Source organism: Mycolicibacterium litorale (assembly GCF_010731695.1).
In the GTDB taxonomy this organism is placed as follows: domain Bacteria; phylum Actinomycetota; class Actinomycetes; order Mycobacteriales; family Mycobacteriaceae; genus Mycobacterium; species Mycobacterium litorale.
In genome coordinates, this window is the sequence record NZ_AP022586.1 from 2,512,629 (window position 1) to 2,569,059 (window position 56,431).

General features: G+C 70.0%; 53 protein-coding genes and 2 pseudogenes (2 of these 55 only partly in view). 22 read left to right on the plus strand and 33 right to left on the minus strand.

The features are described 5' to 3' along the window. The 3 genes in view from G6N30_RS11885 to G6N30_RS11895 are tightly spaced (at most 21 nt apart) and all read left to right on the plus strand, a layout consistent with a single transcriptional unit that may run on beyond the window. Positions 1-44, plus strand: the end of a protein-coding gene (locus tag G6N30_RS11885) for a sulfotransferase family protein (RefSeq protein ID WP_134052996.1). 1,126 nt of this gene lie to the left of the window's left edge; the window shows 44 of its 1,170 coding nt (coding positions 1,127-1,170); the start codon falls outside the window, past its left edge; it ends in the stop codon at positions 42-44. Between the two features lie 21 nt (positions 45-65). Further along, a complete protein-coding gene (locus G6N30_RS11890; RefSeq protein WP_134055197.1) occupies positions 66-857 on the plus strand; it encodes a sugar phosphate isomerase/epimerase family protein in 792 nt (263 codons plus the stop codon). After that, positions 857-2,065 (plus strand): DUF1214 domain-containing protein, encoded by a 1,209-nt coding sequence (locus tag G6N30_RS11895; RefSeq protein ID WP_134052998.1) that lies wholly within the window; start codon positions 857-859, stop codon positions 2,063-2,065. The genes G6N30_RS11890 and G6N30_RS11895 overlap by 1 nt, the downstream gene beginning before the upstream one ends. 6 nt (positions 2,066-2,071) lie before the next feature. Here G6N30_RS11895 and gatB read toward each other — a convergent pair whose 3' ends face one another. Further along, positions 2,072-3,577: an Asp-tRNA(Asn)/Glu-tRNA(Gln) amidotransferase subunit GatB gene (gatB, locus tag G6N30_RS11900; protein ID WP_134053000.1), complete on the minus strand. Its 1,506-nt coding sequence runs from the start codon at positions 3,575-3,577 to the stop codon at positions 2,072-2,074. A gap of 192 nt (positions 3,578-3,769) precedes the next feature. Here gatB and G6N30_RS11905 point away from each other — a divergent pair, with 192 nt between their 5' ends. Next, complete coding sequence (locus G6N30_RS11905) at positions 3,770-4,459, plus strand: cutinase family protein (RefSeq protein ID WP_163687533.1); 690 nt, start codon at positions 3,770-3,772, stop codon at positions 4,457-4,459. A 3-nt stretch (positions 4,460-4,462) separates the two neighbouring features. Here G6N30_RS11905 and G6N30_RS11910 read toward each other — a convergent pair whose 3' ends face one another. The 3 genes from G6N30_RS11910 to gatC form a co-directional block, all read right to left on the minus strand. Further along, the gene (locus G6N30_RS11910; RefSeq protein WP_134053002.1) at positions 4,463-5,494 is read right to left on the minus strand and encodes an ATP-dependent 6-phosphofructokinase; all 1,032 of its coding nucleotides are present in this window, start codon (positions 5,492-5,494) and stop codon (positions 4,463-4,465) included. Positions 5,495-5,582: 88 nt separating this feature from the next. Further along, complete coding sequence (gene gatA, locus G6N30_RS11915; protein ID WP_134053004.1) at positions 5,583-7,064, minus strand: Asp-tRNA(Asn)/Glu-tRNA(Gln) amidotransferase subunit GatA; 1,482 nt, start codon at positions 7,062-7,064, stop codon at positions 5,583-5,585. Beyond that, positions 7,061-7,360: an Asp-tRNA(Asn)/Glu-tRNA(Gln) amidotransferase subunit GatC gene (gene gatC, locus G6N30_RS11920; protein ID WP_134053006.1), complete on the minus strand. Its 300-nt coding sequence runs from the start codon at positions 7,358-7,360 to the stop codon at positions 7,061-7,063. Before gatC ends, gatA begins: the two co-directional genes overlap by 4 nt. Before the next feature lie 72 nt (positions 7,361-7,432). Here gatC and G6N30_RS11925 point away from each other — a divergent pair, with 72 nt between their 5' ends. Beyond that, positions 7,433-8,098 carry an ACT domain-containing protein gene (locus G6N30_RS11925; protein WP_134053008.1) on the plus strand — a complete coding sequence of 222 codons (666 nt, stop codon included), beginning with the start codon at positions 7,433-7,435 and terminating at the stop codon, positions 8,096-8,098. 16 nt (positions 8,099-8,114) lie between these two features. On the opposite strand, the gene G6N30_RS11930 is transcribed toward G6N30_RS11925, so the two are convergent. Further along, positions 8,115-8,369: a metallothionein gene (locus G6N30_RS11930; RefSeq protein ID WP_134053010.1), complete on the minus strand. Its 255-nt coding sequence runs from the start codon at positions 8,367-8,369 to the stop codon at positions 8,115-8,117. 158 nt (positions 8,370-8,527) lie between these two features. Here G6N30_RS11930 and G6N30_RS11935 point away from each other — a divergent pair, with 158 nt between their 5' ends. The 6 genes from G6N30_RS11935 to G6N30_RS11960 all read left to right on the plus strand — a co-directional run bounded on the left by G6N30_RS11935 (position 8,528) and on the right by G6N30_RS11960 (position 12,781). Further along, positions 8,528-9,109: a hemerythrin domain-containing protein gene (locus G6N30_RS11935; protein WP_134053012.1), complete on the plus strand. Its 582-nt coding sequence runs from the start codon at positions 8,528-8,530 to the stop codon at positions 9,107-9,109. A gap of 92 nt (positions 9,110-9,201) precedes the next feature. Beyond that, positions 9,202-9,810, plus strand: a complete 609-nt coding sequence (locus G6N30_RS11940) for a DUF4178 domain-containing protein (RefSeq protein WP_179965581.1) — start codon at positions 9,202-9,204, stop codon at positions 9,808-9,810. Between the two features lie 10 nt (positions 9,811-9,820). Further along, positions 9,821-10,324 (plus strand): DUF2617 family protein, encoded by a 504-nt coding sequence (locus G6N30_RS11945; protein WP_134053014.1) that lies wholly within the window; start codon positions 9,821-9,823, stop codon positions 10,322-10,324. After that, the gene (locus G6N30_RS11950) at positions 10,321-10,752 is read left to right on the plus strand and encodes a DUF4247 domain-containing protein (protein WP_134053016.1); all 432 of its coding nucleotides are present in this window, start codon (positions 10,321-10,323) and stop codon (positions 10,750-10,752) included. Before G6N30_RS11945 ends, G6N30_RS11950 begins: the two co-directional genes overlap by 4 nt. Positions 10,753-10,775: 23 nt before the next feature. Beyond that, positions 10,776-11,231, plus strand: coding sequence for a DUF350 domain-containing protein (locus G6N30_RS11955; protein ID WP_134055203.1), 456 nt, complete (start codon positions 10,776-10,778; stop codon positions 11,229-11,231). Beyond that, positions 11,228-12,781 carry a polyamine aminopropyltransferase gene (locus G6N30_RS11960; protein ID WP_134053018.1) on the plus strand — a complete coding sequence of 518 codons (1,554 nt, stop codon included), beginning with the start codon at positions 11,228-11,230 and terminating at the stop codon, positions 12,779-12,781. The genes G6N30_RS11955 and G6N30_RS11960 overlap by 4 nt, the downstream gene beginning before the upstream one ends. Here G6N30_RS11960 and ligA read toward each other — a convergent pair. After that, complete coding sequence (ligA, locus tag G6N30_RS11965; RefSeq protein WP_134055205.1) at positions 12,778-14,865, minus strand: NAD-dependent DNA ligase LigA; 2,088 nt, start codon at positions 14,863-14,865, stop codon at positions 12,778-12,780. The two genes, G6N30_RS11960 and ligA, sit on opposite strands and share 4 nt — an antisense overlap. A 73-nt stretch (positions 14,866-14,938) precedes the next feature. Between ligA and G6N30_RS11970 the strand changes: the two genes are divergently transcribed. Beyond that, positions 14,939-15,334, plus strand: coding sequence for an MmcQ/YjbR family DNA-binding protein (locus G6N30_RS11970; RefSeq protein ID WP_234880109.1), 396 nt, complete (start codon positions 14,939-14,941; stop codon positions 15,332-15,334). A 37-nt stretch (positions 15,335-15,371) separates the two neighbouring features. Then, a complete protein-coding gene (locus tag G6N30_RS11975; RefSeq protein WP_134053020.1) occupies positions 15,372-16,979 on the plus strand; it encodes a 4-coumarate--CoA ligase family protein in 1,608 nt (535 codons plus the stop codon). 77 nt (positions 16,980-17,056) lie between these two features. Here G6N30_RS11975 and G6N30_RS11980 read toward each other — a convergent pair whose 3' ends face one another. Then, entirely contained in the window at positions 17,057-18,067 is a 1,011-nt protein-coding gene (locus G6N30_RS11980; RefSeq protein ID WP_134053022.1) for a uroporphyrinogen decarboxylase/cobalamine-independent methonine synthase family protein, read from the minus strand. A 52-nt stretch (positions 18,068-18,119) separates the two neighbouring features. Between G6N30_RS11980 and G6N30_RS11985 the strand changes: the two genes are divergently transcribed. After that, positions 18,120-18,758: a sensor domain-containing protein gene (locus G6N30_RS11985; RefSeq protein WP_134053023.1), complete on the plus strand. Its 639-nt coding sequence runs from the start codon at positions 18,120-18,122 to the stop codon at positions 18,756-18,758. A gap of 64 nt (positions 18,759-18,822) precedes the next feature. Here G6N30_RS11985 and G6N30_RS11990 read toward each other — a convergent pair whose 3' ends face one another. Further along, a complete protein-coding gene (locus tag G6N30_RS11990; protein ID WP_134053025.1) occupies positions 18,823-21,615 on the minus strand; it encodes a helix-turn-helix transcriptional regulator in 2,793 nt (930 codons plus the stop codon). Between the two features lie 191 nt (positions 21,616-21,806). On the opposite strand from G6N30_RS11990, the gene G6N30_RS11995 reads away from it, so the two are divergent. Continuing rightward, positions 21,807-22,526, plus strand: coding sequence for an SDR family NAD(P)-dependent oxidoreductase (locus G6N30_RS11995; protein ID WP_134053027.1), 720 nt, complete (start codon positions 21,807-21,809; stop codon positions 22,524-22,526). A gap of 130 nt (positions 22,527-22,656) precedes the next feature. Then, positions 22,657-23,572 (plus strand): annotated as a pseudogene (locus G6N30_RS12000) (MBL fold metallo-hydrolase). Positions 23,573-23,579: 7 nt separating this feature from the next. Here the strand turns inward: G6N30_RS12000 and G6N30_RS12005 are convergent. The 13 genes from G6N30_RS12005 to G6N30_RS12065 all read right to left on the minus strand — a co-directional run bounded on the left by G6N30_RS12005 (position 23,580) and on the right by G6N30_RS12065 (position 38,279). Continuing rightward, complete coding sequence (locus tag G6N30_RS12005) at positions 23,580-24,797, minus strand: acyl-CoA dehydrogenase family protein (RefSeq protein ID WP_134053029.1); 1,218 nt, start codon at positions 24,795-24,797, stop codon at positions 23,580-23,582. Further along, positions 24,794-26,131 carry an LLM class flavin-dependent oxidoreductase gene (locus tag G6N30_RS12010; RefSeq protein ID WP_134055209.1) on the minus strand — a complete coding sequence of 446 codons (1,338 nt, stop codon included), beginning with the start codon at positions 26,129-26,131 and terminating at the stop codon, positions 24,794-24,796. Before G6N30_RS12010 ends, G6N30_RS12005 begins: the two co-directional genes overlap by 4 nt. A 41-nt stretch (positions 26,132-26,172) precedes the next feature. Next, a complete protein-coding gene (locus G6N30_RS12015; protein ID WP_134053030.1) occupies positions 26,173-27,804 on the minus strand; it encodes a dipeptide ABC transporter ATP-binding protein in 1,632 nt (543 codons plus the stop codon). Then, a complete protein-coding gene (locus tag G6N30_RS27230; protein ID WP_134053032.1) occupies positions 27,801-28,661 on the minus strand; it encodes an ABC transporter permease in 861 nt (286 codons plus the stop codon). Before G6N30_RS27230 ends, G6N30_RS12015 begins: the two co-directional genes overlap by 4 nt. Next, entirely contained in the window at positions 28,658-29,626 is a 969-nt protein-coding gene (locus tag G6N30_RS12025; protein ID WP_134053034.1) for an ABC transporter permease, read from the minus strand. Before G6N30_RS12025 ends, G6N30_RS27230 begins: the two co-directional genes overlap by 4 nt. Further along, on the minus strand, positions 29,623-31,281 hold the full coding sequence (locus G6N30_RS12030) for an ABC transporter substrate-binding protein (RefSeq protein ID WP_134053036.1): 1,659 nt from the start codon (positions 31,279-31,281) through the stop codon (positions 29,623-29,625). The genes G6N30_RS12025 and G6N30_RS12030 overlap by 4 nt, the downstream gene beginning before the upstream one ends. 236 nt (positions 31,282-31,517) lie before the next feature. After that, positions 31,518-32,594, minus strand: a complete 1,077-nt coding sequence (mnmA, locus tag G6N30_RS12035; RefSeq protein ID WP_134055211.1) for a tRNA 2-thiouridine(34) synthase MnmA — start codon at positions 32,592-32,594, stop codon at positions 31,518-31,520. Between the two features lie 31 nt (positions 32,595-32,625). Continuing rightward, complete coding sequence (locus G6N30_RS12040; protein ID WP_134053038.1) at positions 32,626-33,819, minus strand: cysteine desulfurase family protein; 1,194 nt, start codon at positions 33,817-33,819, stop codon at positions 32,626-32,628. A 48-nt stretch (positions 33,820-33,867) separates the two neighbouring features. Beyond that, positions 33,868-34,704, minus strand: a complete 837-nt coding sequence (locus tag G6N30_RS12045; RefSeq protein ID WP_134053040.1) for a lysophospholipid acyltransferase family protein — start codon at positions 34,702-34,704, stop codon at positions 33,868-33,870. Further along, entirely contained in the window at positions 34,701-35,534 is an 834-nt protein-coding gene (locus tag G6N30_RS12050) for a GNAT family N-acetyltransferase (RefSeq protein ID WP_134053042.1), read from the minus strand. The genes G6N30_RS12045 and G6N30_RS12050 overlap by 4 nt, the downstream gene beginning before the upstream one ends. Positions 35,535-35,612: 78 nt before the next feature. Then, positions 35,613-36,278: a nitroreductase gene (locus tag G6N30_RS12055; protein WP_134053044.1), complete on the minus strand. Its 666-nt coding sequence runs from the start codon at positions 36,276-36,278 to the stop codon at positions 35,613-35,615. Positions 36,279-36,486: 208 nt separating this feature from the next. Then, positions 36,487-37,443 (minus strand): electron transfer flavoprotein subunit alpha/FixB family protein, encoded by a 957-nt coding sequence (locus G6N30_RS12060; RefSeq protein WP_134053046.1) that lies wholly within the window; start codon positions 37,441-37,443, stop codon positions 36,487-36,489. A 35-nt stretch (positions 37,444-37,478) separates the two neighbouring features. Then, entirely contained in the window at positions 37,479-38,279 is an 801-nt protein-coding gene (locus G6N30_RS12065) for an electron transfer flavoprotein subunit beta/FixA family protein (protein ID WP_134053048.1), read from the minus strand. Between the two features lie 206 nt (positions 38,280-38,485). On the opposite strand from G6N30_RS12065, the gene G6N30_RS12070 reads away from it, so the two are divergent. The 3 genes from G6N30_RS12070 to G6N30_RS12080 are packed head-to-tail and all read left to right on the plus strand — an operon-like array spanning position 38,486 to position 42,106. After that, a complete protein-coding gene (locus G6N30_RS12070) occupies positions 38,486-39,265 on the plus strand; it encodes a class I SAM-dependent methyltransferase (protein ID WP_134053050.1) in 780 nt (259 codons plus the stop codon). Then, on the plus strand, positions 39,262-40,839 hold the full coding sequence (locus tag G6N30_RS12075; RefSeq protein ID WP_134053052.1) for a 1,4-alpha-glucan branching protein domain-containing protein: 1,578 nt from the start codon (positions 39,262-39,264) through the stop codon (positions 40,837-40,839). Before G6N30_RS12070 ends, G6N30_RS12075 begins: the two co-directional genes overlap by 4 nt. 25 nt (positions 40,840-40,864) lie before the next feature. Further along, positions 40,865-42,106, plus strand: a complete 1,242-nt coding sequence (locus G6N30_RS12080) for a glycosyltransferase family 4 protein (protein WP_134053054.1) — start codon at positions 40,865-40,867, stop codon at positions 42,104-42,106. Between the two features lie 4 nt (positions 42,107-42,110). Here the strand turns inward: G6N30_RS12080 and G6N30_RS12085 are convergent, their stop codons facing one another. Further along, a complete protein-coding gene (locus G6N30_RS12085) occupies positions 42,111-42,848 on the minus strand; it encodes an acyltransferase (RefSeq protein WP_134053056.1) in 738 nt (245 codons plus the stop codon). Positions 42,849-42,927: 79 nt separating this feature from the next. On the opposite strand from G6N30_RS12085, the gene G6N30_RS12090 reads away from it, so the two are divergent. Further along, a complete protein-coding gene (locus G6N30_RS12090) occupies positions 42,928-44,211 on the plus strand; it encodes a BamB-related PQQ repeat family beta-propellar protein (protein ID WP_134053058.1) in 1,284 nt (427 codons plus the stop codon). A gap of 11 nt (positions 44,212-44,222) precedes the next feature. Here G6N30_RS12090 and G6N30_RS12095 read toward each other — a convergent pair whose 3' ends face one another. The 8 genes from G6N30_RS12095 to G6N30_RS12130 form a co-directional block, all read right to left on the minus strand. Further along, entirely contained in the window at positions 44,223-44,921 is a 699-nt protein-coding gene (locus G6N30_RS12095; RefSeq protein WP_134053060.1) for an esterase, read from the minus strand. Between the two features lie 22 nt (positions 44,922-44,943). After that, positions 44,944-46,173 (minus strand): THUMP-like domain-containing protein, encoded by a 1,230-nt coding sequence (locus tag G6N30_RS12100; protein WP_407664748.1) that lies wholly within the window; start codon positions 46,171-46,173, stop codon positions 44,944-44,946. After that, positions 46,116-47,102 (minus strand): class I SAM-dependent methyltransferase, encoded by a 987-nt coding sequence (locus G6N30_RS12105; RefSeq protein ID WP_134053064.1) that lies wholly within the window; start codon positions 47,100-47,102, stop codon positions 46,116-46,118. The genes G6N30_RS12100 and G6N30_RS12105 overlap by 58 nt, the downstream gene beginning before the upstream one ends. 10 nt (positions 47,103-47,112) lie before the next feature. After that, on the minus strand, positions 47,113-47,763 hold the full coding sequence (locus tag G6N30_RS12110) for an enoyl-CoA hydratase (protein ID WP_134053066.1): 651 nt from the start codon (positions 47,761-47,763) through the stop codon (positions 47,113-47,115). Positions 47,764-47,767: 4 nt separating this feature from the next. Beyond that, entirely contained in the window at positions 47,768-48,586 is an 819-nt protein-coding gene (locus G6N30_RS12115; protein ID WP_134053067.1) for an NUDIX hydrolase, read from the minus strand. Continuing rightward, positions 48,583-49,455 (minus strand): ABC transporter ATP-binding protein, encoded by an 873-nt coding sequence (locus G6N30_RS12120; RefSeq protein ID WP_407664729.1) that lies wholly within the window; start codon positions 49,453-49,455, stop codon positions 48,583-48,585. Before G6N30_RS12120 ends, G6N30_RS12115 begins: the two co-directional genes overlap by 4 nt. Then, on the minus strand, positions 49,383-50,072 hold the full coding sequence (gene yczE, locus G6N30_RS12125) for a membrane protein YczE (RefSeq protein ID WP_276027005.1): 690 nt from the start codon (positions 50,070-50,072) through the stop codon (positions 49,383-49,385). Before yczE ends, G6N30_RS12120 begins: the two co-directional genes overlap by 73 nt. Before the next feature lie 74 nt (positions 50,073-50,146). Further along, on the minus strand, positions 50,147-50,353 hold the full coding sequence (locus tag G6N30_RS12130) for a hypothetical protein (protein ID WP_134053071.1): 207 nt from the start codon (positions 50,351-50,353) through the stop codon (positions 50,147-50,149). Between the two features lie 22 nt (positions 50,354-50,375). Between G6N30_RS12130 and yczR the strand changes: the two are divergent. Beyond that, positions 50,376-51,811, plus strand: a pseudogene (gene yczR / locus G6N30_RS12135) (MocR-like transcription factor YczR). Here the strand turns inward: yczR and serB are convergent. Both serB and ctaD read right to left on the minus strand, forming a co-directional pair. After that, complete coding sequence (gene serB, locus G6N30_RS12140; protein ID WP_134053073.1) at positions 51,808-53,061, minus strand: phosphoserine phosphatase SerB; 1,254 nt, start codon at positions 53,059-53,061, stop codon at positions 51,808-51,810. The pseudogene yczR and the gene serB sit on opposite strands and share 4 nt — an antisense overlap. A 39-nt stretch (positions 53,062-53,100) precedes the next feature. Beyond that, the gene (ctaD, locus tag G6N30_RS12145) at positions 53,101-54,831 is read right to left on the minus strand and encodes an aa3-type cytochrome oxidase subunit I (RefSeq protein ID WP_134053075.1); all 1,731 of its coding nucleotides are present in this window, start codon (positions 54,829-54,831) and stop codon (positions 53,101-53,103) included. 168 nt (positions 54,832-54,999) lie between these two features. On the opposite strand from ctaD, the gene G6N30_RS12150 reads away from it, so the two are divergent. Further along, positions 55,000-56,109: an ABC transporter substrate-binding protein gene (locus G6N30_RS12150; RefSeq protein WP_407664730.1), complete on the plus strand. Its 1,110-nt coding sequence runs from the start codon at positions 55,000-55,002 to the stop codon at positions 56,107-56,109. Here G6N30_RS12150 and G6N30_RS12155 read toward each other — a convergent pair. Continuing rightward, on the minus strand, positions 56,102-56,431 hold the final stretch of the coding sequence (locus G6N30_RS12155; RefSeq protein ID WP_134053077.1) for an isopenicillin N synthase family dioxygenase. Its footprint extends 714 nt past the window's final position; 330 of the gene's 1,044 nt are visible here — the last part of the coding sequence; its start codon lies off the right edge, out of view; the stop codon is at positions 56,102-56,104. The genes G6N30_RS12150 and G6N30_RS12155 overlap by 8 nt on opposite strands.

Sequence of the window (56,431 nt, forward strand, 5' to 3'; positions counted from 1 at the left end):
CGTTCCGCGAGCGGTTCGGGGTGTCCATCGAGAAGCGGAGCTGAGGTCCGGTGACGCTCGAGCGGATGTCGGTGCACAGCGTGACGTTCTACGGCGCCGCGCTCGGCGAATTGCACACCCACTGGACGGCGCTGGGCCTGAACCGGTTGAGCCTCATCGACTTCCAGCTGTCCGACCCGGCGCTGGCGCCGCTGCTCGACGCGCACGGATACCGCATCGACGCCGTCTACCATCTGTTCGGCGCGGGCCGGGTGCCCGCCGCGGCCGACGACATCGCCGCCGCGCGGGACACTCTGAACCGGCTCATCGACACGGCGGCCGGCGTGGACGCGCGGATGGTCTACATGCTCACCGGCGGACGGGGGCCGCTGTCCTGGCGGGAGGGTGCCGACCGGTTCTGCGCCGCGGTGGCGCCGTGCGTGGCACGCGCCCGCGACGCCGGTGTCGCGCTGGCGATCGAGAACGCGTCGAGCCTGTACGCCGACATCCACATCGCGCACTCGCTGCGCGACACGATCATGCTGGCCGAGATGGCGGGGCTGGGCATCTGCATCGACCTCTTCCACTGCTGGGCCGAGGCTGAACTGCCGGCACTGATCGAACGCGCACTGCCCCGCACCGAACACGTGCAGCTGAGCGACTATGTGCTCGGCGACCGCGCACTGCCCGCACGCGCGGTGCCCGGTGACGGCGCCATCCCCGTCGAGTCGTTCGTCGCCCAGGTCCTCGCCGGCGGGTATGCACACGGTGTCGATCTGGAACTCATCGGGCCGCGGATCGATGCGGAGGGGCGCGCGGCCGCGGCCCGGCGCGCATGCGACGTCATCGGCCCGATGCTCGACCGGCTCGGTGCGTGATGGCGTTCGGTGACGGCGACGACGACGCCACACTGCACGCGGCGTGGTCGGCGTTCTGCGCCCGGCTCGAAGCAGCAGGCGCACAGGCCTACAAGGACCACAACGCCACCTCGGGACGACAACGCGCCGACGCACTGCGATTCCTGACCCAGAACCTCGGGCAGGCATTCGACCTCGCACTGGAGACCGCCGACACGCGGTATCCGGTGGTGCACGCCTTCTGCACGCCGCTGCGCAAACTGGGCGGTGACTGCGCGGACTTCACCTACCACCAGGCCTGGATCGACGGTGCGCACACCTACCGCATCACCGGAAACCGCGGCACCGCACCGTTTCTCAACATCACCGTGCAGGGGCCCCGGCAGACCGGCCCAGGCGTGCTGCACGAGCCGTTCGGAGACGTGCCGGAGGCCAACCTGTTCGGCCACCAGCTGACGGCCGGGCCGGACGGCGACTTCGAGTTGAATGTCGGAGGGCCGCAACGCGATCCGAACTGGCTGCCGACGACGCCCGAGTCCCGCAAACTGTTCATTCGCCAGGGTTTCGACGGGTGGGACGAGCGCCCTGCCGAGCTGCGGATCGAGCGGGTGGACATGGCCTCACCGCGGCCGCTGCCCACGCCCGCAGACATGGTGCGAGCGATCGAATGGGCCGGCGACTTCGTCGAGGGCGTGATGCGCGACTGGCCGGATCACCCGTTCGGCTACGGCGGTGTCGATCCCGGGCGGCCCAACCGGTTTCCCCCGGCCGACCGCGTCGCCGGTGACGACAAACGCGGACGTGCGGCGGCGAACATGTACTGGGAACTCGAGGCCGACGAGGCGCTGGTCATCGAGTTCGACGCGCACGAGGGGCTGTGGAACCTGACCAACATGGGCGTGTTCTTCACCAGCATGGACTACCTGTACCGCCCGGTGAGCTACACGCCGAGCAGGACCGTGATCGACGGGGACGGGAAGATCCGCGTGGTGCTGGCCCACGACGACCCGGGGTGCCACAACTGGCTCGACACGCAGGGTTTCAGCCGCGGCAACGTGACCTACCGTCACCTGCTCGCCGGCGAACCCGTCGCCCTGCGAACCCGCGTCGTGAGCCGGGCCGAGCTCGCCGAGGTCCTACCCCCGGACACCGTGACCGTCACCGCGGAGCAACGCAGCGCCCAGATGTGGGCCCGGTTCAACGGCGTCCGGCTGCGGCACCGGATGTGAGCGCGGTCAGCCGCAGGCGGCGAGCACCAGTTCGCGCACCCGCGCCGCGTCGGCCTGACCCTTGGTCGCCTTCATCACGGCACCGACGATGGCGCCCGCGGCCTGCACCTTGCCACCGCGGATCTTCTCGACGATGCCGGGATTGGCGGCCAGCGCCTCGTCGACCGCGGCCTGCAGCGCCGAATCGTCTCGCACCACTTCGAGTCCGCGGTCGGCCATCACCTGCGCGGGCTCACCCTCACCGGCCAGCACGCCCTCGACGACCTGGCGGGCCAGCTTGTTCGACAGCTTTCCGCTGTCGACCAGTTCGACCACCGCCGCCACCTGCGCCGGGGTGATGGGCAGCGCGTCGAGTTCCACGCCGAGTTCATTGGCCTTCTGCACCAGGAAGTTCCCCCACCAGGCGCGGGCGGCCTCACTGGAGGCGCCGTGTTCGACGGTCGCGGCCACGAGGTCGATCGCCCCGTTGTTGACCAGGTCGCGCATCACCTCGTCGGAGATACCCCACTCCTGCTGGATTCGCTTGCGCGCCAGCCACGGCAGCTCGGGCAGCGTCTGACGCAGCCGCTCGACGAGCTCGGCGTCCGGCGCGACAGGTTCGAGATCCGGTTCCGGGAAGTAGCGGTAGTCCTCCGCGGTCTCCTTGCTGCGTCCCGGCGAGGTGTACCCATCCTCGTGGAAGTGCCGCGTCTCCTGGGTGATCGTGCCACCGGCGGTCAGCACCGCGGCCTGGCGGCGCATCTCGTAGCGGACAGCCACCTCGACGCTCTTGAGCGAGTTGACGTTCTTGGTCTCGGTGCGCGTGCCGAACTCGGCCTGCCCGACGGGTTTGAGCGACACGTTCGCATCGCAGCGCATCGATCCCTGATCCATGCGCACATCGGACACCCCGAGCGCTCGCAGCAGGTCGCGCAGCGCCGTGACGTAGGCGCGGGCGATCTCCGGGGCGCGCGCGCCGGCACCCTCGATCGGCCGGGTGACGATCTCGATCAACGGCACACCGGCGCGGTTGTAGTCGGCCAGCGAGTTCGTCGCGCCCGAGATGCGCCCTGTGTCGCTGCCCAAGTGGGTCAGCTTGCCCGTGTCCTCCTCCATGTGGGCCCGTTCGATCTCCACCCGCCAGGTGGTGCCGTCGTCGAGCGGCACGTCGAGGTACCCGTTGATCGCGATCGGTTCGTCGTACTGCGAGATCTGGTAGTTCTTCGGCTGGTCCGGATAGAAGTAGTTCTTCCGGGCGAACCGGCACCACGGCACGATCTCGCAGTTGAGCGCCAAGCCGATGCGGATCGCCGATTCGACGGCCTCCTGGTTGAGTACGGGCAGCGAACCGGGCAGCCCCAGACACACGGGGCACACCTGCGTGTTGGGTTCGGCGCCGAACGCGTTGGCGCAGCCGCAGAACATCTTGGTCGCCGTCGACAGTTCGACGTGCACCTCCATGCCCATCACCGGTTCGAAGCGCGCCACGACCTCGTCGTAGTCGAGAAGGTCTGCCACCGAAGTCGCCGTCATGAGCTCGATCCTAGTTGCGGCCCCACCGGCCCCGCCGGTCCCCGGCCCGGGGACGCCTCCGGGCGCCCGCGAGCGTGGACACATTGCGGCCCGCATGGTGACGAAGGCCGCACGGCGCCGCAATGGTCGCTGGTCGCCGTAGTTAGCAAGCCCGGCTAAAGTTATCGTCAAGATCAAAGATCGGGGTCATGGATGCAGCTCAGTCGGGGTGTTGGCAAGGTCGCCGCAGCGGCGGCCGTCGGGTCGGCGGCGATGTTCGGCGGGACGTTCGCGGCACCGGTCGCGGCCGCCCAGCCGTGTCCGGACGTCGAGGTGATCTTCGCGCGCGGCACCACCGAGGCGCCCGGCGTGGGATGGGTCGGGCAGGCTTTCGTCGACTCGCTGCAGAAGCAGTTGGGCGACAAGTCGGTGAACGTCTATCCGGTCGCCTATCCGGCGAGCCCGGACTGGCCACGCGCCGCCGACGGCGTCATCGACACGAGCAACCGCGTCCGCGACATGGTCAACACCTGTCCTGACTCGAAGATGGTGCTCGGCGGCTACTCGCAGGGCGCGGCGGTCATGGGCTACGTCACCGCCGACGAGATCCCGCCGGGCTACATCCCCCCGGTCGGCATCACCGGACCGATGGCCCCGGAGATCGCCGACCACGTGGCCGCCGTCGTGCTGTTCGGTCAGCCGTCGACGCGATTTCTCGACGCGATCAGCGCACCGCCGATCACGATCGGCTCGCTGTATGCCGGCAAGACCCTCGAGCAGTGCATCCCGGATGATCCGATCTGCACCGACAACGGCGGAAACCTGTTCGCGCACAGCCAATACGGCGCCAACGGCATGATCGACCAGGCCGCCACCTACGCGGCGGACCGGGTCAGGGCCTGATCGTCAGCCGAAGAACTCGGCGGCGTCGTCGTAGCGGGTCTGCGGCACCAGTTTGAGTTGACGGGTGGCGTCGGCGAGCGACACCCGGCCGATCTCCTGCCCGCGCAGCGACACCATCATCCCGTACTCCCCCGCGTGGGCGGCGTCGGCGGCGTTCACACCGAAACGCGTCGCCAGCACGCGGTCGAACGGCGTCGGCGTGCCACCGCGCTGCACATGGCCGAGCACCGTCACCCGCACATCGCGGTTGACCCGCTTCTCCACCTCGATCGCCAACTGCTGGGCGACGCCGGTGAACTTCTCGTGGCCGAACTCGTCCATCCCGCCCTGGCGCAACTGCATGGTGCCCTCGGCGGGTTTCGCCCCCTCGGCGACGACGCAGATGAAGTGCGAATCCCCGCGCACGAACCGCTGTTTGACCAGCCGGCACACATCTTCGACGTCGAAGGGCTGTTCGGGGATCAACGTCATGTGCGCCCCGGAGGCCAGACCGGCGTTCAACGCGATCCAGCCGGCGTGGCGGCCCATCACCTCGACGAGCATCACCCGCTGATGGGACTCCGCGGTGGAGTGCAGCCGGTCGATGGCCTCACTGGCCACCGTCAGCGCGGTGTCGTGTCCGAAAGTGACGTCGGTGCAGTCGATGTCGTTGTCGATGGTCTTCGGCACCCCGACCACCGGCACGTTCTCCTCCGACAGCCAGTGCGCGGCGGTCAGCGTGCCCTCCCCGCCGATCGGGATCAGCACGTCGATGCCGTTGTCGTCGAGCGTCTGCTTGATCTGATCCAGCCCGGCGCGCAGCTTCTCCGGGTGCACGCGCGCGGTGCCGAGCACCGTGCCGCCCTTGGCGAGCAGCCGGTCGTTGCGGTCGTCGTTGCGCAACTGGATGCGACGGTTCTCCAGCAGACCGCGCCAGCCGTCCTGGAATCCCACGACCGACGAGCCGTAGCGCACATCGCAGGTGCGGACCACCGCCCTGATCACGGCGTTCAGGCCGGGACAGTCACCACCGCCGGTGAGAACTCCGATGCGCATAGACCCATTCTTCCTGTAGCCGGCGCCGAGCGCACGGTTGTTCGCCGCGCCACTCGGCCGATGCGTACATCAATCGTGCAGTGGGCGCCTACAGCGCGGTGGGCAGCGGACCGCGGGCCGCCTCGTAGGCCGCACCCACCCGGTACAGCCGGTCGTCGGCCAGCGCAGGCGCCATGATCTGCAGCCCCACCGGCAGGTTGTCGTCCGGCGAGAGCCCCGACGGCACCGACATCCCGCAGTGCCCGGCCAGGTTCAGCGGCAGCGTGCACAGGTCGAACAGGTACATCGCCAGCGGATCGTCGACCTTCTCCCCCAGCGGGAACGCGGTGGTCGGCGTGGCGGGCGAGACCAGCACGTCGACGTTCTCGTAGGCCGCGTCGAGGTCACCGGCGATCAGGGTGCGGACCTTCTGCGCCTGGTTGTAGTAGGCGTCGTAATAGCCGGCCGACAGCGCGTAGGTGCCGATCATGATGCGGCGCTTGACTTCTGGGCCGAAACCGGCGGCTCGCGTCAGTGCCATCACCTCTTCGGCGCTGTGCGTACCGTCGTCGCCCACGCGCAACCCGAACCGCATCGCGTCGAAGCGGGCCAGGTTCGACGACACCTCCGAGGGCAGGATCAGGTAGTAGGCGGCCAGCGAGTGGTCGAAGTTCGGGCAGTCCACCTCGGTGACGTCGGCGCCGAGCGCGGTGAGCTGCTCGACCGCGGCGTTGAACGACGACAGCACGCCGGGTTGGTAACCCTCCCCGCGCAGCTGCTTGACCACGCCGACCCGCACACCGCGCAGATCACCGTTCGCCCCGGCGTGGGCGGCGCGCACGACATCGGGCACCTCGGCGGGCACCGAGGTGGAGTCCCGCGGGTCATGGCCGGCGATCACCTGGTGCAGCAGCGCGGTGTCGAGCACCGTGCGCGCGCACGGCCCGCCCTGGTCCAGCGAGGAGGCGCACGCGATCAACCCGTACCGCGACACCGTGCCGTAGGTCGGTTTCACCCCGACGGTCGCGGTCAGCGCCGCCGGCTGACGGATCGAGCCACCGGTGTCGGTACCGATCGCCAGCGGCGCCTGGAACGCCGCCAGCGCCGCCGCACTGCCGCCGCCGGACCCGCCGGGCACCCGGTCGACATCCCATGGGTTGCGGGTCGGCCCGTACGCGGAGTTCTCGGTCGAACTGCCCATGGCGAATTCGTCCATGTTGGTCTTGCCGAGGATCGGCATACCCGCGGCGCGCAGTCGCACCGTGACGGTGGCGTCGTACGGCGACCGCCAGCCTTCGAGGATCTTCGAGCCGCAGGTGGTGGGCATGTCGGTGGTGGTGAACACGTCCTTGAGCGCGATCGGCACCCCCGCCAGCGGCGACGGAAGACGCTCGTTCGCGGCCACCGCCGCATCGATGCGGGCGGCCTCGGCCAGCGCCTCGTCGGCGGCCACGTGCAGGAAGGCGTGGAAGCGTTCGTCGGTGTCGGCGATCTGGTCCAGGCAGGCCTGGGTCAGTTCGGTGGCCGAGATCTCCTTGGCGGCGATACGGCCGGCCAGGGTGGCGGCGTTCTCGCGGATCAGGTCACTCATTCGGGCTCCCCCAGGATGCGCGGGACGGCGAAGCGCCCGTCGACCGCCTTCGGCGCGGCGTCCAGCGCCTCGTCCTGGGTGAGGCCGGGCACCACCACGTCGGGGCGCATGACGTTGACGTCGGTCAGCGGGTTGCCGGTCGGCTTCACCCCGGTGACGTCGACGGACTGGATCGCGCTGACGTGGCCCAGGATGGCGTCCAACTGGCCGGCGAAGCTGTCGAGTTCATCGTCGCTCAGCGCCAGGCGGGCCAGTCGGGCCAGGTGGGCCACCTCGTCTCGGGAGATCTGTGACACGACCACGCAGCCTAGTCGTGCGGCCCGGCGGCGGTTCTCCCGAGTCGCCTCCCCGCCGGTCGCCGTGGGACAGTGGTCGCCGTGCCTTCCTACCTGCTACGGGTCGAACTCGAGGACCGGCCCGGCCGCCTCGGCTCGCTGGCCGTGGCACTGGGCTCGGTGGGCGCCGACATCCTGTCCCTCGACGTCGTCGAGCGGGGCGCCGGATACGCCGTGGACGATCTGGTCGTCGAACTGCCCGTCGGTGCGATGCCCGACGCGATCATCACCGCGGCCGAAAGCCTCACGGGCGTCTACGTCGACACCATCCGGCCGCACACCGGACTGCTCGAGGCGCACCGCGAACTGGAGTTGATCGACCACATCGCCGCGGCCCGCAGGGCGGCGCGCCTGCAGGTGCTCGCCGACGAGGCGCCGCGGATACTGCGGGTCGGCTGGTGCACCGTGGTGCGTCTCACGGAGTCCGGGATCCAGCGCATCGTGGGCAGTCCCGGCGCGCCCGAGACCCAGGCCGAGTCGGCGCCGTGGCTACCACTGACGCACGCCGAGGCGCTCGACGCGACCGAGGACTGGGTGCCGCAGGTGTGGCGCGACATGGACACGACGCTGGCCGCCGCCCCGCTGGGCGACCCCGGAACCGCGGTGGTGCTGGGCCGCCCCGGCGGACCGGCCTTCCGGCCCTCGGAGGTCGCCCGGCTGGGCTACCTCGCCGGCATCGTGACGACGATATTGAAATAGGGCCCTGCGGTGAGCTCTAGCCGCTCGCGGGCACCGGATAGCGGTCGTTGACGTCGGCGTTGGTGTCCTTGCGGGCGCAGTGGGCGCAGCAGAAGATCGCCTCTTCGGTCTCGATGCCGTGTCCGAGGATCCGGCATCCGCAGTGGGCGCATTCGGGCGCCAGCTGGGCCGCCGCGCACTCGATGCTGTCGAACGTCGCGCTGCGTCCGTCGGCCCACGTCACGGTGAACGCCTTGTCGTAGTGGTTGCCGCAGGTATCGCAGGTCGCCATGAAAATCCTCCCTTGGTCGTGATGACCGTCGATCTTCGTGACCATCTGGGTTCCCGCGCGGCCGCCCACCAAACCCCGCCGCGCCGTTTCACCCCTGCGCGACACGGGTATTGGAGGGGCCGGCGCCCAGCCCACTGCGCCGTCCCCGTTCCACCGACATGCGGAGGTTTTCTCGCGTGGCTCAAAAGCCGATCACCACCGGTCAGGACGTCGTCGACTACCTCGAGGCGCAACACGAAGCGATCCGGCAGCTGTTCGTCGAAACCCTCGACGCCGCCGACGCCGACACCAAACGTGAGGCGTTCACCCGGCTGCGGACGATGCTCGCCGTCCACGAGACGGCCGAAGAGATGATGGTGCACCCCCGGGTGCGCCGCAAGATCGAAGGCGCAGGTGCCGTCGTCGACGCGCGGCTCGCCGAGGAGCACGACTCGAAGGTCGCGCTGTCCGAACTCGAGAAGCTCGACATCGACACCGCCGAGTTCACCAAGGGACTCATCCATCTGCAGGCGGCCGTGCTCGAGCACGCCCAGAAGGAGGAGGCCGAGGAGTTCCCGCTGCTCACAGAGCATCTCGACGCCGAGGAGCTGCAGCGCCTCGCCGTGGCGGTCCAGGTCGCCGAACGCATCGCGCCGACGCATCCGCACGCCGGCGTGGAATCCGCGGCAGCGAACTTCGCGCTCGGCCCGTTCGCGTCGCTGATCGACCGGGCGCGCGACGCGCTGCGCGGCGCCGCCTAGGCGGTCCGCCCGAAAATCGCGCCGAGCCTTCCGGGCGGCGGCTGTTACGGTCGCATGGAGACCGACGACTCCGCCCCCCGGAAGGCTTTTGCGTGGGAACGTTCCTGATCGTGCTGGCCATCGCGCTGTTCGCCGGCGCCGTCATCGCCCTTGTCCTGGCGATGAAACGGTCGAAGAAGCAGACGCCTCAGGCGCAGCGCACCGATCCATTGAAGTTCGACAGCCCACAGCAGTTCGGGCCCCGTCAACTGGGGCCGGGCGCCATCGTCAGCTACGGCGGCGTCGATTACGTCGTGCGCGGTTCGGTGACGCTTCGCCAGGGTCCGTTCGTCTGGTGGGAGCACCTGCTCGAAGGCGGCAGCGAGCCGCTGTGGTTCAGCGTCGAGGAGGACGAGGGGCGCCTCGAGCTCGCGATGTGGACGCGCCGGCCCGATCTGCAACTGCAGCCGGGAGGCCCCCAGGTCGTCGACGGTGTCGGCTTCGTCGAGACCGAACACGGCGCCGCCTCGTACACGACCGAGGGCACCACCGGCCTGCCCGCCGGCGGCGACATGGAGTTCGTCGACTACGCCAACAGCGCCGGTGACACGTTCCTGGGTTTCGAGCGGTGGGCGCCGTCGATGCCGTGGGAGGTGTCCATCGGCCGCACGGTGCTGCCGGGCGAGCTCACCGTCTATCCGGCTCCTCCGGCCGGCTCCTAGAGGCGGCGCCTTGCCGTTCCATGAACTCGCCGTGGCGCCCGCCGACGTCGACGGTGCGGCGCTCGGGCTGGCCCTCAACGCCCCGGCCCCGACCCCGCTGGCCAGCATCGAGCTGGCACACCACCGCGCGGGCACACTGGTCCTGGGTGTGCTCGGCGCCTCCCACGTCGTCACCGTCGACCACCCGGACGGCCGGTTCAGTGAAGAGGTGTCGTGCTCGGCGCACGTCCACGGCCGCGCCCTCCCCGGGCGCCATGATGCGTCCGGATACCGCTTCCACAGCGAGACAACCCATTGCGACACAGCACATTTCGCAGCACTGGCAGCTCAGCTGCACGAACGCTGCCTCACCGATCGTGACACCCTCGGCGGCCGCTTTCCCGGTGACGACGCGGCGCTGACCGTCCTGCGCGCATGCCCCGACGGGCCGGGGTGGCGGTGGGAGACGTGGCACCTCTACCCCGCGGCCGACGGCGGGACCGCGGTGTACACGAGCAGCCGGTGGCGCCCGTGACCCGCACCGGCCTGTTCATTCTGTCCGGCGTCCTCGCCGTCGGCGGCGTGATCTGCCTGCTGCTCGGAATGTCGTTGATGGGCGGCAACATCCGCGACCACGTCGCCGACAACTACGCGCAGTACGCCCGCGACCGCGACGGCACCGACTACACGTGCAGCGGATCCCCGAGCGCGGTGGCCGACTCACTGGCCGCCCAGGTCCCTCCCGAAGCGCGGATGACCGACCGCGGTTCGACGTACCTGCGCTACGACGACGAGATCGTGATCGTCGGCCCGGACGGCACCCGCCCCTGCACCATCCGCGTGGAGGATCTGGGCGCCCGCTACAGCTCCGGCGGGTTCATCTTCCTCGGTCCCGGCTTCTTCCCCGGCTCACCGGCTGGTGGGTCGGGTGGCAGCCCCGGCGGTCCCGACGGTTCGAAGTGACACCCCCGACGAAGGAGAATCCGATGTACCTGGCCGTCGAGTTCGGCACCATCAGCGGTGAGAGCCTCGCCCAGAACGTGGTGGCCGCAACCCTGTACTTCGTGGTCGGAGCGCTCGTCCTGGCCGCGGGGTTCGCGCTGGTCGACCTGCTGACCCCGGGCAACCTGCGCACGTTGGTGTTCGTCGAGTACCGGCCCAACGCGGTGGCCGTCGCCTCCGGCATGTACGCCGCACTGGCCCTCGTCGTCGTCAGCGCGATCATCGCGAGTTCCAACGAACTCGCCCAGGGGCTGGTCGACGCCGCGGTCTACGGCATCGTCGGGGTGGTACTGCAGGGGGTGGCGCTGGTCGTACTCGAAGTCCTGGTGCCGGGACGCTTCCGGGACCTGATCGAGGCGGAGCGCCTGCACCCGTCGGCGATCGCGACGGCCGTCGTGCTGCTGGCGGTGGGAGGGGTGAACGCCGCCGCCCTGTCATGACCACGACGCAATCGCCTGCCGCCACCCCGGCGACCACCACCCGCTGGCGAGCGCTGCTGCTGGCCGCGGTCGCCGCCTGCGCCGCCTGCGGTCTGGTGTACGAGCTGGCACTGCTGACGCTGTCGTCGAGCATGCACGGCGGCGGCATCGTCGCCACCTCGCTGATCGTCGCGGGGTACGTGGCGGCGCTGGGGGCGGGTGCGCTGGCGGTCAAACCGCTGCTGGGGCACGCGGCGATCACGTTCGTCGCCGTCGAGACGCTGCTCGGGGTGATCGGCGGTCTGTCGGCGGCCGCGCTGTACGTGACGTTCGCGTTCATCGGCGGGTCGACGTGGGTGCTGGTGATCGGCACCGCGCTGATCGGCGGCCTGGTGGGCGCCGAGGTGCCGTTGTTGATGACGCTGCTGCAGCGGGGACGCACCGCCGGCGCCGCCGACAGCGGCCGGGTGCTGGCCAACCTGAACGCCGCGGATTATTTCGGCGCGCTCGTCGGTGGCCTGCTGTGGCCGTTCCTGCTGCTCCCGCACCTCGGCATGATCCGCGGCGCCGCGGCGACCGGGATCATCAACCTCGTCGCCGCGGCGGTCGTCGCGGTGTTCCTGTTGCGGCACATCGTTTCCGGGCGCCAACTGGGCGTCGCGCTGGGTGTGCTGACCGCCGCGCTGGCGCTGCTGGTCACGCTGCTGGTGCGCGCGGACGGCATCGAAACCACCACGCGCCAGCGGCTTTACACCGACCCGATCGTGGCGTTCGCCCGCTCCCCGTACCAGGAGATCGTCGTCACCAGACGCGGCGACGACATGCGCCTGTACCTCGACGGCGGGCTGCAGTTCTCCACCCGCGACGAGTTCCGCTACACCGAGAGCCTGGTCTATCCGGCGCTGAGCCAGGGGGCGCGGTCGGCGCTGGTCCTCGGCGGCGGCGACGGTCTGGCGGCGCGAGAGTTGTTGCAGGCGGGCCAGATCCGCGACATCACGCAGGTCGAACTCGATCCGGCGGTGATCGACCTGGCGCGTACCACCCTGCGCGAGGCGAATCGCGGTGCGCTCGACGACCCGCGGGTCACCGTCGTGGTCGACGATGCGATGACGTGGCTGCGCACCGCCGACCGCAGGTTCGACGCGGTGATCGTCGACCTGCCCGATCCGGACAACCCGGTGCTGGGGCGGCTGTATTCGACGGAGTTCTACACCCTGGTCACCCGCGCCCTGGCACCGGAGGGCCTGATGGCGGTGCAGGCCGGCAGCCCGTATTCGACGCCGACGGCGTTCTGGCGCACCGTGTCGACGATCGAGTCCGCCGGCCTCGCGGTCACCCCGTACCACGTGTATGTGCCCACCTTCGGCGACTGGGGTTTCGCGCTGGCCCGCCGCGGGTCGTCGCCGCCGACTCCGACGGTCCCCCAAGGCGTTGCCCCGCTGCGGTTCCTGAACCAGGACGTGCTCGACGCCGCCACGGTGTTCTCCGCTGACATCGCCCGCCGGCACCTGGAGCCGTCGACCCTGGAACACCCCCGCATCGTCGACGACATCCGCGCGGGCTACCGCTAGTCCGCCGGCGCCTCGGGTCCGTTCTCCAGCAGGCGGCGGAACCCGTCCTCGTCGAGGACCGGCACACCGAGTTCTATCGCCTTGTCATACTTCGACCCGGGCGCATCGCCGGCGACGACGTAGGCGGTCTTCTTCGACACCGATCCGGCGGCCTTGCCGCCGCGGGCGATGATCGCCTCCTTGGCCTCGTCGCGCGAGAACCCGGTGAGCGAGCCGGTGACCACGATCGACAACCCCTCCAGGGTGCGCGCGATGCTGGCGTCCCGCTCGTCGGCCATCCGCACGCCCGCGGCGCGCCACTTCTCGACGATCGCGCAGTGCCAGTCGACGGTGAACCACTCCTTGACCGCCGCGGCGATGGTGGGGCCGACACCTTCGACCGCCGCGAGCTGCTCCTCGTCAGCGTCGATGATCGCGTCGAGGCTGCCGAATTCGGTGGCCAGCGCCCGCGCCGCCGTCGGGCCGACGTGGCGGATGGACAACGCGACGAGCACCCGCCACAGCGGCTGGGCCTTGGCCTTGCCGAGGTTGGCCAGCAGTCGCCTGCCGTTGGCCGACACCGCACCACCCTTGGTGGTGAACAGGTCGGTGCGCAGCAGGTCCTCTTCGGTCAGCGTGAACAGGTCCCCCTCGTCGGTGAGCACCCCGGCTTGCAGCAGCGCGATACCCGCCTCGTACCCGAGGCCCTCGATGTCGAAGGCGCCGCGGCCGGCGACGTGGAACACCCGCTCCCGCAACTGGGCGGGGCACGAGCGCGAGTTGGGGCAACGGATGTCCGCGTCGCCCTCCTTGGCCGGCTTCAGCTCGGTGCCGCATTCCGGGCAGTGCGTCGGCATGACGAACTCGCGTTCGGAGCCGTCGCGCAGATCCACCACGGGGCCGAGCACTTCGGGGATGACGTCACCGGCCTTGCGGATCACCACGGTGTCACCGATCAGCACACCCTTGCGCTTGACCTCCGACGCGTTGTGCAGGGTGGCCAGCCCGACGGTGGAGCCGGCCACCTTCACCGGCTCCATGTAGGCGAAGGGCGTGACGCGACCGGTGCGGCCGACGTTGACCCGGATGTCGAGCAGCTTGGTCTGCGCCTCCTCCGGCGGATACTTGTAGGCCACCGCCCAGCGCGGCGCCCGCGACGTCGCGCCGAGCCTGCGCTGCAGCGACACCTCGTCCACCTTGACCACCAGGCCGTCGATCTCGTGTTCGACGTCGTGGCGGTGTTCACCCCAGTAGGCGATCCGCTCGGTCACCGCGTCGAGGCCCTGTACCCGGGTGGTGTGGGCGGAGACGGGCAGCCCCCACGCCTCGAGCGCGCGGTAGGCGTCGTGCAGCGATGTGAACGGGAACCCGCCAGGGCTTTCTATCCGGCCGAGCCCGTGGCAGATCATGTGCAGGTTGCGCCGCGCGGTGACCGCCGGGTTCTTCTGGCGCAGCGAACCGGCGGCACTGTTGCGGGGGTTGGCGAAGGGCGCCTTGCCCTCGGCGACCAGCCCGGCGTTGAGCTCTTCGAAGTCGGCGACCCGGAAGAACACCTCGCCGCGCACCTCGAGCACCTTCGGCACAGGGAACTCGTCGGACGGGGTGAGCCGCTCGGGGATGTCCTCGATGGTGCGGGCGTTGAGCGTGACGTCCTCGCCGGTGCGGCCGTCACCGCGGGTGGCGGCGCGTTCGAGCCTGCCGTCGCGGTACACCAGCGCAAGCGCCACCCCGTCGATCTTGAGCTCGCACAGGTAGTGGGCGTCCGCGCCGATCTCACTCTTGAGGCGCCCCGCCCACGCGGCGAGCTCCTCGGGGTCGAAGACGTTGTCCAGGCTCAGCATCCGCTCGAGATGCTCGGCCGGGGTGAAGTCGGTGGCGAACCCGGCGCCGCCGACCAGCTGGGTCGGCGAGTCGGGCGTGCGCAGCTCGGGGTGCCGGTCTTCAAGAGCCTGCAGGCGGCGCAGCAACGCGTCGAACTCCGCGTCGGTGATGATCGGCGCGTCGCGCACGTAGTACCGGAACTGATGCTCGCGCACCTCGTCGGCCAGCTCCTGCCATTCACGGCGCACGTCGGCATCCGGTGCGTCCTCGGCCTGCTGCGCCAGCGCCGCCTCGGCGTCTTTCGAGCTCACCCCCGAAGGCTATCGAAGCGGGCCGACAAAGATTTAGCCTGACGTCGTGCCGCATCCGATCATGTTCCGCGACGACGACCCGGGCCTGGCAGAGGTGCGCGAGATCGCGCTGGGCTTCCCGGAAGCCGTCGAAAAGGTGTCGCATGGCCGACCGGGGTTCTTCGCGTCGAAGATGTTTGCGATGTACGGCGGCAGCACCAGGGAGAGCGGCTCGATGGCCACCGTGCCGCACTGCGTGATGATCAAGGTCGACGAGTCCGACCGCACCGCGCTGCGGGCCGACGACCGGTTCTTCGTCCCCGCCTACCTGGGGCCGTCGGGCTGGCTGGGGCTCGACTTCGACCGGGCCGAGGTGGATTGGACGGAGGTGCGCGAACTGGTCGACGCCTCCTACCGGCTGGTGGCCGCACGCCGGCTCGTCGACCAACTCGACGGAGTGTGACCGCGCTGGGCACCGCTCATGGTTCGATCGGGACACCATGAGTTTCGCCAGCCCGTACCCCGCCGTCCAGATCCCATCGACCAGCGTCTACGACTACCTGTTCAGCGACGTCGGCGACACCGACTCGGCGCGGATCGCGCTGATCGACACCAGCTCGGGTGACCAGCTCACCTACGGCGAGATGCTCGCCCACATCGACGCCTTCGCCGGCGCGCTCGCCGACCGCGGCATCGGGGTGGGTGACGTGGTCGGCCTGCTCGCACCGAACAGTTCGGCGTTCGCGATCGCCTTCCACGGCATCCTGCGCTCCGGCGCGACGGCCACGACGATCAACGCGCTGTTCACCGCCAAGGACATCGCCAAACAGCTGACCGACTCGCAGGCCACGATGCTCGTCACCGTCACTCCGCTGCTGGCCCCGGCCGCCGAGGGTGCGGCCGCCGTCGGACTCGCCGACGACCGCATCGTCGTGCTCGACGGCCCGGGTGCGGTGGCCGACGGGCACCCCAACGCCGCCGACCTGATCGGTCCGGGGCTCCCACCACCCGAGGTAGATTTCGACCCGGCCACCCATCTGGCGGTGCTGCCGTACAGCTCGGGCACGACCGGCAACCCCAAGGGCGTCATGCTCACCCACCGCAACCTGGTGGCCAACGTCGCGCAGATCCGGCCCATCCAGGGCATGACGGCCGAGGACCGGATCCTCGCGGTGCTGCCGTTCTTCCACATCTACGGGATGACGGTGCTCCTCAATGCGGCACTGCACGCCCGTGCGGCGCTGGTGATCATGCCGAGCTTCGACCTCGGCCGGTTCCTCGCCAACATCGCCGAACACAAGTGCACGTACGCGTTCATCGCGCCGCCGGTGGCCGTGGCCCTGGCCAAGCATCCGTTGATCGACGAGTACGACCTCTCGTCGCTGCGGGGCATCATGTCCGGGGCCGCGCCGCTCGACGCGGACCTCGGCCACGCGGTCGCCGAACGCCTGGGTTGCGCGGTGGTGCAGGGCTACGGGATGAGTGAGCTCAGCCCCGTCAGCCACGTCACGCCGTTCGACGGCGGGGTGGAGTTCGTCGGCACGGTGGCGCCGCTGGCGTCGAGCGGATGGACCGTGCCGAACTCGGAGAGCCGGATCACCGACCCGGAGACCGGCGCCGAGATCGACATCCCCACAAGCGGTTTGAGTGCGACCGGCGAGTTGTGGTTCCGCGGCCCGAACGTGATGGCCGGATACCTCAACAACGAGAAGGCCACGCGGGAGACCATCGACGACGACGGCTGGCTGCACACCGGCGACCTCGCACAGGTCGACGAGCACGGCTGTGTCTACATCGTCGACCGGCTCAAGGAGCTGATCAAGTACAAGGGCTACCAGGTGCCGCCCGCCGAACTCGAGGCCGTGCTGCTCTCGCACGACTCGATCGCCGACGCGGCGGTCATCGGTGTCGTCGACACCGAATCCGGCGAAGAGGTGCCGAAGGCGTTCGTGGTGCGCCAGCCCGACGCGTCGCTGACCGAGGCCGAGGTCATGGAGTTCGTCGCGGGTCAGGTCGCGCCGTACAAGAAGGTCCGCAAGGTCGAGTTCATCGAGGCGATCCCGAAGTCGGCGTCGGGGAAGATCCTGCGCAAGGACCTGCGCCGCTGACCTGCCCCGCCCTGCGCCGAGACTGCTGGGAGATCGCCGTTTCGGCGGAATACGCGATCTCTGAGCAGTCTCGGCGCTCAGATGGCGTCGGGGTCCTCGGCGAACGCGTCGGCAGTCTTCTGCGTGAGTTCGACTGCGGTGCGGGCCCACTCCGGCGTGGCGGTGGCGAGCCCGCAGGCGGGGGTGACGCCGATGCGCTCGCGCAGTACGGCGCGGGGGAATCCGAGGCGGTCGGTGAGCGACACCGCCGTGCCGGCGACCTGCTCGACCGACGGGCGGACCGCGGGCGGGGTGCCCGGCACCACCCCGAGCAGGACCGTACGACCCGACTCCACGAACTCGCCAATGCCGTCGAGGTCCTCGGCGGTCAGGGTGCCGGCATCCACGGCGATCGCCTGTAATGTGCTGCGCTGAAACAGTTTCCACGGCAGTCCGACAGCGCAGCTGTGCAGCGCCACCTCCCCGCCGACGCGCGCGGCGCATTCGTCGAGCAGCTGGGTGGCCACCGCCTCGTCGACGGGATGCACCGGGGTGAAGGCCGTCACCCCGGTGAGGCGGCCGGCCAGGGCGGCGGGCAGCAGCGGTTCGTCGAACTGGGCGACGACGGGCGTGTCGAGCCGGCGCGCGACCTCGGCGCGGTGCAGGGCCATTCCCTCGGCCAGAGAGCCCGCGAGATCGCGGACGGCACCGCGGTCGGTCAGCGCGCGGTGCCCGCCGGGCAGCTCGAGTTCGGCGGCCAGCGTGATCGGCCCCGGCGCCTGGACCTTGACGGTGCGCCCCGATCCGCGCAGGCCTGCCTTCTCCCAGGCCTCCTCGAGCGCGTCGACGTCTTCGTCGAGCAGGCTCTTCGCGCGGCGCGCCGCCGAGCTGCGACCACTGGCGATGCGGTAGCCGCGGGGCACGATGTCGATACCGATGTCCACCAGCAGCGCCCCGGCGCGGCCGACCATGTCGGCGCCCACCCCACGCGACGGGAGTTCGACCAGGTGCGGCAGGGTGTGCAGCTCGCCGACCACCACTTCGGCGGCCTGCCGCGGGTTGTCTCCCGGCCAGGATCCGATGCCGGTCGCGGCGGCGTAAACAGTCACCCGGTGCACAGTATGCGACGCGGCTACGCTCGTCTCCAGGAAGGGGACGGCGATGACCGCACAGGCCAGGGCGCTGCTTGCGGCCGTTGCGGCCATGCTGACCGCCGGGTGCGTGTCGGCGGTGGGCGGCACCGCGGTCCGGCCGGTGCCCGGCCTCGACGACGACTCCCGCTCCCCCGTCGACGTCGACACCGTGCTGCTCGAGACGGCGCAGATGCAGGCGATCACCGGGGCCGGCGAGGCACTCACGATCATCCCCAGCATGGACGGCAAGATCCCGGTGGACATCGAGCCGCTGATGGAACAGATGCCCGAGCAGTGCGCGTGGCTGTTCGCCGAATCGCAGACCTTCGGCGACGAGGTCGAGGAATTCCACAAGACGACGTTCCAGAACCCGCCCGACGGTGGCCTGATCTCCCAGGGCGCCGCCGGATACCGCGACGCACCGACGGCGCGCCGTGCCTTCGACGGGCTCGTTGCGCTGGTGGACGGCTGCGCCACAACGGATTACGGACCGGCGTACATCGGCGAATGGGCGATGACACCCGACGGGGTGCACACCCGCCCCGGCGACTGCGGTCGCGATTACCGCCTCAAATCGGCGGTCCTGGTGGAAGTGACGTTCTGCGCGTTCACCGAATCGGTGCCCGACATCGTGATGACGAACATCCTGGCGAAGGTGCCGGGATAGCGGCGCGCCGGTCGCGCGAAACAGCATTCCCGGCTGTCAAGAGGTCTGGTTGACGACCAAGGCTTCACGTTCGCGCGGCGTCGTCCCACGTGAGCGTGCGGAGCTGACGACGAGAGCTGATACCGAGCTTCGCGAAGACCTTCCGCAGGTGCCATTCGACGGTGTGCCGACTGATGAACAGTTGGGCGCCGATCTCCTGGTTGGTCAGCCCGTCAGCTGCCAATCTGGCGATCTGGCCCTCCTGACCCGTCAGTTCGCCAGGAGAGCCGACTGTGCGACTCTGCACCTTCTCCCCGGTGGCGACCAACTCTCGGCGCGCACGTTCGGCGAACGCCTGGGCGCCCATCCTGCTCCAGCTCTCGTGCGCCTCGGCCAGATGGGTGCGCGCGTCGTTGCGTCGATTCACGCGGCGCAACCATTCGCCGTACGCCAGGTGAGTCCGGGCGACCTGCGGAGGGACGTCGGCGCGACGGAGCCGGTCGAGGGCCTCGGTGAACAACGCATCGGCGTCCTCGTCGGACGCCAGCAGCGCCTGGGCACCGGCGACCGCGCCGAGCCCCCAGTCGGTGCGACTGGTGCCGGCGCGGTCCTCCAGCTGTCGCAGCGCCGGCTCGGCCGCGCCGAAATCGCCCAGGCGGGCGGCGGCCTCGATGAGTTCGTACAGACACCAGCTGAAGAAGCCGAGATCTTCGTATTCGCAGCATTCGCGGGCCGCCGACAAGGCTTCCTCGTAACGGCCGAGTCCGTTGAACAAGACAGCGGCGGTGTAGCGGGTGAGACCGAACAACCGGCCTTCTCCCCTCGCCCTGGCGTCCGACGCGGCCGCCTCGATGGCCGAGGTGCCACGGTCGGCATCGCCGTGCCACGCCGCAAGCGTCAACGAGTGGTACGTGACCGGGCTGCTGCCCATCGATGCGGTGATCGCATTCGCCTCCTCGATGAGCGCTGCGGCGGTGGACAATTCCCCCGTGTAGACGTGCACACCGGCGCGGTAAGCCAGCGCCGGCGGCAGTACGGCCAACGCCCCGGCCTGCCGCGCCCGGTAGACCATCTCCGCGGCGGTCTGCTGCAGGATCGTGTCGTCCCACGTCTCGTGCGCCGCGGACTCCTGGGCGATCGGGAACGGCCAGTGCACCACCGGGCCGTCACTGTGGACATGGGTGTTCCACAGTTCGAGGGCGACACGCAGGTGCGCTGAGCCGCCGCCGGGGCCGTCGATGATGCGGCTTGCCATGCCGCTCAACAGGTAATCGATCGGGCGCTGCAACTCGGGCACCCGTTCGACGGCGACCAGGCCGGCCTGGGCGATCTCGCGCAGCCGGTCCGGCTCACCCAGCCGACCCGCGTACATGGCAGCGGTCAGCGCTTCCACGTAGGTGTCGCGGGCCAGCTCGTCGTCGAGGATCTCCAGCCCCTGCGCAGCCCGGAACAGTTGTGCCGCAGCGTCGCTGACGCGGGGCGCACCTGCGACGCCGCTGCGGCTCGCGACGAACTCCATCTGCGCGAGCATCCGCGCAACCTGCGCCTGTTGCAGCTTGGACAGCGGGGCGAGTTCGGCGATCGCGAGCAATCCGCGGGCGGCCTCCGGCAACCCGGCTTCCCGCTTGGCATGCGCGGCTGCGATCGCCCGGGATCCGCGCAGTGTGGCGTCGGCGGTCAGGACAGTGGCCCGCTCCAGAAATGCCGCAGCCGCCGCCACTCCGCCCCTTCGGTAGGCGCGGTCCGCCGAGGCTTCGAGCTCCGCGGCCACCCACTCGTCAGGACCGGCGGCCGCACTCGCAGCGTGCCACGCCCGGCGATCCGGATCGGTTTCGGGATCGGTGACCTCGGCGAGGGCCCGATGGATCTCGCGACGTTCGGCGAGCCCCGCGGCGCGATAGGCCGCCGACCGCATAAGCGGATGCCGGAATCGCACGTACGTCCCGAATTCGAGGACCCCGGCCGCCTCCGCGGGGCCCAGCGCGTCGGCCGGGATCCCCAATCGGGCGAGTGCGCGCAGGAACAGGGCCCCGTCGCCGAGTGGTTCGGCCGCCGCGGTCGCCAGCAGCGCACGAGTCTGCTGCGGCAGTGCCTGGGTTCGACGCACGAATCCCTCCTCGACCTCGCCCGCCGACGGCCGCGCACCGGCCGACCAGAAGCCGCCGGCGAGTTCGGCCGCCGTCACGTTGTAGGGCACCTCGAGCAGCGCCAGCGGATTGCCGCGCGTCTCGGCGATGATCCGCTCGCGTACTCGAGCGTCGATGCCTCCGACCACGAGCGACTCCAGCAGGGCACGGGCATCGGCGTCGGCGAGGCCCCTGAGCTCGATCCGCGGAAGGTCGGACAGGATGTCGGCGCCGTCATCGCGCGCCGCGAACAGCATCGCCACCGGCTCGGCGAGCAGACGCCGCGCCACGAAACCCAGCGTCTGCACGGAAACCCGATCCAGCCACTGCACGTCGTCGACGACGCACAGCAGAGGGCGATCCTCGGCGCCGGCGGCCAACAGGCCCAGCACTGCCAGCCCAACCAGGAAGCGGTCGGGCGCCGGACCGACGTCGAGGCCGAAGGCCACGCTCAACGCCTGCTGCTGGGGAGCCGGCAGCGAACCGAGATGCTCCATCAGCGGAGAGCACAGCTGCTGCAATCCCGCGAAGGCGAGTTCCATGTCGGATTCCACCCCGTCGAGCCGCAGGGTCTGGAACCCCGTCGCCGACTCGACGGCGTAGTCGAGCAGAGCGGTCTTCCCTGCGCCGGCCTCCCCTCGCAGCACCCGCACGCGCGACGCGCCCGAGCGGGCGGCCGCGAGGAGCTCGTCAAGCGCCGTGCACTCGGCCGTGCGACCGCGTAATGCTCGCCCAGGAACCTCGCCCGACATCCGTACCACCGCGTCTTGTCCAGCGGACCTCGACGGCTTTCGCCGGCCCCGCGGGCGGTCCGATCGGACGGATATTAACCGGCGCACGACACCGTGCGCATCGGCCGATCCCTCCCGTGGCCTCGGTCACGTCCGGATGACTCTGCGCCAAGACAGCGGTTCCCGCAGGTGGAGTACAGGAAGGAGTTTCCATGGAACTGCAGGGTCAACGAGCACTCGTCACCGGTGGCACCGCCGGTATCGGCCTGGCGTGCGCCTGGCTGCTGGCGGAGGCGGGCGCAGAAGTGACGGTCACCGGCCGCGATGCGGATCGTGGAACCGCCGTCGCCGCCCGCCATGAGCGGGTCCGGTTCATCGCTGCCGATATGGCCGATGCCGCTTCGGTGGAGGCGCTCGCCGATCAGGTCGCGGGCATCGATGTCCTGGTCAACAATGCAGCCACTTTCCCCGGCGCGATGACCGTCGAGCAGGGCGCCGCGGCCTATGTCCGCACCTTCGACACGAACGTCCGCGGCACGTACTTTCTGACCGCGGGTCTGGTCGCCGGGATGATCGAGCGAGGAGGCGGCAGCATCGTCAACATCACGTCAATGGTGGCCGCCAAAGGAGTTCTCGGCGCGTCGGTGTACAGCGCGTCCAAGGCGGCCGTCGAATCCCTCACGCGCACATGGGCCGTCGAGTTCGGCGGTCACGGCGTTCGGGTCAACGCCGTCGCTCCGGGGCCGACCCGAACGGAGGGTGTCGCGGCCGAATGGGGCGACACCAACGAGCAGCTCGGCGGCGCGTTGCCGCTCGGCCGCACCGCTGAGCCCGCCGAGATCGCCCAGGCGGTGCTGTTCCTCGCGTCCCCTCGGTCGAGTTTCATCACCGGCACCGTTCTGCACGTCGATGGTGGCGGGACCGCAATCTGACGTCGCACCAATCGCATTCGTGCCGCACAGCGAATGTGACGCAATCCGTGGCTGCTGGATGACTTTCCGAGTCGCCACGCGTTCCCGGAGACGGACGCCTTTACTCAGACACACTCACGAGGAGAACAACATGAGTTCGGTCAACATCGCAGGGCCCGGCCAGCAAGGGTTCGACGAGTTGGTTCCCTCGCGCTACGCGCTGCGGGTCGGCGACATCGAGGTGATCGTGATCAGCGACGGGGTGCTCCCGATTCCCGCGGTCACGATGGCGACCAACGCCGACTCGGCTGACCTCGCGGCCTGGCTCGAGGACATGTTCCTGCCACCGGACCTGCTCGACTGGCCACTGAACGTGGCCGTGTTGCGTAGCGGTGGCCGCACCATCCTCGTCGATTCCGGTCTGGGAACGGAGTTCCCGGGGTTCCCGAGGGCCGGACAGTTGGCCATGCGCCTGGACGCCGCAGGAATCGATCCGGGGTCCGTGACCGACGTGGTGCTCACCCACCTGCACATGGAACCACATCGGCGGGCTGCTCGTCGACGGACTGAGGGGCCGCCTGCGCCCGGATCTTCGGGTACACCTGGCCGCTGCCGAGGCCGAATTCTGGGAGGCGCCCGACTTCTCACGCACCTCCATGCCGGCTCCGGTGCCGGAGGTCCTGCGGTCGACCGCGACTCGATTCCTCGACGTATACCGCAGCCGATTGCGGCCGTTCGAGACCGAGTACGAGGTGGCGCCGGGAGTGATGATCTGCCGCACCGGCGGCCACACCCCCGGACACAGCATCGTGCGTCTGGAGTCCGGCAGCGACCGGTTGACCTTCGCCGGCGATGCGGTGTTCCAACCCGGGTTCGACAATCCCGGATGGCACAACGGATTCGAGCACGACCCGGAGGAATCCGCCCGCGTACGAGTGCGTCTGCTGAGTGAGTTGGCCGCCCGCGGTGAGCAACTGGTGGCCACTCACCTGCCCTTCCCGTCCGTCTGCCACGTGGCGGTCTCGGGTGACACCTTCCGTTTCGTACCGGCCGTGTGGGACTACTGACGACCGGTCAGAAATAGCCGCAACCCGGCAACCGCGTCTGCCGCACGTAGTAGGCCCCGAGAGCCTGCGCCTTGTATGACGCGGGGTTGTGCGAGGCCAGTGTGCGGATGTTGCGCCAGTGCCGGTCCAGCAGGTACGCCTGGCGCACCACCGAGGCGCCGCCGACGTCGAAGATCTGCGACGCCGACTTCTGGGCCAACCCGTCGATCACGATCTTGGCCGCGGCGGCCTGCCGTGACGCCTCGTGGGCGACGTCCAGCCCAGGATCGGTGCCCGCCACATCCGCGTCGAATGCGACCGCCAACGCATCGGCCGCCGCAAGCACCGTCGCCTCCGCCGCAAACGCTGCCGCCGCGATCTCCCCGATCTCGCGCTGCAGCAGCGGATCGTCCGGCGCCGACGGCGTCGGCGCCCACGCGAAACTGCGCGGACGCTGCAGTACATGCGCCACCGCGTCGGACCGAAGCGCCTGCAGCACACCGGCTTCCAGCGCTGTCACATACAGCTGGAAGAACGCCCCCGACAGATACAGCGCAGGCGGTTCGGTGTCGGCGTCTGGCGGCGCGAACTGCAGCAGCTCCTCGGCGGACACCGCGACGTCGTCGAAGATCGCGGTTCCCGTACCGGTGGCCCGCTGCCCCATGCCATCCCAGTCGTCGAGCACGGTGACCCCGGCACGGTCGGTGGGCACCAGTGCGATCACCGTCGCGCCCTCGGGGTTGCCGGCCAGCACCTCGGCGTAGTCGGCGTACAACGTGCCGGTGGTGAAGAACTTCTTGCCGTTGAGCCGGTAGCCGTCGCCATCGGGGGTGAGCTTCGTCTGCCAGGTGAACGCGCCCGCCGGCGTGGACCCCAGCTCGGTCGACGCATTGCCGACGATCTTCCCGCTCACTGCCAGGTCGACCGCCCGCCTGCGCTCGGCGCCGCCCAGCCGCAACCGCTCCTCGACTAACGCGAAGTGGCCACGCAGGATGTGTGCGACGTTGACGTCGGCCGCGGCCAGCGCGATCACCGTCGCGAACAGCTCACGCAGGCTCGCTCCGCCGCCGCCCTCCTCGCGGGGCACCCGCAGCGCACCCAGGCGCTCCTGCCGAACGAGATCGATCACGGCAAAAGGGCGTTCACCGGTGCGTTCCCGCTCCAGCGCGCCGGCGCCGATGTCGGCGAGCAGGGCGGTGAGTCGCTCGGATCCGTACGTGACGGGTTCGACAGCGGTGGATGTCATCGGAGTGCCTCCTGATCGACGCGGCGGTAGAGGGCGGCGCGGTGACTTTCGGGAAGTCGGGGCCCGCGGCCGAAGAGCTTGTGCCGCAGCGTTCCTTCTGTGTACTCGGTCTTGTAGGCGCCGCGGCGCTGCAGTTCGGGGATGACGTGGTCGGCGATGTCGACGAAGGTGCCGGGAGTGATCACGTTGGTCAGGTTGAACCCGTCGACATCGGTCTCCTCGACCCACTCCTGCAGCTCGTCGGCGACGCGTTCCGGCGATCCGACGGAGATCGCGCCGTCGACGTTGATCGCGTGGGCGTCGATGAAGTCGCGCAGCGTCCACTGACCCTGGCCGAACATCTCCACCGACGACTTCAGGAACTCGTTCTCGGTCACTGCCACCGGATCATCGAGGCTGAAGCGCGACAAGTCGGTGCCCAGCCATCCCGACCACAACGCCAGCGCGCCCTGTGGGTCGGTGTAGCGCCTGAAATCGTCGTACCGGGCCTGCGCGGTCTGGCGAGTGGCGCCGGTGACGACGACGTGGCTGTTGACGATCTTGACGTCGTAGGCGTCGCGCCCGGCGGCCACGGCACGCGCCCGGATGTCGGCGACAGCCTCGCGTAGTACCTCTTTGGTGGGTGCCCCGATGAACACCACCTCGGCGTTCTCGGCGCCGAACTGCCGCCCCCGCGTCGACGCGCCGGCCTGGTAGAGCACCGGTGTGCGCTGCGGCGACGGCTCACTGAGGTGAATGCCGGGGACGCGAAAGTGCCTGCCTTCGTGCCCGATCGGGTGGATCTTGGCCGGATCGGCGTAGTCGGTGCGCGTGGGGTCGGTGCCGACGGCGTCGTCCTCCCAGGAACCTTCCCACAGCTTGTAGAGCACCTCGGTGTACTCGTCGGCGATGTCGTAGCGGTCGGCGTGCGGGGTGATGGTGTCCAGCCCGTGGTTCCGGGCCGCACTCTCCAGGTAGCCGGTGACGATGTTCCAGCCCACCCGGCCTTTGGTCAGGTGGTCCAGCGTCGACATCCGCCGGGCGAAGGAGTACGGATGCTCGAACGACGTGGCGGCGGTGACGCCGAAGCCGAGGTGTGTGGTGACCGCGGCCATCGCCGGGACCACCAGCAGCGGGTCGTTGACCGGAACCTGGGCGCCCGCCCGCAGCGCGGCCTCCGGCCCGCCGGCGTACACGTCGTAGATGCCCAGCACGTCGGCGAGGAACAGCCCGTCGAACAGGCCCCGTTCGAGTATCTTGGCCAGCTCGGTCCAGTACTCGATGTCCTTGTACCGCACCGCTTGCGACTCGGGATGCCGCCACGTGCCTGCGACGATGTGCGCGACACAGTTCATGTCGAACGCGTTGAGGACGATCTGGCGGTCCCTCACGGTTGTCACAGTGCGGCTCCTGGAGCGGATGCGGGCAGGCTCGCCAGCAGGTTTCGGGTGTACGGGTCACGTGGGTTGTCGAAAATTGCTCCGGCGCTGCCGGATTCGACCACCGCACCATCGCGCATCACCAGCACCCGGTCGGCCATGTGGTGGACGACGCCCAGGTCGTGGGAGATGAACAGGTAGCTAAGACCGAGCTGTTCCTGCAGGTCGGTCAGCAGGTCGAGCACTTGGGCCTGGATGGTCACGTCGAGCGCGGACACCGGTTCGTCGCACACGATCAGCGACGGTTCCGGAGCCAGCGCCCGGGCGATGGCCACCCGCTGGCGCTGCCCGCCGGACAACAGCAGCGGGCGGCGGTCCAGGTGGTCTGCCCCCAGCCCGACGTCGTCGAGCAGTTCCAGCGTGCGGGCGGTGCGGGCCGTGTCGGTCGGGTAGGACCGGGCGGGCAGTGCGTCGCCGATGATGCGCCGCACCGTCCAGCGGGGATCGAATGAACTCAGCGGATCCTGGTACACCACCGAGATCCGTCGTCGCCGCAGCCGGCGCTGCGATTCGGGCAGGCCACTCCACGGTTCGCCGAACAACCGCACCGTACCGTCGTCGGGTTCGGTCAGCGCCAGCGCCATCCGCGCCGTCGTGGTCTTCCCCGAACCGGATTCCCCGACGATGCCGAGCGTTTCGCCGACCCCGATCCGGAACGACACACCCGACACCGCCGTGCGCTCGACCCCGTCGGGACCCCGGAAGCGTTTGACCAGATTCTGGGCCTCCAGCAGGATCCCGCCCTGCGGGGTGTCGGGATGCCGGACGGCGTGCACCGTGCGCGGCGGCTGGGCCGAGAGCCGGGCGCCCCTGCGGTGTGCGGCTGGCACGGCGTCGAGCAGGGTCTGAGTGTACGGATGCGACGGCACGGCGAGCACCTCGGCAACGGCACCCTGTTCCACCAGCAGACCGTTGCGCATCACCGCGACGCGGTCGGCGAGGCGGCTGACCACCGCGAGGTCATGGCTGATCAGGATCAGGCCGGTGCCCCGGTCCTTCATCGCCGCCAGCAGATCGAGGATCTGCGCCTGGATCGTCACATCCAGTGCGGTGGTGGGTTCGTCGGCGATCAGCAGCGGCGGGTCGAGTGCGATGGCCGACGCGATCAGTGCGCGTTGCCGTAGCCCGCCGGACAGCTCCTGGGGTAGTTGCCTGGCCCGCAGCTCGGGTTCGGGGACGCCGACATCGGCCAGCAGTTCCAGCACCCGCGCCCGACGGGCGGCGCGGCCCCCGAACCGGTGCAGCCGCAACGTCTCTGCGATCTCGTCACCCACCTTGCGGAGCGGGTCGAGCGAAACGAGAGCGTCCTGCAGCACGAATCCCGCCTGGCGACCGCGGATACGCCGCCAGTCGCGGTCGCGGTGGCCGAGAAGTGAGACGCCGCTGAGTTCCAGCCGGGTGGCCGCGACCTCGGCGTCGGCGCCGGCCAGCCCGAGCAGGGTGCGTGCGGTGACGCTTTTACCGGACCCGGATTCACCGACGATGGCGAAACATTCGCCGGGCGCGACATGGAAGGACACGCCGCGCACCACCTCGCGACCACGGAACCCCACGGTGAGGTCTTCGACGTCGACCAGTAGGTCGCTCACGTCAGCCGCCCTTCGAGTCGTTGTTGCAGGTAGCGGCCCAGCACGGTGACAGCCAGGGTGCAGCCGACGATCGCCAGCCCGGGAAACAGTTCCAACCACCACGCGGTGGAGACGAAATCGCGGCCGGCGTCGAGCATCGCGCCCCATTCCGGGGCCGGTGGTGCGACGCCCAGCCCGAGGAAGCTCAGCGACGACGCCCATACGATGGACTGGCCGACACCCATGGTGCCGAGCACCACCAGGGGTCGCATGGCGTTGGGGAACACATGCCGGGTGATGATTCTGCGCCGGGAGTGGCCGAGCGCTGTTGCGGCGTTGACATATCCGGAGTCCTTGACCGCGATCACCTGGCCACGCACCATCCGCGCGTAGCCGACCGCCGAACCGATGGCGACCGCGAGGATCTGGGTGACGACGCCGGGGCCGAACATCGCGATGAACAACAGCGCGATCAGCAGGCCGGGAATCGACAGCACCACCTCGATGAACCGGCTGATGGCACCGTCGGCGAAGCGGCCGCCCAGGCCGGAGGCGAATCCCAGCACGACGGCGGCGATCAACGCCAGCGCGGTCGCACCGACACCGATGGCCAGTGAGCTCTGCGTGCCGTAGACCACGCGGGTGAAGATGTCGCGACCCGAGGCGTCGGTGCCGAACCAGTGCTCGAAAGACGGTGGCCGGAGCGGATTCTCGATATCGGTGTCGTAGGCGGTACCGCTGGTGAACACCCCGGGGGCGACCGCCCAGGCCAGCATCAACGCCAGGTAGGCCGCGGCCAGGATCACCGCGGGCCGCAACCGGCGTCCGACGCGGGCGGGGGCGCTGCTCGCAACGGGTCGGGACAGGGCCAGTGTCATCGGGCCCTCCGCAGCCGCGGGTCGACCCGCACGAAGCCGAGATCGACCAGCAGGTTGGCCAATACGTAGACCGCGGCGACGAACAACGTCACCCCGATGACGACCGGCATGTCCTTGCTGGTGACCGCGTCGACGAGCACCCGGCCCAGGCCGGGACGGACGAACACCGACTCGACGATCACCGCCGTCGAGAACAGCGAACCCAGCGCCCATCCGGACAGGGTCAGACCCGGCAGGACCGCGTGACGCAGGGCATGGCGCCAGCGCACACCCCAGTCGCTCATCCCGCGGGCACGCGCCGACACCGCGAACGGTTGTTCCATGGCCGAGGAGAATTCGTCGCGGGTGACCTGGCCGAGAAATCCGGCAAGCGGCAGCGCCAACGTCAGGGCGGGCAGCACCAGTCCGGCGGGTCCGTCGTCGCCGACGACGGGGAGCAGCCGCAGGTGGATCGCGAAGACCACCAGAAGAACGATGCCGAGCCAGTATTGGGGCAGTGCGGCCAGAAAGGTCTCGACTCCCGATCCGATGCTCGCCAGCCGGCGCCCCCGATGCGCGGTGAGCAGCGTGATCGTCACCGCGATGACCCACGCCGCGACCAATGACACGACCGTCAGCGTCAGGGTGGGGCCGAGATGGTGGCCGATGATGTCGGCGACGGGCTGCTTGAGGACGTACGACGTGCCGAGCTCACCGCGCAGCAGGCCGCCCAGGAAGTGCAGGTACTGCACGACCGCCGGGTCGTTGAAGCCGTACTGCTCGTTGACCGCGGCCAGCTGCTCCGCGGACGGTTTCGAGCCCGCACCGCCCAGGATGGTCTGAGCGCGGTCGCCCGGCATGAGCGACTGCGCGATGAACGTCAACGTGGCCGCGCCCCACAGCACGCCGATCACCCCGGCGACGCCGACGAGCGCCCGCCGCACCTCGACGGGGGTGCGGCGGGTGACCGCTGCGGTCAGGCTCACGGTGCCAGCCAGGCGTCGTGCAGCACGGGCTCGCCTTCGGACGGTTCGATCCAGACGTCCTGGAGTTTCTTCTTCGCGACCAGGCGGGTGGTCACCGGGTACAGCCCCAGCTGATAGGCCTGCTCGGCGACGATCTGCTGCGTCTGGCCGTAAAGACGTTGCTGCGCAGCGGTATCCGTGGTGGCAGCGGCCGCGCGGACCCGCTCGTCGATCTTCGGGTTCTCGACCCAGCTCATGTTGTTGCCCGGGGCGGCCCTGAGCGAATCCGAGGAGTAGACGATCGACAGCACCGCCGGGGTGGGGCTGTTCCAGTACGCGCCGGTGAGTCCGTCGTAGGCGTTCTTGTCGGTGAACGCGGCGAAGTACTGGTCCTGGGGCAGCGGTTTGAGGACGACGTCGAAGCCGATCTCCTTCTCGGCGGACTGGATGTTCTGGAACAGCGTCACGTCCGCCGGCGGGGTGTCACCGGTATCCGACGAGTACACCAGTTCGGCGGTCAGGCGCTCACCGTTCTTGGTGCGGTAGCCGTCGGCATCACGCTGGCTCCAGCCGGCCTCGTCGAGCAGCTTGTTCGCCTTCTCGGGGTCGTGTTCGTAGAAGCTGCGCAGGTTCTTGTCGAAGTACGGCGTGGTCGACGAGACGGGCCCCGGCTCCCAGTCGAAGACGCCGAGATAGGCGCTCTTGACCGCGGCCTCGGCATTGGCGCCGTGAATGAAGGCCTGACGGACCTTTGTGTCGTTGAAGGGTGCACGCGTGGTGTTGAGCGCGACGCCGTTCGGCAGGCCGGTGTGGGTGAACTCCTGCAGCGACAGGTTCGGGTCGGCGTTCAGGGCCGCCTCTTGCTGCGGGGGCGGGTTGAAGATGATGTCGGCGTCGCCGCCCTGTACCGCGGCGAACCGCACCGAGCCGTCCTCGACGAATTTCCAGCTGATGTGGTCGAGGTAGGCCGGGCCCTGATGCTTGGCGTCGGCCGGGGCCGAGTTGTAGTCCGGGTTGCGGTCGAGTTCGACGCTCTGGCCGCGGTTCCAGGCCTTGACGATGAACGGTCCGGTGCCCACCGGGGACTGGCAGTTCTCCTCCAGTCCGCGGGCCATCGCCTTCGGCGACTGGATGCCGAAGAAGGCCTGCGAGATCACCGGCAGCAGAGCCGAATACGGCTTCGACAGGGTGAGCTCGAAGGTGGCGGGGTCGACGGCACGCGAGGATTGGTAGTACGGCCTGAGGTAGCCCGCGTCGGTGAGCGACTGGGTGGCGGGGTCGAGCATGTGCTCGAAGTTGGCCTTCACGGCCTCGGCGTCCAGCGGCGTGCCGTCGTGGAACCTCACGCCCTGCTTGATCGTGAAGGTGTAGACCCGGCCGTCGGGTGAGACCTCCCAGGATTCGGCCAGCCACGGCACGACGCTGCCGTCCGGGCGCTCGGAGACCAGCGAGTCCAGGTACTGGCGCGCGACGTAGGTCTGCGGCATGTCACCGAAGCTGTGCGGGTCGAGGCAGGTCGGTTCACGGTCCGTGGCGTAGACGATGGAGCCGCCGCTGACCGGCGGACCGGCCGCCGCCGACGAGGAGGAGCTGTCGGATCCGCCGCCGCATGCGGTGAGCAGTGCGGCAGTCAGCGTCACTGCGGGCAGGAGGCGGGCAGCACGGAAGGCAGGCATCGAGGGTGTGGGTACTTTCGCTGGACTGCGCGCGCGTTGGTCAGGCCGGCGACGCATCGTGAACTGGGGCTTGGTCACCATGCCGGACCGCGGTCGCCGGCGTAAGCGATGAAATCGGCGCGATTCTCATTGACGGGCGAGGCGAATCCGCCGAACGCCCGCTTGCGTGACGCCACGGCGGAAAACAGCGCGGAAAACCGCCACTGCGTTACGAACGAGACCCTTGGGCCGTGAAGCTAGCGGTCGGTTCCGCTGATCGTGGCGCTGGCGAGCACTTCGTCGCCTTCCGGATCGGGGCGGTAGATCACCATCGTCTGCCCCGGCGCCACGCCGCGCAGGGGCTCGCGCAGATCCACCGACAGCACCCGGTCGTCATAGGACGCGACCGCATCGGCCAGTCCGCCGTGTGCCCGCACCTGCACCTGGCATTCCACCGGGCCGGCGAACGCCACTCCGGAGGTGAACACCGGGCGCTCGCCGCGCAGCATCGAGACCTCGAGGTCCTCGACACCTCCGACGCGCACCGTGCCGCTCTCCGCGTCGATCCCGGTGACGTACCGCGGCTGCCCGTCCGGACCGGGCCCGGCAATACCGAGCCCCTTGCGCTGACCGATCGTGAATCCGTGCACGCCTTCGTGTTCGGCGAGTACCGCGCCGCGCGCGTCGACCACCGCGCCGGGCCGCACCCCGATCCGCGCGCCGAGGAACGCCCGGGTGTCACCGGACGGGATGAAGCAGATGTCGTGGCTGTCGGGCTTGTCGGCCACGGCCAGTCCGCGTTGCGCGGCCTCCGCGCGGATCTGCGCCTTGGGGGTGTCACCGATCGGGAACACCGCGTGGCGCAACTGCTCGGCGGTCAGCACTCCCAGCACGTAGGACTGGTCCTTGTCGTGATCGACCGCACGACGCAACCGGCCGTCGGCCAACCGCGCGTAGTGGCCGGTGGCCAGCGCGTCGAAACCGAGCGCCAGCGCACGCCCGGCCAGGGCGGAGAACTTGATCTTCTCGTTGCACCGCACACACGGGTTCGGCGTCTCACCGCGTTCGTAGGACGCGACGAAATCGTCGATCACGTCCGCCTTGAAGCGGTCCGCGAAATCCCAGACGTAGAAAGGGATGTCGAGCACATCGGCGACCCGGCGGGCGTCGCCCGCGTCCTCCTTCGAGCAGCACCCCCGCGAGCCGGTGCGCAGCGTCCCCGGGGTCGCCGACAGCGCCAGGTGGACCCCGACCACGTCGTGTCCGGCGTCGACCATCCGGGCCGCGGCGACCGAGGAGTCGACGCCGCCGCTCATCGCAACCAGAACTCGCATCATCGCCCACTCTTCGCGCAAGCGCTCATCGTCAGTCCACCATCCCCGAAGCCGCGAGCGCGGCCTGGCGCGCCCTCTCGACCGCAGCGGGCAGCGCCTGCAGGGCGGCGTCGACGTCCGCGTCGGTACTGGTGTGGCCCAGCGACAGCCGCAGTGAACCCCGGGCACTGGCCGGATCGGCACCCATGGCGATCAGCACGTGCGACGGCTGCGCCACCCCGGCGGTACACGCTGAGCCGGTCGAACACTCGATTCCCTTGGCGTCCAACAGCATCAGCAGCGAATCGCCTTCGCATCCCCGAAACGTGAAGTGCGCGTTACCCGGCAGGCGGTCCGCGCGGGCGCCGTTGACATAGGTGTCGTCGATCGCCGCCAGCACGCCGTCGATCAACCGGTCACGCAGCGCGGACACCCGGGTCCGGTAGGCGTCGAGCCCTTCGACCGCGATCCGGGCCGCCGCCGCCATGGCGACCGCCCCGGCGACGTCGGCAGTCCCCGAACGCACGTCGCGCTCCTGACCCCCGCCGTGCAGCAGCGGCACGCAGGCGGTGTCCCGCCGCAGCAGCAGCGCGCCGATTCCGGTGGGTCCACCGAACTTGTGCGCGGTCACGCTCATCGCCGAGAGGCCGCTGGCTCCGAAGTCCACCGGGACCTGGCCGACGGCCTGCACCGCATCGCTGTGCATCGGGACGCCGAACTCCGCGGCGACCGCGGCCAGCTCGCCGATCGGCTGTACGGTGCCGACCTCGTTGTTCGCCCACATGACCGACACCAGCGCCACGTCGTCGCAGGACTCCAGCACCTCACGCAGCGCGGCCGGGGCCACCGACCCGTCGGAAGCCACGGGCAGCCACGTCACCTCGGCGCCCTCGTGGTCGACCAGCCACTCCACCGCATCGAGGACGGCGTGGTGTTCGATCGGCGTGGTCACGATGCGGCGACGCCGCGGATCGGCGTCGCGGCGGGCCCAGAAGATGCCCTTGACCGCCAGGTTGTCGCTCTCGGTGCCGCCGGCGCAGAAGATGATCTCCGACGGGCGCGCGCCCAGCAGGCGGGCCAGCGTCTCGCGGGCCTCCTCCATCCGGCGGCGCGCCAGTCGGCCCGCCCCGTGCAGCGACGATGCGTTGCCGACGGTGGTCAGCACAGCCGTCATCGCCTCGATGGCAGCGGGGTGCATCGGGGTGGTCGCGGCGTGGTCGAGGTAGACCGACTTATGCGAGGTCATGGCCCGTCCAGGATAGCCGCAGGCCCGGGCACCCCCCGGATCGCCGGGTCAGGCGGCCAGCGCGTGGGCGGTCGCGGGCGCCGAGGCGGCGCCGCGGACAGCCGTCTCGCAGCGGGCCGCGAGGTCGCGGCGGTCCTCACCCGGCAGCTGCAGCGATTCGACGCCGACGTGGCACACGGTGCGGCGGGCGGTGACCACCCGGCGGATCGACGCCATCAGGGAGTCGTCGCCGACGAACGCCGGCACGGTCGACAACCGTCCGTCGAGGTGCCGGTAGGTCAGGCGCAGCGGTTGCACCGGCCGGCGGGCGTTCACCGCAGCCTGGAACATCGCCGGACGGAACCGCCCGTAACCCAGCCCGCACCAGGTGGTGCCCTCCGGGAACGCGACGACGGTGTGTCCTGCGCCCAGCCGCTCGGCCACGGTTTGCACGACGGCGGGAAGCCGGCGCAAACTCCCCCGGTCGATCGGGATCACCTTCATCAGCCGCACGACGGGTCCCAGCGCGGGCCAGTCCACCAGGTCCGCCCGCGCGACGAACGATCCGGGCAGCACCGCGCCGATGGTGAAGATGTCCAGCCAGGAGACGTGCCCGCTGACGACGAGGACCCCGCGCAGGTTGCGGATGGGGCCGCCGGACACCGAGATCCGCACGCCGAAGCTGCGCAGGAGCAGACGGCAGTATGCCCGCTGCACGTGCCAGCGGCCGGGCATCGGCACCGCCAGCAGCCACACGCACGAGAACAGCGACACGGCCGCACAGATCCGCATCCCGGTGCGGACCGCCACCCACCACCGGCGGCCCGGTCGGTCGGCGCCGGCGTGGACGCAACTGGCGTCGCAGGTGGCGCGCTGCAGCCAAGCGTGTTCGGACGTCAGTGTCATGGCGCCACCCCGTTCGCGAGGTCGCCGGCCGCTGCCGCCGACCGCAGCCGGCGCAGATAGCGGGTGTCGGCGTCGCGCTTGTCCAGCAACGCCGGGAAGTCCCCGACGCCGAAGTCCGGATCGTGCGCCGGCTCGCCGCACACCTGCGCACCCAACCGCAGGTAGCCGCGCATCAACGGCGGCACGGTCGGCCGCGGTGGCGGCGCGATGTCGTCGAGGCCGCGGCCGTCCACGACCACCGGCCGGTACGGGTGCACGGTGTAGCGCTCGGGTGCGGCGTGGCGGCGCCGCACGAAGTCACGGACGCCGCGCAGCCGGCTGCCCGCGGGTTCGCCCGCCGCGCCGGCGACCGGGACGGACACGCAGCCGGTGACGAAGTCGTAGTCGCAGCGGTCGAGGTAGGCCAGGATGCCGGCCCACATGAGCAGCACCACACCGCCGTTGCGGTGGTCGGGGCGCACCACGGCGCGGCCCATCTCGACCATCGAGGGCCGCAGCGGGTCCAGCGCCCGCACGTCGAACTCGGTGGCGGTGTAGAGGCCGCCCGCCGCGATGGCGCCCGGCGGGGGCAGCATCCGGTAGCAGCCGACCAGCTCACCCGACGTCTCCTCGCGGACGAGGAGGTGGTCGCAGAACTCGTCGAAACGGTCGGCATCACGGCCGTCGGCAGCTCCGGTCAGCGCGAAGCCGGGTTCGGTGGTGAACACGTCGTGCCGCAACCGCTGGGCGGCGGCGATGAGGTCCGGGTCATTGGTCAACAGCAGCGAATACCGCGGAGTGTCCGCCGCCGCGGGGCGATCGGCGGCGATGAGTACAGAAGCAGCGCTCATAGGCAGCACGCTCGCGGAGCCGTCCGGCGTGGCGGCAAGCACCGCGTGACGTGTTCGTGCACGCTCGGTGACGAGTTGTCAGTCCTCGCGGAACACCACGTTGGCCTCGACCGGGTTGCGCGGCGTGTCGAGGTGGTTGGCGGCGAAGTCCGGGTCGGGGTAGCCGATGGCCAGTCCGCACAACACGGTCAATTCGTCCGGGATCTCCAGGTGTTCCCGGACGACGTCGGGGAAATGGGCGATGGACACCTGCGCACAGCTGCCGATCCCGCGCTCGGTCAACGCCAGCATCAGCGTCTGCAGGAACATCCCCACACTCATGCTGTCCACCGGCCCGAGGTCGCGGTGCACACACACCGCACCGGCGACGGGCGCGCGGAAGTACTCCCAGTTGCGCAGTTGAGCGATCCGCCTCGCCTCGCGGTCACCGCGCGCGATCCCCATCGCGCCGTAGACCATCTTGCCGACCTCCCTGCGCAGCTCCGCGAAACTCTCGGGCAGTCCGACGGTGGCGGGGTAACCCCGCGTCGCCTGCTCCAGCAGCGCCTCGACCAGTCGGTCCCTGCGCCGGCCGGAGGCCAGGAACAGCCGCCACGGCTGGATGTTCGAGTTGGACGGGGCGCGCATGGCGAGTTCGAGCGATTCCGTCAGCAACTCACGGGGAACCGGTTTGTCACGCAGGAACATGCGAATCGACCGGCGTCCGTGCACCACGGCGCTCAGCGTGCCGCCGGGATCCGTCATCGCGGGCTCCCATCGAGCGGTGCGGTCATTGCTCACTCCCTTCCCGTCGAGGCGAGGGCCGGGATGCGCCCGGCCGTCTCCTTTCACGATGGCAGTGATCGCCGGCGGGCGAACCCCGGAAAGTCCGTGGTCTTCGGGGCGACCCCGGAAAACGACGGACCCCGGCACCGCGAGGTGCCGGGGTCCGCTGCTCATTCTGGCGGGCTGATCAGCCCTTGCGCGCCTTGACCTTCTCGGTGAGCTGCGGGGTGACCTTGAACAGGTCGCCGACGATGCCGAGGTCGCTGATCTCGAAGATCGGCGCCTCTTCGTCCTTGTTCACCGCGATGATCGTCTTCGACGTCTGCATACCGGCGCGGTGCTGGATCGCACCGGAGATGCCCAGCGCGATGTACAGCTGCGGCGAGACGGTCTTTCCGGTCTGGCCGACCTGGAACTGACCCGGGTAGTAGCCCGAGTCGACCGCCGCACGCGACGCGCCGACCGCACCGCCAAGCGCATCGGCGAGCTCCTCGACGATCGAGAAGTTCTCCGCGCTGCCCACACCGCGGCCGCCCGAGACGACGACGGTCGCCTCGGTGAGCTCCGGGCGGTCGCCGGCGACGGCGGGCTCCCGCTTGGTGATCTTCGTCGCGGTCTCGGCCTGCGCCGGCACCTCGACGTTGACGACCTCGCCGGCACCGTCGGCGGGCTCGGCGTCGATCGCGCCTGCGCGCACGGTGATCACCGGGGTGTCACCGGTGACCTCGGCCTCGACGGTGTAGGCGCCACCGAAGATCGAGTGGGTGGCCTTGCCGCCCTCCTTGACCTCGATGACGTCGGTCAGCACACCCGACCCGATACGGGCCGCGAGCCGCCCGGCGATCTCCTTGCCGTCCGCGGAGGCGGCCAGCAGCACAGCCGCAGGGCTGTTCTCCTCGGCCAGCGCGGCGAGCACGTCGACCTGCGGGGTGATGAGGTAGTTCTCCGCATCCTCGGATTCGGCAACGTAGATCTTGGCGGCGCCGGCCGCCTTGAGTCCCTCGACCAGCGGCTCAGCGGTGCCCGGCTTGCCCACCACGACGGCGGCGGGCTCACCCAGGGGGCGCGCGGCGGTGATCAACTCGCTGGTGACCTTCTTCAGTGCACCTTCTGCATGCTCGACGAGCACGAGTACTTCAGCCATGTCTTTTCTTCCGGTCCTTCGTGTCTCGGGGAGTCTTAGATGATTTTTTGGGCGACCAGGTACTCGGCGACCTTGCTGCCGCCCTCGCCTTCGTCGGTGACCTTCTCGCCCGCGGTCTTCGGCGGCTTCGGGGTCGACGACAGCACCTTGGAACCGGCGTTGGCGACACCGACCTCGTCGGGCTCGACACCGATCTCGGCCAGGGTGAGCGTGGTGACTTCCTTCTTCTTGGCGGCCATGATGCCCTTGAAGGACGGGAAGCGCGGCTCGTTGATCTTCTCGTTCACGCTGACCACGGCGGGCAGCGGCGCCTCGAGGGTGAACACACCGTCGTCGGTCTCGCGCTCACCGGTGACCTTGCCGTCCTCGACGGTGACCTTGCGCATGTGGGTCAGCTGCGGCAGGCCGAGGTACTCGGCGATGATGGCCGGCACCGCGCCGCCCGCACCGTCGGTGGCCTCGTTACCGGCGATGACCAGTTCGGTGCCCTCGATGGCGCCCAGCGCGCGGGCGAGCGCCCACCCGGTCTGCACCATGTCGGAGCCGTGCAGTCCCTCGTCGACGAGGTGCACGGCCTTGTCGGCGCCCATCGACAGCGCCTTGCGGATCGCCTCGGTGGCCCGCTCCGGGCCGGCGGTCAGCACGGTGACCGTGCCCTCGACGCCGTTGGCGGCTTCCTTCTCCTTGATGAGCAGCGCCTCTTCGACGGCGCGTTCGTTGATCTCGTCGAGCACGGCGTCGGCGGCTTCCCGGTCCAACGTCCAGTCGCCTTCGGACAGCTTGCGCTCGGACCAGGTGTCAGGGACCTGTTTGATCAGGACCACGATGTTCGTCATGAGATGGTTCGTCCTCCTCGATGAGGCCGGCCGTCGGTCGGCCCGTTACCACGTTTTGTGAAACTGACACCATGTTACTCGTCAGTAACTAATGGTGGTTTGCAGGAACACCATAGCTGGTCGAAGTTCATGTGCCCGCCTCCCCTACCACCGCGAACTGTTCGCGAACCGGCCACGATCCCGTCGCCTGGGTTAGCCTGCCTGCGATGAGCGCATTCGTTACCGGGCCGCGTGGAGGCGGCGACGAAACCCTCCCCCTCACCGGCGAGCGGACGATTCCGGGGCTGGCCGAAGAGAACTACTGGTTCCGCAGGCATGAGGTCGTCTACGCCCACCTTGCCGACCGGTGCGCCGGACGCGATGTCCTCGAGGCCGGATGCGGCGAGGGCTACGGCGCCGATCTGATCGCCGGCGTCGCCCGGCGGGTGATCGCGCTCGACTACGACGAGGCGACCGTCGCGCACGTGCGCGCCCGTTATCCGCGGGTGGACGTGCACCACGGCAACCTCGCCGCGCTGCCCCTGGCCGACGCATCGGTCGACGTGGTGGTGAACTTCCAGGTCATCGAACACCTGTGGGACCAACCGCAATTCGTGAGCGAATGCCTCCGGGTGCTGCGGCCCGGGGGCCTGTTGCTGATGTCGACGCCGAACCGGATCACGTTCTCCCCCGGCCGCGACACCCCGGTCAACCCGTTCCACACCCGTGAACTGAACGCGGACGAACTGACCGCACTGCTCACCGACGCGGGCTTCGACATGGAGGCGATGCTCGGGGTGTTCCACGGCCCGGGCCTGCGCGCACTGGACGCCAGGCACGGCGGTTCGATCATCGACGCGCAGATCGCCCGCGCCGTGGCCGACGCCCCGTGGCCGCAGGACCTCCTCGACGACGTGGCGGCGGTGCGCATCGACGACTTCGAGCTGACGTCTGAGCGTGACATCGACGACAGCCTCGATCTGGTCGCGATCGCGGTGCGACCGTGACCGACGAGGCGACCCAGGGCACCCCGGTTCCGGGGCTGTTCACCCTCGTCCTGCACACGCACCTGCCGTGGCTGGCGCACCACGGCCGCTGGCCGGTCGGCGAGGAGTGGCTCTACCAGTCCTGGTCGGCCTCGTACCTGCCGCTGTTGCGGGTGCTGCGCACGCTGGCCGCCGAAGGCCGCAGTCACCTGCTCACGCTCGGCATGACCCCCGTCGTGACCGCCCAGCTCGACGATCCCTACTGCCTGACCGGGATGCACAGCTGGCTGGCGAACTGGCAGCTGCGTGCGCTGGAGGCGGCGACCCTGCGCACCTCGTCCGACACCACACCGGCGTGCACACCGGAGGCGCTGCGGGCCTTCGGCGCACGTGAACTGAGCGAGGCCGAGCGGGCGCTCGACGAGTTCGCGACGCTGTGGCGCCACGGCGGTAGCCCGCTGTTGCGGGAACTCATCGACGCCCGGGCCGTCGAGTTGCTCGGCGGCCCGCTGGCGCATCCGTTCCAGCCGCTGCTCAACCCGAGGCTGCGGGAGTTCGCGCTTCGCGAGGGGCTCGCCGACGCGGGCCAGCGCTTCGCCCACACCCCACGCGGCATCTGGGCTCCGGAGTGCGCGTACGCGCCGGGTATGGAGGCCGACTACGCCGCGGCCGGGGTCGGCCACTTCATGGTCGACGGTCCGTCGCTGCACGGCGACACCGCGCTCGGGCGGCCCGTCGGCGACTCCGGGGTGGTCGCGTTCGGGCGCGACCTGCAGGTCAGCTACCGGGTGTGGTCGCCGAAGTCCGGATACCCCGGCCACGCGGCCTACCGCGACTTCCACACCTACGACCACGTCACCGGGCTGAAGCCCGCGCGCGTCACGGGCCGCAACGTGCCGTCCTCCGCGAAGGCGCCCTACGACCAGGACCGCGCCGATGCCGCCGTCGACGCCCACGTCGCCGACTTCGTGCAGGTGGTCCGGCGGCGGATGATCGACGAGAGTGAGCGCATCGGCCGACCCGCGCACGTCGTCGCCGCATTCGACACCGAACTGTTCGGCCACTGGTGGTACGAGGGACCCGAATGGCTGGCGCGGGTGCTGCGCGCGCTGCCTGAGGCGGGCGTGCGGGTCGGCACGCTCGGCGACGCCGTCGACGACGGATTCGTCGGCGCCTCAGTCGATCTGCCGCCCAGTTCGTGGGGGTCGGGCAAGGACTGGCAGGTGTGGGCCGGCGAGCAGGTCACCGACTTCGTCCGACTCAACTCCGAGGTCGTCGACACCGCCCTGAGCACGGTGGACAAGGCCCTCACCCAGCACGCATCGGTGGGCACACCGACGCCGCGAGACACCGTCGCCGACCAGATCCTGCGCGAGACGCTGCTGACGGTGTCCAGCGACTGGCCGTTCATGGTGAGCAAGAACTCCGCTGCGGACTACGCCCGCTACCGCGCCCACCTGCACGCGCACGCCACCCGCGAGATCGCCGACGCGCTGGCCGCCGGCCGGCGCGAACAGGCCCAGCGTCTCGCCGACGGCTGGAACCGCGCCGACGGCCTGTTCGGTGCGCTCGACGCCCGGCGGCTGCCCCGGTGAACCGCTCGCCTGCGGACGCGGCACCGTGAAGATCCTCCTGGTGTCGTGGGAATACCCGCCGGTGGTCATCGGCGGACTCGGCCGGCACGTCCACCACATCGCCACCGCGCTCGCCGCGGCCGGCCACGAGGTCGTCGTGCTCAGCCGCAGGCCGTCTGACACCGACCCCAGCACGCACCCCACCACCGACGAGATCAGCGAGGGCGTACGGGTGATCGCCGCCGCCCACGATCCGCATGAATTCGATTTCGGCACCGACATGATGGCCTGGATCCTGGCCATGGGCCACGCCATGATCAGGGCCGGCCTGGCCGTCAAGGACCACGGCCGGCCGTGGCGTCCCGACGTGGTGCACGCCCATGACTGGCTGGTCGCCCATCCGGCGATCACGCTGGCCGAATTCTTCGACGTTCCGCTGGTGTCCACCATCCACGCCACCGAGGCGGGCAGGCACTCGGGCTGGGTGTCCGGTCCGATCAGCCGCCAGGTGCACGCGGTCGAGTCGTGGCTGGTGCGTGAATCCGATTCGCTCATCACGTGTTCGGCGTCGATGCGCGACGAGATCACCACGCTGTTCGGCCCGAACCTGCCCGACATCCGGGTCATCCGCAACGGGATCGAGGCGGGGCGCTGGCCGTTCGCACGCCGCAGACCCCGCAGCGGGCCCGCCCACCTGCTCTACCTCGGCCGCCTGGAGTACGAGAAAGGAGTGCACGACCTGATCGCCGCGCTCCCCCGCATCCGGCGGGCCCACCCCGGCACCACCCTGACGATCGCCGGCGACGGCACCCAGCTGGACTGGTTGATCGAGCAGACGCGAAAACACAAGGTGCGCAAGGCCGTCTCGTTCGCCGGGCGGCTGGACCACGACGGACTCGTCGACATGCTGCACTCCGCCGACGCCGCGGTGCTGCCCAGCCACTACGAGCCGTTCGGCATCGTCGCGCTGGAGGCCGCCGCGACGGGCACACCGCTGGTGACCTCCACGGCGGGCGGCCTCGGTGAAGCGGTGATCGACGGGGTGACCGGAATGTCGTTCCCGCCGCGCGACATCGCCGCCCTGGCCGCGGCCGTACGCGTCGTACTGGACGATCCGGCCGCCGCCCAGCAGCGCGCGGTCGCCGCACGCGAACGGCTCACCTCGGACTTCGACTGGGGCACCGTCGCGGCCGAGACCTCTCAGGTGTATCTGGCCGCCAAACGCCGTGAGCGCGAACCGCATCCGCGGCTCCCGATCGTCGAGCGGGCGCTGCCCGACCGCTCGTGAGGACCTAGCGAGAAGCCTTCTTGCGCTCGATGTCGGCCAGCGCGGCGGCGAGTTCGGCACGCTGCGCCGCGGAGCTCTCCCATGCCAGCTTGCGGTTCTTGACCACCTTCGCCGGCGCGCCGACCGCGATCGAGAAGTCCGGGATGTCGCCCTTGACCACAGCATGGGCGGCCAGCACGCATCCGCGGCCGACCGTGGTGCCGCGCAGCACGCTGACCTTGGTGGCCACCCAGGTGTCGGGGCCGATCCGCACCGGGCTCTTGACGATGCCCTGGTCCTTGATCGGCATCTCGATGCTGTCCATCTTGTGGTCGAAGTCGCAGACGTAGCACCAGTCGGCCATCAGGACCGAGTCCCCGAGTTCGATGTCGAGATAGGTGTTGATGACGTTGTCGCGCCCCAGCACCACCTTGTCGCCGATGCGCAGCGAGCCCTCGTGGGCGCGAATGGTGTTCTTGTCGCCGATGTGCACCCAGCGCCCGATCTCGAGCTGGGCCAACTCGGGCGTCGCCTGGATCTCGACGTTCTTGCCCAGGAACACCATCCCGCGGGTGATCACGTGCGGGTTGGCCAGCTTGAACTTCAGCAGCCGCCAGTAACGGACCAGGTACCAGGGGGTGTAGGCGCGGTTGGCCAGCACCCATCTGACCGAAGCCCGCGTCAGGAACCGGGCCTGGCGCGGGTCACGCAGTCGCGAGCCCCGCCAACGCTTGTGCAGCGGAGCGCCCCACATCGTGGTCATGGCCGCAAAGCCTACGCGAGGGCACCGCACCGCCCGGGTTACCCTCACGTGGGCCCATCAGCGACCGCGAAAGGACACCGTGTTCCGGCGATTCCTCGTGCTGACGGTTTCAGCGCTGCTGGTGGGTGTGTCAGCCGGGTGCGGCGACACGTCATCGTGGGTCCAGGCGCGCGCCGCCTCGGGGTGGGCGGCGCAGTACGGCGACGCGGCCAACAGCAGCTTCGTCGACGCCGACGGGCCCGATGCGCTGAAGCTGGAGTGGAGCCGGTCGGTCAAGGGTGACCTCGGCGCCGCGGTGGCCATCGACTCCGAAGGCCATCTCGCGGCCAACGCCCAGAGCCCGGCGGGCTGCTCGCTGATGGTGTGGGAGGCCGACAACAACGGCCGGCAGCGGTGGTGCTCGCGCCTCGTGCAGGGCGCCGGCTCGGCCAGCCCGTTGTTCGACGGGTTCGGGAACCTCTATGTCGGTCAGCCGGGGGCGATCCTGTCGTTCCCGTTGACCCAGTGGATCCGTTGGCGCCGCCTCGTGATCGGTATGCCGACGACACCGCGGATCATGGCGTCGGGCCAGTTGCTGGTGGTGACCCACCTGGGTCAGGTGCTCGTGTTCGACGCGCACCGCGGCACCGTGGAGGGCACACCCCTGGATCTGGTCAGCGGCGTCGATCCGAGGAACTCCGAGCGAGGCCTCGGCGACTGCGCCCAGTCGCGGCCCGGATGCCCGGTGGCCGCGGCTCCGGCCTTCTCGGCCGCAGGCAACATCGTGGTGCTCACCCTGTGGGAGCCGGGCGCCGCGAAGCCCGTCGTCGTCGGGTTGCGCTACCGGCCGGGCCAGACGCCGCTGCTGGCGCGCGAATGGACCAGCGATGCGGTGGACAAGGGGCCGCTGGCCAGTCCGGTGCTCTCGGCCGACGGGGCGACGGTGTACGTCAACGGCCGCGACCAACGACTGTGGGCGCTCGACACGTCGGATGGCGCCGCGAAATGGTCGGTGCCGCTGGACTATCTACCGCAGACGCCGCCCTCGGTCTCACCCGACGGCGTGATCGTCGCGGGTGGCGGGCCGGGGGCGAAGCTGACGGCGATCCGTGACGAGGGCGACCGTGGCGAGGTGCTGTGGACGCGCGACGACGTCGTCCCGCTGACCACGTCGAGTCGCGCCGGCCGCCTCGGTTACGCCGTCGCCGAGGCGCCCGAGCGCGGTCAGGAGCTGCTGGTGGTCGACACCGCCGACGGCCGCACCGTCAACACCTACCCGCTGCCGGAGGCGACGGGGTGGCCGGTCGGGGTGTCCCTCGGACCCGACGGGCGCGTGGTCGCCGCCACCAGCGACGGACAGGTGTACGGATTCGCGCCTGACTGACCGACAGCCGGTCAGATCGCCAGCAGCGGGGCGAGCACCGCCCGCGGCACCGAGGCCTGCGTCGCGCCCGCGGCTTCCGGCAGCAGTTCGCCCTGGCCGAAGAAGAAGATCACCGCATCGTCGGTGATCGCGAAATTCTGGTAGCTCTGTGGGTCGAGGCCGTCGGCGGGCAGGACGGGCTGGTCGATGCCGGTCTTCTCCTGCAGGTCGCGCTGCACCGCGGGGAACACCACATCCAGCGGACGGGTGCCCGGCCGGAACAGCGTGTCGAACGTGATCGGGGTACGGGTGCCGAGGTCGTAGGAGAACGCCTTGAACCACGTCTGTGGGTGCGCACCGCCGACGTTCTGGTAGACCTCCAGCACCAGGCTCTGCGTCCCGCGCGGGGCCAACCCGGAATGGTAGGCGGTGCCCTTGGCGTCGAGCACGTACGGCAGCCCGCGCGAGCCCGGCATCTCGGAGACGTTGACGAACCCGTCGCGGGTCTGGCGCAGGTACGCCGACACCGCCTGCTCGTCGGGGTAGCCGGCCGGGAAGCTGAAATCGAGGGTGTACGTGGGGGTCGACGCGTGCACCTGACAGGACTGCTCGGCGTTCAGCGCGCCACCGAGGTCGGCGCACGCGGTCTGCGCCGACGCCACCGGTGTGCCGGACCAACCGGTCAGCACGGTGGCGGTCAGCAGCGCCGCGACGGATAGTGCTCGTCTCATTCCCGTCAGCGTACGTGTCGGGTCAACGTGACGGCCGACATATGAAGGCCGTTGCCCGGCTTGCGGTCCCGGCGCCCAACCGGGTGATGACGACCGACACCGCGGCGCTGCCGCGGGGGCGCAGTCGGCGGCGCAGTGCGTCCGGGTCGGCATCGACGCCGCGGACCAGGATCTCGAGCGCGCCGGCGTCATGGGCGGCGAGCGCCTGGCGCAACCGCTTCTCCTGGTAGGAGACCTGTTCGAGCACCTCGAAACCGCGCACGCCGTCCGGTAACCGGTCGCCGGACAGGTAGGCGATGTCGGGGTCGAGCTGCCACAGCCCGTGCCGCGCGGCGTAGTGCCGGACCAGCCCGGCGCGCACCACGGCGCCGTCCGGGTCCACGATCCAGCGTCCCGCCGGCCCGACCGCGCAGTCGTCGGGGTCGGCGTCGGTGAGTTCTTCGGCACGGTCGAGGAGGCTGGCCCGGCGGGTCACCCCGGCCGGTGCCAGCCCGGCTGACCACAGGCACGCCTCCCGCACGCTGCCGCCGTAGGAGGTGATCTCGATCTCACCGTCGAACCCGAGGTCGCGCACCGCGTTGAAATCCACTCCGGGAGCGCATTTGACGGCGACGTCCCTGCCGGCGTACGTGTCGAGGACGGCGTCGAGCGGCGGAGCGTAGGCGCGCGGATCGAAGGTGCGTCGCCCGCCGCTTCTGCGCGCCGGGTCGAGCAGCACGACGGTGTCGCGGGTGACCGGCCGCAGGGCGTCGGCACGCAGGAGCGGCACGCCGCGGCCATCGGTGGCGAGATTGTGCCGGGCCATCGCCAACCGCACCGGGTCGAGGTCGCTGCCCACCACGTAGGACGCGTGATCGGCAAGGGCGGCAAGCTCGGTGCCGACCGAGCACGTCGCGTCGTGCACCGGGCGGCCGGCCAACCGCCGCGCCCGGTGCGCCGCGACGGCGCCCGCGGTGGCCTGCTGCAGCGCCTCGTCGGTGAACAGCCAGCCGGCGGTGCCGGGCAGCTTGTCGGCCGCCTTGCGCCGCAACCGCACCGTCTCGACGAGGACGCCGGCGCGGTCGCCGAATCTCGTTCGCGCAGAGGCGATGTCAGCGACCAGGGTGGCAGGGGTCAGCGGCAGTGCCGCGACCTCGTCGAGCGCCCGGCGACCCTCGTCGCCGCCGAGGTAGGCGACGGATTCGAGGCCGAACCCTAGGACGGCTTGACCCCGGTGATCATCACGTTGTAGAACCAGCCCTTCGGGACGAATCGACGCCACACGTTGGAGTCGACCCAGCTCAGTGTCGTCCAGCTGCTGAATGCGAATTTCGCCCAGCCCCAGCCCAATCGGCCCGGGGGCACGGCGGCCTCGAACGTCCGCACCGGCCAGCCGAGCATGGCGGCGGTGAATTCCTCACTGGCCGTGCGAACCTCGACGGCGCCGGCCGAGCGGGCCATCTTCTCGAGGTCGGCCGGGTCGAAGGTGTGCAGATCGACGACGGCTTCGAGGGCCGCGGCGCGCGACGACTCGTCGAGCTCGGTCTGCGGGCGCCGCCAGTCCGAGAGCATCGGGAGCTTGGTGACGTTGGTGGCGATCCGCCACGTCAGCGTCGACAGCTCGCGGGCATAGCGATTGCCCACCGTGGTCGGTTCGCCGGCGAACACGAACCGGCCGCCCGGCTTGAGCACCCGGATGACCTCGCGCAGGGACAGCTCGACGTCGGGGATGTGGTGCAGCACCGCGTGCCCGACCACCAGGTCGAAGGTGTCGTCCTCGTACGGGATGCCTTCGGCGTCGGCGACCCGGCCGTCGATGTCGAGCCCCAGCGACTGGCCGTTACGGGTGGCTACCTTCACCATGCCGGGTGACAGGTCGGTCACCGATCCGCGCCGGGCGACGCCCGCCTGGATCAGGTTGAGCAGGAAGAAGCCGGTGCCGCAGCCGAGCTCGAGCGCCCGGTCGTAGGGCAGTTCACGCTGCACCTCTTCGGGCACCGCGGCGTCGAACCGGCCGCGGGCGTAGTCGACGCAGCGCTGGTCGTAGGAGATCGACCACTTCTCGTCGTAGGTCTCGGCCTCCCAGTCGTGGTAGAGCACCTGGGCGAGCTTCGAGTCGGACATGGCGGCCTCGACCTGTTCGGCGGTCGCGTGCGGGTTGGACGCGGGCAGATCGGTGGACGTGTGGTCGATACTCGTCATGGCTGGCAGCCTAACCGGCGAAGGCCGCCTTGGCGGCAGCCAGCACCTGGGGCGGGTGGTCGCTGAACCGTCCCGCCCAGGCCACGGCCGCGTCGTAGACGCCGTCGGGTGCGGCCAACTCGTCGAGCAGCCCCAGCGCGTGGGCCTCCTCGGCGCCGACGAAGCGCCCGGAGAACACCAGGTCCTTGGCGTGGCTCACGCCGACCGCCCGGGCCAGCCGGGCGGTGGCGTCCGGGCCCGGAGCCAGCCCGGCGAGGATCTCGGTCGATCCCACCTTGACGTTGTCGCCGCTGACCCGCCAGTCGGCGGCCAGGGCCAGGGTCAGGCCACTGCCCAGGGCGTAGCCGGTCACCGCGGCGACGGTCGGCTTCGGGATGGCCGCCACCGCGGCGATGGCGCGGCGGGCCACCTCCGCGGCGGCCGCGCTCTCCTCCTGGTCGAGGGTGCGCAGCGCGGGAACGTCATCGCCGGCGGAGAAGATCTCGTGCCCGCCGAACAGGATCACCGCGGTGATGTCGTCGCGGCCGGCGAGTTCGTCTGCGGCCGCGGCCAACTCGCGGTAGACCTGACGGGTCAGCGCGTTGGTCGGCGGACGCGACAGCAGCAGCGTGGCGATGCCCGGCTGCTCGTCGCTGGTGTGGACGCCGACGAACTCCCTCATCGCGTCACGGCGCCCGGTGGTTGCGCGCCGCGTTGTAGCGGTCGCTGTCGAAGAATTCGATCTCCCAGTTGCCGTTGCGAACGGCCAGCGTGGGCTGTACAGCCTCGATGCGGCGTTCGACGGCGAGCACCTCGCCCACCGTCCGGCCGGCCAATGCGTCGAGTTGCGTCCACGTCGGGGGCAGCAGGAAGGAACGGCCGTCGGCGAAGTCCCGCAGGGCCTCTTCGGGGGTGATCCAGCCGGCCTGGTCGGTCTCGGTGTTCTCGCCGTCGGCCCGCTGACCGGCAGGCAGGGCTCCGACGAAGAAGTACGTGTCGTAGCGGCGAGTGCGTTCCTCTTCGGGGGTCACCCAGTTCGCCCACGGGCGCAGCAGGTCCGCCCTCAGCACCAGCTTCTCGGTGCGCAGGAAGTCGGCGAACGACAGCGAGCGGTTGGTCAGCGCCAGCCGCGCCTCGCGGTACACCGACGCGTCGTCGACGAGCACGTCCGGATCGTCGGCGGCGCCGGCGAACAGCACGCCGCACTCCTCGAACGTCTCGCGGGCGGCCGCGCACACCAGCGCCTCGGCGAGGTCCTCGTCGACTCCGAGCCGGTCGGCCCACCACCGCGGTCCCGGACCGGCCCACGCGATGTCGGCGTTGCGGTCACGGTCGTCGACCCCGCCACCCGGGAAGACCATCACGCCGGCGACGAACTCCATCCCCGCGTGCCGGCGCATCAGGAACACCTTGATCCCGTCCGGGGTGTCGCGGATCAGCATCACCGTCGCGGCCGGCCGTGGGACGAGTGGCTCCGGGGTCGACTTCTCCGCGGCTTCGGTCATGAACGTCTCCTGTGGGCGGCACGGGTACGGATACGACGAGCGAAGTAGCGACCGTCGATCACGTCGAGGGCGATCCGCTGACCGAACGCCTTGGACAGGTTCTCGGCCGTCAGCACGTCGGTCAGCAGACCGGCGTCGACGACCTTGCCCTCCGAGAGGATCAGGCAGTGGCTGAACCCCTGCGGGATCTCCTCGACGTGGTGGGTGACGAGCACCATCGCGGGTGCGTCCGGGTCGGCCGCGAGGTCGGCCAGCCGTGCGACGAGTTCCTCGCGTCCACCGAGGTCGAGGCCTGCGGCCGGCTCGTCGAGCAGGAGCAGTTCCGGGTCGGTCATCAGCGAGCGCGCGATCAGCACGCGTTTGCGCTCACCTTCGGACAGGGTGTCGTAGACGCGTTCGGCCAGGTGCTCGGCGCCCACGCTTTCCAGCATGTCGACGGCCTGCTCGTAGTCGACGTCGTCGTAGCGTTCCCGCCACCGCCCCAGCACCGCGTAGCCGGCGGACACCACCAGGTCGCGGACCACTTCGCCGGGCGGAATGCGTTCTGAGAGGGCCGAACTGGACAGGCCGACCCGTGACCGCAGCTCGGCCATGTCGGTGCGGCCGAGCCGCTCCCCCAGCACGTAGGCCGTGCCCGAGGACGGATGTTCCATCGCGGCGGCGATCCGCAGCAGCGACGTCTTCCCCGCCCCGTTGGGTCCGATGATCACCCAGCGCTCGTCGAGTTCGACCGCCCACGTCAGGGGGCCGACCAGCGTTCGGCCGCCGCGGCGCAGGCTGACTTTGGCGAAGTCGATCAGCAGGTCATCGTCAGTGGCGATGTCGGTGGCGATGTCGGTCGCACCGTCGGCTGCGTCTTCGTCGGGCACCCGACCATCGTGCCGTACCCGGCGGGTGCCGCAACCTGCGGGTCGGTGGGCGGGACCGGTGGTCGGGCGACGGTGGTGGCCCAGCCGCTGACCGCGAGCAGCCGGGCGGGCGTGAGCCGGATGAACAGTTGCACCAGTGGCCCGATCCCGAACGCGTAGATCACGGTACCGATGCCGACCGTCCCGCCCAGCAGCCAGCCCACGGTGAGCACGGTCGCCTCGATCAGCGTGCGAACCAGCCGTACCGAGTGGCCCGTGCGCCGGACCAGGCCGGTCATCAGCCCGTCGCGGGGCCCGGGTCCCAGCCCGGCGCCGACGTAGAGCACGGTGGCCAGCGCGTTGAGCACCACGGCGCCGAACATCCAGGCCACCTGAACCGGCAGCGCCGACGGGGCGGGCAGCACGGCCAGGCCGGCGTCGACGGTCACCGCGATCACCAGCACGTTGGCCACGGTGCCCACGCCGGGCCGGTTGCGCAGCGGGATCCACGCGAGCAGCACCGCCACCCCCGCCACGGCGGAGGCGGACCCGATGGTCATCCCGGTGCGTTCGGCGAGTCCCTGGTGGAACACGTCCCATGGGTCGAGGCCGAGTCCGGCGCGCACCATCAACGCCATGGAGAAGCCGTAACAGACCAGCCCCACCAACAGCACCGCGGCCCGTACCGACGCGCGCGCGACGCGACGCCCCACTACGAGTGGTCCGGGAAGCGGACCCGGATGGCGTCCAGTTCACTGCGCATCCGGCGCAGATCGGCGTCCACTTCGGGATTGGCGAACTCACCCGGCCGGAAAGCGAAGAGCGCAGACAGGCCAGATCCCAGTCGGGATATCCAGTTTGATGTCATGTGGCTATTTTCCGAACGTTTGGCTTGCCCATCAATATCCAGTTCGCGCATACTGGCTGCAATGACGATCGAAATGCCCGCCAGAGTCCTCGACGTCGAGAGACTGGCCCGTGAACTCGGGAACTGGCGTACCGCCAGTTCGAGTGGCCCGGTCTACCGGGGGCTCGCCGACGGGATCCGCATGCTCATCGTCGACGGCCGGCTGCCCGTCGGCGCTCGTCTGCCGAGTGAGCGTGCGCTGGCCGAGGCGCTGCGGGTCTCCCGCACGACGGTCACCGCCGCCTACACCCAACTCCGCGACGCCGGGTATCTGCTCGCGCGCCGCGGCGCCCGCAGCACCACGGCACTGCCTGCCACCCCGAGCGCCCCACCCACCCCGCCGCTCCCCGTGGCGCGGTCAACCTGGCCAACGCCGCACTCGCCGCACCCGCACCCGCCGTGCTGACCGCGTACACCACCGCGACCCAGCAGGTCACGCCGTACCTGCACGGCATCGGAATCGAACTCGCGGGCGTGCTGCCGCTACGCCAGGCCGTCGCCGAAAGGTATTGCGCCAGAGGGCTTCCCACCGACGCCGACGACATCATGATCACCACCGGAGCGCTGCACGCCATCGGGTTGATCCTCGCCACCTACACCCAGCCCGGTGACCGCGTCCTCGTCGAGCAACCCACCTATCACGGCGCGCTCGCCGCGATCACCACCGCGGGCGCCCGACCGGTCCCGGTGGCGATGGCCGAGGACGGCTGGGATCTCGGGGCACTGCACAACGCGGTCCGCCAACTCGCGCCGAGCCTCGCCTTCGTGGTGCCCGACAACCACAACCCGACCGGCCTGACGATGCCGCAGGCCCAACGCGAGGAACTGGCCGCGCTCATCGCCGACACCCGCACGCGCACGATCGTCGACGAGACGATGACCGAGGTGTGGCTGGACGAACCGGTCCCCCCTCCGGTCGCCACCGCGATGACCCGGCGCACCGACCTGCTGCTGACCACCGGATCGATGTCGAAGTCGTTCTGGGGAGGGCTGCGCATCGGGTGGATCCGCGCCGACCGCTCGACGCTCGCCTCGATCGCGGCGCTGCGGCCCTCGATCGACATGGGCACGCCGATCCTCGAACAACTCGCCGCCGCCGAACTGCTCCGGGTCGCCGACGACGTGCTGCCGGAGCGGCGCGAGATCCTGCGCACCCGCCGCGCTCTGATGCTGTCGCTGCTCGACGAGCACCTGCCGGACTGGCAGCCCTGCCCGAGCGGCGGCGGGCTGGCCCTGTGGGTGCGGCTCCCGGCCCCGATGAGCTCCGCACTGTCCGCGGCGGCGTCGCGGATGGGGCTCGACGTCCCGCCGGGCCCGCGGTTCGGCGTGGACGGCTCCCTCGAGCGGTTCATCCGGATCCCGTACACGCTGCCCCCGGATCAGATGAGTGAGGCCGTCGAACTGCTGGCACGGGCGTGGCACGCGGTGACCGGCGCCACCGGAATCGCGCAGCGCGCGGTGGTCGTCTAGTCCTCGGGGATCTCGACGCGGCGCAGCAGTCCGTCGATGGCGTCGGCGGCTTCGATCTCCCCGCGCGTCACCCCGAGGATGAACAGGACCGTGTCGAGGTACGGATGGCTCAGTGAGGCGTCGGCGACCTCGCGCAACGCCGGTTTGGCGTTGAACGCCACACCCAGACCCGCCGCGGCGAGCATGTCGATGTCGTTGGCGCCGTCGCCGACGGCGACCGTCTGCTCCATCGGCACACCGGCCTGTTGTGCGAAGTTGCGCAGCGCCTTGGCCTTACCGGGCCGGTCGATGACCTCGCCGACGACGCGGCCGGTCAGCTTGCCGTCGACGATCTCGAGCTCGTTGGCCGCGACGAAGTCCATCATCAGCTCGTGGGCCAGCGGTTCGATCACCTGACGGAAGCCGCCCGAGACGATGCCGCAGTGGAATCCCAGCCGGCGCAAGGTGCGCAGCGTCGTGCGCGCGCCCGGGGTGAGTTCGATCTGCTCGGCGACGTCGTCGAGCACCGAGGCGGGCAGCCCGGCCAGGGTCGCGACGCGACGGTGCAGCGATTCGGCGAAGTCGAGTTCGCCGCGCATGGCGGCCTCGGTGACGGCGGCCACTTGCGCTTCCATACCCGCACGCGCCGCAAGCATCTCGATCACCTCGCCCTGGATGAGGGTCGAGTCCACGTCGAACACGATCAGCCGCTTGGCGCGCCGGGACAGGCTGTAGTCCTCGAGTGCGATGTCGACGCCCTCGTCCACCGCCACCCGCGCGAGCGCCTTCTGCAGCTGTCCGTAGGCGGCGCCGGCCGGGACCGACACCCGCAGCTCCAGCCCGGTGACGGGGTAGTCGGAGACACCGCGGATGGTGTCGATGTTGACGCCGAGCGAGGCGACCTCACGGGCCACCACCCCGAACGCCGAGGCGGTGATCGGGCGGCCGAGCACGACGATGGTGTGCGTCGACGGCTCCCGCATGACCGGGGCGTCCGCGCTGCGCTCGATCGTCACGTCGAGACCGACCTCGTGGATGGCCTCCTCGACGTCGGCCCGCAACGCATCACCGTCGGCGACCTCGGGCTGCGCCGCCACCAGGACGCCGAGTGTCAGGCGGCCACGGACCACCACCTGTTCGACGTTGAGCAGCTCGACCCTATGCCGGGACAGCACCTCGAACAGTGCGGACGTGACACCGGGCTGGTCGAGTCCGGTGACGGTGATCAGCAGCGATGAGCGCTCGCGCGAAGAGCCGACAGGCGAGGCCACCTTTCGGCCACTCACCCCCAGATTCCGCAGCAGCCCATATCAGCTGGACGCGTCGATCGGCGTGGGTTCGTCCGCATGGTGGTCGCGGCCGACGTGGGCCTCGGCCCGCATCCGCTCGACCATGTGCGGATAGTGCAGCTCGAACGCCGGGCGCTCCGACCGGATGCGGGGCAGCTCGGTGAAGTTGTGCCGCGGCGGCGGGCAGCTGGTGGCCCACTCGAGCGAGTTGCCGTAACCCCACGGATCGTCGACCGTGACCGGCTCGCCGTAGCGCCAGCTGCGGAAGATGTTCCATAGGAACGGCAGCGTCGAGATGCCGAGGATGAAGGCGCCGATGGTCGAGACGATGTTCAGCGTGGTGAACCCGTCCGACGGCAGGTAGTCGGCGTAACGGCGCGGCATGCCCTCGTCACCGACCCAGTGCTGCACCAGGAAGGTGGTGTGAAAGCCGATGAACGTCAACCAGAAGTGCAGCTTGCCGAGGCGCTCGTCGAGCAGGCGGCCCGTCATCTTCGGGAACCAGAAGTAGATGCCGGCATACGTCGCGAACACGATGGTGCCGAACAGCACGTAGTGGAAGTGCGCGATGACGAAGTAGCTGTCGGTCACGTGGAAGTCCAGCGGGGGGCTGGCCAGCAGCACACCCGACAGGCCACCGAGGAGGAAGGTCAGCAGGAAGCCCACCGAGAACAGCATCGGTGTCTCGAACGTCAACTGGCCTTTCCACATCGTGCCGATCCAGTTGAAGAACTTGATACCGGTCGGCACCGCGATGAGGAACGTCATGAACGAGAAGAACGGCAGCAGCACCGCGCCGGTGGCGTACATGTGGTGCGCCCACACCGCGACCGACAGGGCCGCGATCGCGATGGTCGCGTAGATCAGCGTGGTGTACCCGAAGATCGGCTTGCGGGAGAACACCGGGAAGATCTCGCTGACGATGCCGAAGAACGGCAGCGCGATGATGTACACCTCGGGGTGCCCGAAGAACCAGAACAGGTGCTGCCACAGCAGCACACCGCCGTTGGCCGGATCGTAGATGTGCGCGCCGAGGTGGCGGTCGGCGGCGAGGCCGAACAGGGCCGCGGTCAGCAGCGGGAAGGCCAGCAGCACCAGGATCGACGTCACCAGGATGTTCCAGGTGAAGATCGGCATCCGGAACATCGTCATGCCGGGGGCCCGCATGCAGACCACGGTGGTGACCATGTTGACGCCACCGAGGATGGTGCCCAGACCACCGACGGCCAGACCCATGATCCACAGGTCACCGCCGGCGCCGGGCGAGTGGATGGCGTCGGTCAGCGGCGAGTAGGCGGTCCAGCCGAAGTCGGCGGCGCCGCCCGGGGTGATGAATCCGGCGAGGGCGATCAGTGCGCCGAACAGGAACAGCCAGAACGACAACGCGTTGAGTCGCGGGAACGCCACGTCGGGGGCGCCGATCTGCAGCGGCAGCACCAGGTTGGCGAATCCGAACACGATCGGGGTCGCGTAGAACAGCAGCATCACCGTGCCGTGCATGGTGAACAGCTGGTTGTACTGCTCGTTGGACAGGAACTGCAGCCCGGGGACCGCGAGCTCGGTGCGCATGAACAGCGCCATCAGCCCGCCGATCAGGAAGAACGCGAAGCAGGCGATGCAGTACATGATGCCGATCAGCTTGTGATCGGTGGTCGTGATGACCTTGTAGATCAGGTTGCCCTTGGGACCGAGGCGCTCCGGGAACGGACGACGTGCCTCGAGTTCTCCGATTGGGGGCGCTTCGGCTACCAAGAGGTCCTCCAAAAGTTCTGTCGGCGATTCCCCGCCTTGCTGCCACGAATCCTATCGCTCGATGCGGCCGGGGTCAGCCTGGGTCCTACAAACCGTCGTAATTGCCTGTCGCAGGCGAGGCGCCGCGGCGTGGACGAGGGTCGCGACCAGGATGTTACCGTCGGGCCCGTGCTGATCGGCCGACCGCGGAACAGGGCTCGGACAAGGGCGGGAACACGGGCGGCGACGACCGTGTCGGCCGTACTCGTCACCGCACTCGCGGCGGTGCTGGCCGGATGCGGATCGACCGACGGGGAGTCCGCGTCCACACCCATGACGTCGGTGATCACCAGCACCACCCGCATCGCGGGCGCCGGTGTGCTGGGCAACGACCGCCGACCCGACGAGTCGTGCGCCCCCGAACCCGCCGCCGTCGATGCGGGCCCGCCGCAGCGGGAGGTCCGCCACGCCGCCGGGGAGACCCGGGTGCAGGCCGATCCGCAGCGCATCGTCGTGCTCTCCGGTGATCAACTCGACGCGCTGTGCGCCCTCGGCCTGCAGTCGCGCATCGTCGCCGCCGCGTTGCCCGACGGGCAGGATCAGCAGCCCTCCTACCTCGGTGCCGTCATTCACGGCGTCGCGGCGGCCGGAACGCGCTCAGCGCCGGACCTCGACGCGATACGGGCCGCGGCGCCCGACCTGATCCTCGGGTCGCAGGCCCTGACACCGGAGTTGTTCGGCGCGCTCGGGCAGATCGCGCCGACGGTGTTCACCGGTCCCCCGGGCGCCGACTGGCAGGCCAATCTCCGCACGGTCGGCGCGGCCACCGGCAGATTCGGCGCCGCGGGTGGACTGCTCGACGGTTTCGCCGACGCCGCCCGCGGCACCGGCGCGGACAACGACGCGGCCCACTTCCAGGCCTCGGTGGTGCAACTGGCCGATGACGCGGTCCGGGTCTTCGGGGTCGACAACTTCGCGGGCAGCGTGCTGGCGGAGGTGGGCGTCGACCGTCCGGCCTCCCAGCGTTTCACCGAGGAACCGTTCGTGGAGGTCGCCACCGGCGGTTCACCGGACTACTCGATCGCCGACGCCGACATCGTGTACGTGTCGTTCGCCTCGCCCGCTGCGCGCGACCGCGCGGCGGAGGTGCTCGACAGCGACGCCTGGCGGGCGTTGTCGGCCGCTCAGGACGGCCGCGTCTACATCGTGAACAACGAGGTGTGGCAATCCGGTCAGGGCATCGTGGCGGCCCGCGGCGTCCTGGCCGACCTGCGCTGGGTCAACGCACCGATCAACTAGTGGTCCCCTGCAGCGCCTGCTGGCCGAACTGGCCGAGTTCCATCGAGCCCTCGGGCAGCACCAATTCCCCGCTCTCGAGGCGGCGCCGCAGATACGCGAACGACTGTGCGGTCTGGGCGAACAGGTGCTCACCGGCCCGCAACGGGGGCCGCGGCCGGTCGTCGCGCGGCGCGAACTGCGGTAACGGCTTCACCTCGGTGTCGTAGTCGACGTTGAAGAACAGCGGGAACGAATACCGCTCCTCTTTGACCTTGCGTACCCGGTGGCTGGTGGCGACGAAGGTGCCGTTGGTCCACAGTTCCAGCATGTCGCCGACGTTGAC

What these genes read in the sequence shown, in the direction of transcription:
- G6N30_RS11890 (WP_134055197.1), top strand. Translation starts at nt 66, where the DNA reads ATGTCGGTGCACAGCGTGACGTTCTACGGCGCCGCGCTCGGCGAATTG.
- G6N30_RS11895 (WP_134052998.1), top strand. Translation starts at nt 857, where the DNA reads ATGGCGTTCGGTGACGGCGACGACGACGCCACACTGCACGCGGCGTGG.
- gatB (WP_134053000.1), bottom strand. Translation starts at nt 3,577, where the DNA reads ATGACGGCGACTTCGGTGGCAGACCTTCTCGACTACGACGAGGTCGTG.
- G6N30_RS11905 (WP_163687533.1), top strand. Translation starts at nt 3,770, where the DNA reads ATGCAGCTCAGTCGGGGTGTTGGCAAGGTCGCCGCAGCGGCGGCCGTC.
- G6N30_RS11910 (WP_134053002.1), bottom strand. Translation starts at nt 5,494, where the DNA reads ATGCGCATCGGAGTTCTCACCGGCGGTGGTGACTGTCCCGGCCTGAAC.
- gatA (WP_134053004.1), bottom strand. Translation starts at nt 7,064, where the DNA reads ATGAGTGACCTGATCCGCGAGAACGCCGCCACCCTGGCCGGCCGTATC.
- G6N30_RS11930 (WP_134053010.1), bottom strand. Translation starts at nt 8,369, where the DNA reads ATGGCGACCTGCGATACCTGCGGCAACCACTACGACAAGGCGTTCACC.
- G6N30_RS11935 (WP_134053012.1), top strand. Translation starts at nt 8,528, where the DNA reads ATGCGGAGGTTTTCTCGCGTGGCTCAAAAGCCGATCACCACCGGTCAG.
- G6N30_RS11955 (WP_134055203.1), top strand. Translation starts at nt 10,776, where the DNA reads ATGTACCTGGCCGTCGAGTTCGGCACCATCAGCGGTGAGAGCCTCGCC.
- G6N30_RS11960 (WP_134053018.1), top strand. Translation starts at nt 11,228, where the DNA reads ATGACCACGACGCAATCGCCTGCCGCCACCCCGGCGACCACCACCCGC.
- G6N30_RS11975 (WP_134053020.1), top strand. Translation starts at nt 15,372, where the DNA reads ATGAGTTTCGCCAGCCCGTACCCCGCCGTCCAGATCCCATCGACCAGC.
- G6N30_RS11985 (WP_134053023.1), top strand. Translation starts at nt 18,120, where the DNA reads ATGACCGCACAGGCCAGGGCGCTGCTTGCGGCCGTTGCGGCCATGCTG.
- G6N30_RS11990 (WP_134053025.1), bottom strand. Translation starts at nt 21,615, where the DNA reads ATGTCGGGCGAGGTTCCTGGGCGAGCATTACGCGGTCGCACGGCCGAG.
- G6N30_RS11995 (WP_134053027.1), top strand. Translation starts at nt 21,807, where the DNA reads ATGGAACTGCAGGGTCAACGAGCACTCGTCACCGGTGGCACCGCCGGT.
- G6N30_RS12005 (WP_134053029.1), bottom strand. Translation starts at nt 24,797, where the DNA reads ATGACATCCACCGCTGTCGAACCCGTCACGTACGGATCCGAGCGACTC.
- G6N30_RS12010 (WP_134055209.1), bottom strand. Translation starts at nt 26,131, where the DNA reads ATGAACTGTGTCGCGCACATCGTCGCAGGCACGTGGCGGCATCCCGAG.
- G6N30_RS27230 (WP_134053032.1), bottom strand. Translation starts at nt 28,661, where the DNA reads ATGACACTGGCCCTGTCCCGACCCGTTGCGAGCAGCGCCCCCGCCCGC.
- G6N30_RS12030 (WP_134053036.1), bottom strand. Translation starts at nt 31,281, where the DNA reads ATGCCTGCCTTCCGTGCTGCCCGCCTCCTGCCCGCAGTGACGCTGACT.
- mnmA (WP_134055211.1), bottom strand. Translation starts at nt 32,594, where the DNA reads ATGCGAGTTCTGGTTGCGATGAGCGGCGGCGTCGACTCCTCGGTCGCC.
- G6N30_RS12040 (WP_134053038.1), bottom strand. Translation starts at nt 33,819, where the DNA reads ATGACCTCGCATAAGTCGGTCTACCTCGACCACGCCGCGACCACCCCG.
- G6N30_RS12045 (WP_134053040.1), bottom strand. Translation starts at nt 34,704, where the DNA reads ATGACACTGACGTCCGAACACGCTTGGCTGCAGCGCGCCACCTGCGAC.
- G6N30_RS12050 (WP_134053042.1), bottom strand. Translation starts at nt 35,534, where the DNA reads ATGAGCGCTGCTTCTGTACTCATCGCCGCCGATCGCCCCGCGGCGGCG.
- G6N30_RS12055 (WP_134053044.1), bottom strand. Translation starts at nt 36,278, where the DNA reads ATGACGGATCCCGGCGGCACGCTGAGCGCCGTGGTGCACGGACGCCGG.
- G6N30_RS12060 (WP_134053046.1), bottom strand. Translation starts at nt 37,443, where the DNA reads ATGGCTGAAGTACTCGTGCTCGTCGAGCATGCAGAAGGTGCACTGAAG.
- G6N30_RS12065 (WP_134053048.1), bottom strand. Translation starts at nt 38,279, where the DNA reads ATGACGAACATCGTGGTCCTGATCAAACAGGTCCCTGACACCTGGTCC.
- G6N30_RS12070 (WP_134053050.1), top strand. Translation starts at nt 38,486, where the DNA reads ATGAGCGCATTCGTTACCGGGCCGCGTGGAGGCGGCGACGAAACCCTC.
- G6N30_RS12085 (WP_134053056.1), bottom strand. Translation starts at nt 42,848, where the DNA reads ATGACCACGATGTGGGGCGCTCCGCTGCACAAGCGTTGGCGGGGCTCG.
- G6N30_RS12095 (WP_134053060.1), bottom strand. Translation starts at nt 44,921, where the DNA reads ATGAGACGAGCACTATCCGTCGCGGCGCTGCTGACCGCCACCGTGCTG.
- G6N30_RS12105 (WP_134053064.1), bottom strand. Translation starts at nt 47,102, where the DNA reads ATGACGAGTATCGACCACACGTCCACCGATCTGCCCGCGTCCAACCCG.
- G6N30_RS12110 (WP_134053066.1), bottom strand. Translation starts at nt 47,763, where the DNA reads ATGAGGGAGTTCGTCGGCGTCCACACCAGCGACGAGCAGCCGGGCATC.
- G6N30_RS12115 (WP_134053067.1), bottom strand. Translation starts at nt 48,586, where the DNA reads ATGACCGAAGCCGCGGAGAAGTCGACCCCGGAGCCACTCGTCCCACGG.
- yczE (WP_276027005.1), bottom strand. Translation starts at nt 50,072, where the DNA reads ATGGCGTTGATGGTGCGCGCCGGACTCGGCCTCGACCCATGGGACGTG.
- G6N30_RS12130 (WP_134053071.1), bottom strand. Translation starts at nt 50,353, where the DNA reads ATGCGCGAACTGGATATTGATGGGCAAGCCAAACGTTCGGAAAATAGC.